This is a genomic window from Rhizobium sp. SL86, from assembly GCF_026672545.1.
Taxonomy (GTDB): Bacteria; Pseudomonadota; Alphaproteobacteria; order Rhizobiales; family Rhizobiaceae; genus Neorhizobium.
In genome coordinates, this window is record NZ_JAPPRJ010000002.1 from 287,062 (window position 1) to 343,338 (window position 56,277).

General features: G+C 61.6%; 58 protein-coding genes (2 of these 58 cut by a window edge). 34 read left to right on the forward strand and 24 right to left on the reverse strand.

All coding sequences use genetic code 11. The features are described 5' to 3' along the window. The 13 genes from glpD to OU993_RS13615 form a co-directional block, all read left to right on the forward strand. On the forward strand, positions 1-1,250 hold the 3' portion of the coding sequence (glpD, locus tag OU993_RS13555) for a glycerol-3-phosphate dehydrogenase (protein WP_268158201.1). Its footprint begins 265 nt before the window's first position; 1,250 of the gene's 1,515 nt are visible here — the last part of the coding sequence; its start codon lies off the left edge, out of view; its stop codon occupies positions 1,248-1,250. Between the two features lie 55 nt (positions 1,251-1,305). Next, a complete protein-coding gene (locus tag OU993_RS13560) occupies positions 1,306-2,388 on the forward strand; it encodes an ABC transporter ATP-binding protein (protein WP_268158203.1) in 1,083 nt (360 codons plus the stop codon). Positions 2,389-2,398: 10 nt separating this feature from the next. Continuing rightward, the gene (locus OU993_RS13565; RefSeq protein ID WP_268158206.1) at positions 2,399-3,469 is read left to right on the forward strand and encodes an ABC transporter ATP-binding protein; all 1,071 of its coding nucleotides are present in this window, start codon (positions 2,399-2,401) and stop codon (positions 3,467-3,469) included. Positions 3,470-3,472: 3 nt separating this feature from the next. After that, a complete protein-coding gene (locus OU993_RS13570; RefSeq protein WP_268158208.1) occupies positions 3,473-4,345 on the forward strand; it encodes a carbohydrate ABC transporter permease in 873 nt (290 codons plus the stop codon). 10 nt (positions 4,346-4,355) lie between these two features. Continuing rightward, positions 4,356-5,168, forward strand: a complete 813-nt coding sequence (locus tag OU993_RS13575; RefSeq protein ID WP_268158210.1) for a carbohydrate ABC transporter permease — start codon at positions 4,356-4,358, stop codon at positions 5,166-5,168. Between the two features lie 12 nt (positions 5,169-5,180). After that, on the forward strand, positions 5,181-5,462 hold the full coding sequence (locus OU993_RS13580) for a DUF2160 domain-containing protein (protein WP_268158212.1): 282 nt from the start codon (positions 5,181-5,183) through the stop codon (positions 5,460-5,462). Between the two features lie 84 nt (positions 5,463-5,546). Continuing rightward, positions 5,547-7,271, forward strand: coding sequence for an ABC transporter substrate-binding protein (locus tag OU993_RS13585; protein WP_268158214.1), 1,725 nt, complete (start codon positions 5,547-5,549; stop codon positions 7,269-7,271). 250 nt (positions 7,272-7,521) lie between these two features. Continuing rightward, positions 7,522-7,863 (forward strand): hypothetical protein, encoded by a 342-nt coding sequence (locus OU993_RS13590; RefSeq protein WP_268158216.1) that lies wholly within the window; start codon positions 7,522-7,524, stop codon positions 7,861-7,863. Positions 7,864-7,966: 103 nt separating this feature from the next. Then, a complete protein-coding gene (locus tag OU993_RS13595) occupies positions 7,967-9,085 on the forward strand; it encodes an ABC transporter substrate-binding protein (protein WP_268158218.1) in 1,119 nt (372 codons plus the stop codon). Next, positions 9,082-10,149: a FecCD family ABC transporter permease gene (locus OU993_RS13600; RefSeq protein WP_268158219.1), complete on the forward strand. Its 1,068-nt coding sequence runs from the start codon at positions 9,082-9,084 to the stop codon at positions 10,147-10,149. Before OU993_RS13595 ends, OU993_RS13600 begins: the two co-directional genes overlap by 4 nt. Continuing rightward, on the forward strand, positions 10,149-10,913 hold the full coding sequence (locus OU993_RS13605) for an ABC transporter ATP-binding protein (protein ID WP_268158220.1): 765 nt from the start codon (positions 10,149-10,151) through the stop codon (positions 10,911-10,913). Before OU993_RS13600 ends, OU993_RS13605 begins: the two co-directional genes overlap by 1 nt. 16 nt (positions 10,914-10,929) lie before the next feature. Beyond that, entirely contained in the window at positions 10,930-11,424 is a 495-nt protein-coding gene (locus OU993_RS13610; RefSeq protein ID WP_268158221.1) for a copper chaperone PCu(A)C, read from the forward strand. Next, a complete protein-coding gene (locus tag OU993_RS13615; protein ID WP_268158223.1) occupies positions 11,421-12,011 on the forward strand; it encodes an SCO family protein in 591 nt (196 codons plus the stop codon). The genes OU993_RS13610 and OU993_RS13615 overlap by 4 nt, the downstream gene beginning before the upstream one ends. Positions 12,012-12,095: 84 nt before the next feature. Here the strand turns inward: OU993_RS13615 and minE are convergent, their stop codons facing one another. The 4 genes from minE to OU993_RS13635 form a co-directional block, all read right to left on the reverse strand. Continuing rightward, the gene (gene minE, locus OU993_RS13620; RefSeq protein WP_268158225.1) at positions 12,096-12,356 is read right to left on the reverse strand and encodes a cell division topological specificity factor MinE; all 261 of its coding nucleotides are present in this window, start codon (positions 12,354-12,356) and stop codon (positions 12,096-12,098) included. Beyond that, positions 12,353-13,168 (reverse strand): septum site-determining protein MinD, encoded by an 816-nt coding sequence (gene minD, locus OU993_RS13625; protein WP_268158227.1) that lies wholly within the window; start codon positions 13,166-13,168, stop codon positions 12,353-12,355. Before minD ends, minE begins: the two co-directional genes overlap by 4 nt. A gap of 31 nt (positions 13,169-13,199) precedes the next feature. Next, positions 13,200-13,961 (reverse strand): septum site-determining protein MinC, encoded by a 762-nt coding sequence (gene minC, locus OU993_RS13630; RefSeq protein ID WP_268158229.1) that lies wholly within the window; start codon positions 13,959-13,961, stop codon positions 13,200-13,202. Between the two features lie 150 nt (positions 13,962-14,111). Beyond that, positions 14,112-15,032 (reverse strand): helix-turn-helix domain-containing protein, encoded by a 921-nt coding sequence (locus tag OU993_RS13635; RefSeq protein WP_268158231.1) that lies wholly within the window; start codon positions 15,030-15,032, stop codon positions 14,112-14,114. Positions 15,033-15,186: 154 nt separating this feature from the next. Here OU993_RS13635 and OU993_RS13640 point away from each other — a divergent pair, with 154 nt between their 5' ends. The 7 genes from OU993_RS13640 (at position 15,187) to OU993_RS13670 (ending at position 23,917) form a co-directional block, all read left to right on the forward strand. Next, positions 15,187-16,419: an ABC transporter substrate-binding protein gene (locus OU993_RS13640; RefSeq protein ID WP_268158232.1), complete on the forward strand. Its 1,233-nt coding sequence runs from the start codon at positions 15,187-15,189 to the stop codon at positions 16,417-16,419. A gap of 88 nt (positions 16,420-16,507) precedes the next feature. After that, positions 16,508-17,416 (forward strand): carbohydrate ABC transporter permease, encoded by a 909-nt coding sequence (locus OU993_RS13645; RefSeq protein ID WP_442792962.1) that lies wholly within the window; start codon positions 16,508-16,510, stop codon positions 17,414-17,416. Then, positions 17,416-18,267, forward strand: coding sequence for a carbohydrate ABC transporter permease (locus OU993_RS13650; protein ID WP_268158234.1), 852 nt, complete (start codon positions 17,416-17,418; stop codon positions 18,265-18,267). The genes OU993_RS13645 and OU993_RS13650 overlap by 1 nt, the downstream gene beginning before the upstream one ends. After that, positions 18,264-20,369, forward strand: coding sequence for an alpha-galactosidase (locus OU993_RS13655; RefSeq protein ID WP_268158236.1), 2,106 nt, complete (start codon positions 18,264-18,266; stop codon positions 20,367-20,369). Before OU993_RS13650 ends, OU993_RS13655 begins: the two co-directional genes overlap by 4 nt. Then, on the forward strand, positions 20,362-21,456 hold the full coding sequence (locus OU993_RS13660; RefSeq protein WP_268158238.1) for an ABC transporter ATP-binding protein: 1,095 nt from the start codon (positions 20,362-20,364) through the stop codon (positions 21,454-21,456). Before OU993_RS13655 ends, OU993_RS13660 begins: the two co-directional genes overlap by 8 nt. Beyond that, positions 21,456-23,390, forward strand: coding sequence for a beta-galactosidase (locus tag OU993_RS13665; RefSeq protein ID WP_268158240.1), 1,935 nt, complete (start codon positions 21,456-21,458; stop codon positions 23,388-23,390). Before OU993_RS13660 ends, OU993_RS13665 begins: the two co-directional genes overlap by 1 nt. A gap of 182 nt (positions 23,391-23,572) precedes the next feature. Next, on the forward strand, positions 23,573-23,917 hold the full coding sequence (locus OU993_RS13670) for a hypothetical protein (RefSeq protein ID WP_268158242.1): 345 nt from the start codon (positions 23,573-23,575) through the stop codon (positions 23,915-23,917). 148 nt (positions 23,918-24,065) lie between these two features. On the opposite strand, the gene OU993_RS13675 is transcribed toward OU993_RS13670, so the two are convergent. Further along, positions 24,066-24,776 carry a GntR family transcriptional regulator gene (locus OU993_RS13675; RefSeq protein ID WP_442792963.1) on the reverse strand — a complete coding sequence of 237 codons (711 nt, stop codon included), beginning with the start codon at positions 24,774-24,776 and terminating at the stop codon, positions 24,066-24,068. A 134-nt stretch (positions 24,777-24,910) separates the two neighbouring features. Here OU993_RS13675 and OU993_RS13680 point away from each other — a divergent pair, with 134 nt between their 5' ends. From OU993_RS13680 to OU993_RS13695, 4 genes are read left to right on the forward strand one after another with little or no spacing between them, the layout of a single operon-like run. Continuing rightward, positions 24,911-25,963 (forward strand): amidohydrolase family protein, encoded by a 1,053-nt coding sequence (locus OU993_RS13680; RefSeq protein WP_268158247.1) that lies wholly within the window; start codon positions 24,911-24,913, stop codon positions 25,961-25,963. Between the two features lie 5 nt (positions 25,964-25,968). After that, a complete protein-coding gene (locus OU993_RS13685) occupies positions 25,969-26,862 on the forward strand; it encodes a VOC family protein (protein WP_268159662.1) in 894 nt (297 codons plus the stop codon). A gap of 52 nt (positions 26,863-26,914) precedes the next feature. Further along, on the forward strand, positions 26,915-28,474 hold the full coding sequence (locus tag OU993_RS13690; RefSeq protein ID WP_268158249.1) for a bifunctional 3-(3-hydroxy-phenyl)propionate/3-hydroxycinnamic acid hydroxylase: 1,560 nt from the start codon (positions 26,915-26,917) through the stop codon (positions 28,472-28,474). Between the two features lie 41 nt (positions 28,475-28,515). Beyond that, positions 28,516-29,364, forward strand: coding sequence for a fumarylacetoacetate hydrolase family protein (locus OU993_RS13695; RefSeq protein ID WP_268158251.1), 849 nt, complete (start codon positions 28,516-28,518; stop codon positions 29,362-29,364). Positions 29,365-29,617: 253 nt separating this feature from the next. Here OU993_RS13695 and OU993_RS13700 read toward each other — a convergent pair whose 3' ends face one another. From OU993_RS13700 to OU993_RS13715, 4 genes are all read right to left on the reverse strand, one after another. After that, the gene (locus OU993_RS13700; protein ID WP_268158253.1) at positions 29,618-30,040 is read right to left on the reverse strand and encodes a GlcG/HbpS family heme-binding protein; all 423 of its coding nucleotides are present in this window, start codon (positions 30,038-30,040) and stop codon (positions 29,618-29,620) included. 30 nt (positions 30,041-30,070) lie between these two features. Further along, entirely contained in the window at positions 30,071-30,730 is a 660-nt protein-coding gene (locus OU993_RS13705) for a glutathione S-transferase family protein (protein WP_268158254.1), read from the reverse strand. A 78-nt stretch (positions 30,731-30,808) separates the two neighbouring features. Further along, a complete protein-coding gene (locus OU993_RS13710) occupies positions 30,809-32,296 on the reverse strand; it encodes a carotenoid oxygenase family protein (protein ID WP_268158256.1) in 1,488 nt (495 codons plus the stop codon). 34 nt (positions 32,297-32,330) lie between these two features. Next, complete coding sequence (locus OU993_RS13715) at positions 32,331-33,518, reverse strand: MFS transporter (protein ID WP_268158259.1); 1,188 nt, start codon at positions 33,516-33,518, stop codon at positions 32,331-32,333. Positions 33,519-33,651: 133 nt separating this feature from the next. Here OU993_RS13715 and OU993_RS13720 point away from each other — a divergent pair, with 133 nt between their 5' ends. The 5 genes from OU993_RS13720 to OU993_RS13740 all read left to right on the forward strand — a co-directional run bounded on the left by OU993_RS13720 (position 33,652) and on the right by OU993_RS13740 (position 38,787). Next, entirely contained in the window at positions 33,652-34,731 is a 1,080-nt protein-coding gene (locus tag OU993_RS13720; RefSeq protein ID WP_268158261.1) for a LysR family transcriptional regulator, read from the forward strand. A gap of 157 nt (positions 34,732-34,888) precedes the next feature. Further along, the gene (locus OU993_RS13725) at positions 34,889-35,890 is read left to right on the forward strand and encodes a TRAP transporter substrate-binding protein (RefSeq protein WP_268158262.1); all 1,002 of its coding nucleotides are present in this window, start codon (positions 34,889-34,891) and stop codon (positions 35,888-35,890) included. A 54-nt stretch (positions 35,891-35,944) separates the two neighbouring features. Continuing rightward, positions 35,945-36,466, forward strand: coding sequence for a TRAP transporter small permease (locus tag OU993_RS13730; protein ID WP_268158264.1), 522 nt, complete (start codon positions 35,945-35,947; stop codon positions 36,464-36,466). Then, a complete protein-coding gene (locus tag OU993_RS13735) occupies positions 36,463-37,764 on the forward strand; it encodes a TRAP transporter large permease (protein WP_268158266.1) in 1,302 nt (433 codons plus the stop codon). Before OU993_RS13730 ends, OU993_RS13735 begins: the two co-directional genes overlap by 4 nt. A 51-nt stretch (positions 37,765-37,815) precedes the next feature. After that, entirely contained in the window at positions 37,816-38,787 is a 972-nt protein-coding gene (locus OU993_RS13740; RefSeq protein ID WP_268158268.1) for an amidohydrolase family protein, read from the forward strand. Between the two features lie 182 nt (positions 38,788-38,969). Here the strand turns inward: OU993_RS13740 and OU993_RS13745 are convergent, their stop codons facing one another. The 12 genes from OU993_RS13745 to OU993_RS13800 all read right to left on the reverse strand — a co-directional run bounded on the left by OU993_RS13745 (position 38,970) and on the right by OU993_RS13800 (position 49,574). Beyond that, entirely contained in the window at positions 38,970-39,899 is a 930-nt protein-coding gene (locus tag OU993_RS13745; RefSeq protein ID WP_268158271.1) for a 3-keto-5-aminohexanoate cleavage protein, read from the reverse strand. Positions 39,900-39,932: 33 nt separating this feature from the next. Continuing rightward, the gene (locus OU993_RS13750) at positions 39,933-40,946 is read right to left on the reverse strand and encodes a branched-chain amino acid ABC transporter permease (protein WP_268158274.1); all 1,014 of its coding nucleotides are present in this window, start codon (positions 40,944-40,946) and stop codon (positions 39,933-39,935) included. Continuing rightward, positions 40,946-41,809, reverse strand: coding sequence for a branched-chain amino acid ABC transporter permease (locus OU993_RS13755; protein ID WP_268158275.1), 864 nt, complete (start codon positions 41,807-41,809; stop codon positions 40,946-40,948). The genes OU993_RS13750 and OU993_RS13755 overlap by 1 nt, the downstream gene beginning before the upstream one ends. Before the next feature lie 3 nt (positions 41,810-41,812). After that, on the reverse strand, positions 41,813-42,517 hold the full coding sequence (locus OU993_RS13760) for an ABC transporter ATP-binding protein (protein ID WP_268158277.1): 705 nt from the start codon (positions 42,515-42,517) through the stop codon (positions 41,813-41,815). After that, on the reverse strand, positions 42,510-43,238 hold the full coding sequence (locus OU993_RS13765) for an ABC transporter ATP-binding protein (protein WP_268158280.1): 729 nt from the start codon (positions 43,236-43,238) through the stop codon (positions 42,510-42,512). The genes OU993_RS13760 and OU993_RS13765 overlap by 8 nt, the downstream gene beginning before the upstream one ends. Before the next feature lie 32 nt (positions 43,239-43,270). Beyond that, entirely contained in the window at positions 43,271-44,545 is a 1,275-nt protein-coding gene (locus OU993_RS13770; RefSeq protein ID WP_268158282.1) for an ABC transporter substrate-binding protein, read from the reverse strand. Between the two features lie 23 nt (positions 44,546-44,568). Then, positions 44,569-45,231: a DAPG hydrolase family protein gene (locus tag OU993_RS13775; RefSeq protein WP_268158284.1), complete on the reverse strand. Its 663-nt coding sequence runs from the start codon at positions 45,229-45,231 to the stop codon at positions 44,569-44,571. Positions 45,232-45,243: 12 nt separating this feature from the next. Further along, complete coding sequence (locus OU993_RS13780; RefSeq protein ID WP_268158285.1) at positions 45,244-46,500, reverse strand: ABC transporter substrate-binding protein; 1,257 nt, start codon at positions 46,498-46,500, stop codon at positions 45,244-45,246. Between the two features lie 45 nt (positions 46,501-46,545). Continuing rightward, the gene (locus tag OU993_RS13785; RefSeq protein ID WP_268158286.1) at positions 46,546-47,481 is read right to left on the reverse strand and encodes a 3-hydroxyacyl-CoA dehydrogenase family protein; all 936 of its coding nucleotides are present in this window, start codon (positions 47,479-47,481) and stop codon (positions 46,546-46,548) included. A gap of 2 nt (positions 47,482-47,483) precedes the next feature. Continuing rightward, positions 47,484-48,290, reverse strand: a complete 807-nt coding sequence (locus tag OU993_RS13790) for an SDR family NAD(P)-dependent oxidoreductase (RefSeq protein ID WP_268158287.1) — start codon at positions 48,288-48,290, stop codon at positions 47,484-47,486. Beyond that, positions 48,287-48,637 carry a cupin domain-containing protein gene (locus tag OU993_RS13795; RefSeq protein WP_268158288.1) on the reverse strand — a complete coding sequence of 117 codons (351 nt, stop codon included), beginning with the start codon at positions 48,635-48,637 and terminating at the stop codon, positions 48,287-48,289. Before OU993_RS13795 ends, OU993_RS13790 begins: the two co-directional genes overlap by 4 nt. Before the next feature lie 100 nt (positions 48,638-48,737). After that, a complete protein-coding gene (locus OU993_RS13800; protein ID WP_268158289.1) occupies positions 48,738-49,574 on the reverse strand; it encodes a cyclase family protein in 837 nt (278 codons plus the stop codon). Positions 49,575-49,799: 225 nt separating this feature from the next. Between OU993_RS13800 and OU993_RS13805 the strand changes: the two genes are divergently transcribed. Further along, positions 49,800-50,564, forward strand: a complete 765-nt coding sequence (locus tag OU993_RS13805; RefSeq protein WP_268158291.1) for an IclR family transcriptional regulator — start codon at positions 49,800-49,802, stop codon at positions 50,562-50,564. A 304-nt stretch (positions 50,565-50,868) separates the two neighbouring features. Continuing rightward, positions 50,869-51,795, forward strand: coding sequence for a lysylphosphatidylglycerol synthase transmembrane domain-containing protein (locus OU993_RS13810; RefSeq protein WP_268159664.1), 927 nt, complete (start codon positions 50,869-50,871; stop codon positions 51,793-51,795). Positions 51,796-51,817: 22 nt separating this feature from the next. On the opposite strand, the gene OU993_RS13815 is transcribed toward OU993_RS13810, so the two are convergent. Next, positions 51,818-52,303: a MarR family winged helix-turn-helix transcriptional regulator gene (locus OU993_RS13815; protein ID WP_268158294.1), complete on the reverse strand. Its 486-nt coding sequence runs from the start codon at positions 52,301-52,303 to the stop codon at positions 51,818-51,820. Positions 52,304-52,593: 290 nt separating this feature from the next. On the opposite strand from OU993_RS13815, the gene OU993_RS13820 reads away from it, so the two are divergent. The 3 genes from OU993_RS13820 to rocF all read left to right on the forward strand — a co-directional run bounded on the left by OU993_RS13820 (position 52,594) and on the right by rocF (position 55,051). Then, positions 52,594-53,421 (forward strand): p-hydroxycinnamoyl CoA hydratase/lyase, encoded by an 828-nt coding sequence (locus OU993_RS13820; protein WP_268158295.1) that lies wholly within the window; start codon positions 52,594-52,596, stop codon positions 53,419-53,421. A gap of 169 nt (positions 53,422-53,590) precedes the next feature. Next, positions 53,591-53,983 carry a diacylglycerol kinase gene (locus OU993_RS13825; protein WP_268158296.1) on the forward strand — a complete coding sequence of 131 codons (393 nt, stop codon included), beginning with the start codon at positions 53,591-53,593 and terminating at the stop codon, positions 53,981-53,983. Positions 53,984-54,130: 147 nt separating this feature from the next. Continuing rightward, complete coding sequence (gene rocF, locus OU993_RS13830; RefSeq protein WP_268158297.1) at positions 54,131-55,051, forward strand: arginase; 921 nt, start codon at positions 54,131-54,133, stop codon at positions 55,049-55,051. Positions 55,052-55,078: 27 nt separating this feature from the next. Here the strand turns inward: rocF and OU993_RS13835 are convergent, their stop codons facing one another. After that, on the reverse strand, positions 55,079-55,900 hold the full coding sequence (locus OU993_RS13835) for an HpcH/HpaI aldolase family protein (RefSeq protein ID WP_268158298.1): 822 nt from the start codon (positions 55,898-55,900) through the stop codon (positions 55,079-55,081). Positions 55,901-55,988: 88 nt separating this feature from the next. Further along, on the reverse strand, positions 55,989-56,277 hold the 3' end of the coding sequence (glpK, locus tag OU993_RS13840) for a glycerol kinase GlpK (protein WP_268158300.1). 1,205 nt of this gene lie beyond the right edge of the window; the window shows 289 of its 1,494 coding nt (coding positions 1,206-1,494); the start codon falls outside the window, past its right edge; it ends in the stop codon at positions 55,989-55,991.

The window sequence follows — 56,277 nt, forward strand, 5'->3', positions numbered from 1 at the left end:
GTTTCGTCCTGCCCTATCAGAAGGGTGGCATCCGACCGGCCTGGCTTATCCGTCTCGGTCTGTTCCTGTACGACCATCTGGGTGGCCGCAAGCTTCTGCCGCCAACCCGCACGCTCGATCTGCGTCGCGACGAAGCCGGCAAGTCGTTGAAGCCGATCTTCGGCCGCGCCTTCGAATATTCCGACGGCTGGGTGGATGATGCGCGCATGGTGGTGCTGAACGCGCGCGACGCCGCCATCCGCGGCGCAATGATCTATAGCCGCGCGAAGGTCGTCTCCGCCCGCCGTGAAAACGGCGTCTGGACGGTCACGATCCGCCACACGGAAACCGGCGATACGACGGTTCTGAAGGCACGCATGCTGGTGAATGCCGCCGGCCCCTGGGTCGATCAGGTGCTGAATGGCGTGATGGGCCGCAACAATGCGCACAATGTGCGCCTGGTTCAGGGCTCGCACATTATCGTGCGCAAGAAGTTCGATCATTCGCGCGCCTATTTCTTCCAGAACCCGGACAACCGCATCTTCTTCGCCATTCCCTATGAGGGCGAGTTTACCCTGATCGGCACCACGGATCGCGACTACAAGGCCGATCCGAAGGACGTGAAGATCAGCGACGAGGAGGTGAATTACCTCTGCAGCGCCGCAAGCGAATATTTTGCCGAACCGGTTCGTCCGAGCGATATCGTCTGGAGTTATTCGGCCGTGCGTCCGCTGTTCGATGACGGCGCGTCGAAGGCGCAGGAAGCGACGCGTGACTACGTTCTGAAGACCGAGGGGGAAGCCGGCGAGGCGCCGCTTCTCAATGTCTTCGGCGGCAAGCTGACCACCTATCGGCGTCTGGCGGAACATGCGCTGGAGAAGATCGGCGAAGCGATTGGCGTCAAGGGCGCGTCCTGGACGGCGGGCAGCAAGCTGCCGGGCGCGGATTTCGGTGTTGATGCCTACGAGATGCAGGTCAAGCGCCTGCGAACATTGTATCCGTTCCTGACGAAGATCCATGCCGAGCGGCTTGTCCGCTGTTATGGTACGGATGCGATCAACCTGATTGGCCCGGCACAGTCCGAAGGAGATCTGGGACGCCATTTCGGCGGCTCGCTCTATGAGGCCGAAGTGCGCTGGCTGATCGACAAGGAATGGGCGGTGACGGCAGAGGATGTTCTCTGGCGCCGCACCAAACAGGGATTGTTCCTGACGGCCGCTGAGGCCGCGGGATTGGAGGACTACATGGCAGGAGCCCGTCGCGCCGCCTGAGGAGGGGCAAAAACGGGCAGCCATTGAACCGAGGGTTGGGAGGCCCGAGGCGTCAATGCTTGAAATGCGCAACGTGTCGAAACACGTCGGTCGTGACATCCATATTCACCCGACGAGCCTGACACTTCACCGTGGCACGCTGAATGTCCTGCTGGGGCCAACGCTGTCCGGCAAGACATCGCTGATGCGCCTGATGGCGGGGCTTGACCGCCCGACGGAAGGCCAGATCCTGTTCGACGGACAGGATGTGACGGGAATGCCGGTCCAGAAGCGCAATGTCGCAATGGTCTACCAGCAGTTCATCAATTATCCGGCGCTGACGGTCTATGAGAACATTGCCTCGCCGATGCGCACGGCCGGCAAGGATGCCGCCACCATCGACCGGGAAGTGCGCAAGGCTGCAGATCTCCTGCGACTGACACCCTATCTCGATCGCACGCCGCTCAATCTCTCCGGTGGCCAGCAGCAGCGCACGGCACTGGCGCGTGCCATCGTCAAGAATGCAAACCTGGTTCTGCTCGACGAACCGCTGGCCAATCTCGATTACAAATTGCGCGAGGAATTGCGCGAGGAACTGCCGAAGATCTTTTCCGCCTCCGGTGCCATCTTCGTCTACGCCACGACGGAACCGTCTGAAGCCCTGCTGCTTGGCGGCAATACGGCGACGCTCAGCGAAGGGCGGGTCACCCAGTTCGGCGAAACCATCAAGGTCTACCGGGATCCGATGGATTTCACGACGGCGAAAACCTTTGCCGATCCGCCGCTCAACAGCATTGAGTTGACGCGTGAGGGCGATCACTTCCTGCTGGGGGAAAAGCCGATCCTGCCCGTGCCGATGCATCTGACGGGCATTCCGTCCGGGCCTGTCCGGATCGCCTTTCAGCCGCATCATTTGCACCTCCACGCCAAGCCCTCGAGCGAGCCCTTGTCTGCCCGCACGCAGATTTCCGAAATCGCCGGCTCCGAAAGCTTCATCCATCTGGAGTTTGCCGGACAGAAATGGGTTCTCCTGACCCATGGCATCCATGACATCGATGCCGATCAGACGATCGACGTGCATCTCGACACCCGCCATCTGATGGCATTCCACCCGCGCACCGGCCAATCGCTCGCCGGCGCCGGCCATGAAGCGGCGTGAGGGGAAGACGATGGCACGCATCAACCTGAACCATATCCGTCATGCCTACAGCGCCAAGGCCGCTGCCGCCGGGGATTACGCCTTGAAAGAGGTCAATCACGCCTGGGAAGATGGTGGCGCCTATGCCCTGCTCGGGCCGTCCGGCTGCGGCAAGACGACCCTGCTCAACATCATCTCGGGGCTCCTGCATCCCTATGAAGGCCGGATCGAATTCGACGGGCGGGATGTGACGGACCTGCCGACAGAACAGCGAAACATCGCCCAGGTGTTCCAGTTCCCGGTCATCTACGACACGATGACGGTCTACGACAATCTGGCTTTCCCCTTGCGCAATCGCGGTGTGGCCGAAACCGAGGTCAAGACGCGCGTCGAGCACATCCTCGACATGATCGATCTCGCCCCGATGGCCAGGCGCAAGGCGCAAGGCCTGACGGCAGACCAGAAGCAGAAGATCTCGCTTGGCCGCGGGCTGGTTCGCAACGATGTCAGCGCCATCCTGTTTGATGAGCCATTGACCGTGATCGACCCACACATGAAGTGGGTGCTGCGGTCGCAGCTGAAGCGTCTGCACCGCCAGTCGGGTTTCACCATGGTCTATGTGACGCATGACCAGACAGAGGCGCTGACCTTCGCAGACAAGGTCGTCGTCATGCATGACGGACAGATCGTCCAGATCGGTTCACCGGCGGATCTTTTCGAACGGCCGATGCACACCTTCGTCGGGTATTTCATCGGCTCGCCGGGCATGAATGTCATGCCGGCCAGGCTGGAAGGGGCGAGCGCGCTGGTCGGTGGCCAGGCAATCCAACTTTCCGGTCGTCCGCGCGCCGGTGAGGCCACATCGCTCGAGCTCGGCATCCGGCCGGAATTCGTGAAGCTCGATACGGCGGGAATGCCGATCCAGGTATCGAAGGTGGAGGATATCGGCCGCCAGAAGATCGTGCGTGCCCTGTTCGAAGGTCATCCGCTGGCAATCGTGGTGTCGGAGGACGAGGCGATACCGGCCGATCCGCGGGTCACGTTCGATCCGTCTGCCATCGGCATCTATGCCAATTCCTGGCGCACAGAGATGGAGGCCTGAGCCATGAACAAGACCTGGAACAACAAGGCCTGGTTCATGGTGTTGCCGGTGCTGGTGCTGGTCGCGTTTTCGGCGGTGATCCCGCTGATGACGGTCGTCAACTATTCGGTTCAGGATACGTTCGGCAACAACCAGTTCTTCTGGGCCGGCACAGACTGGTTCCTGCAGATCCTGCATTCGGATCGTTTCTGGGATGCGCTGGCGCGCAACCTTATCTTCTCCGCCATCATTCTCGCCATCGAAGTGCCGCTCGGCATCCTGATTGCGCTCAACATGCCGAAGAAGGGCCTCGGCGTGCCGGTTTGCCTCGTGCTGATGGCCCTGCCGCTGCTCATTCCCTGGAATGTCGTCGGCACCATCTGGCAGGTGTTCGGCCGTGTCGACATCGGTTTGCTGGGCTATACGCTGAACAGCATCGGTATCGATTACAACTATACGCAGGACCCCGTGGATGCCTGGGTGACGGTCATCGTCATGGATGTCTGGCACTGGACGAGCCTTGTCGTGCTGCTGTGTTATGCCGGTCTCGTCTCGATCCCGGATGCCTATTATCAGGCCGCCAAGATCGATGGCGCCTCGCGCTGGTCGGTGTTTCGTTACATCCAGCTACCGAAAATGAAGCGGGTGCTGCTGATTGCCGTGCTGCTGCGCTTCATGGACAGCTTCATGATCTACACCGAACCCTTCGTCGTCACCGGCGGCGGGCCCGGCAATTCCACCACCTTCCTGTCGATCGATCTCGTCAAGATGGCGGTCGGCCAGTTCGACCTTGGACCCGCGGCGGCCATGTCGATCGTCTACTTCCTGATCATCCTGCTCCTGTCATGGGTGTTCTACACCGTCATGACGCAGAGCGACGAACAGCAGCAGAATTGAGGGGGCCGCAATGACAAAGACCAAGCGCAGCTACGGTTTCCTGATCCCCACGCTCTACATCGTCTTCCTGATCCTGCCGATCTACTGGCTGGCGAATATGAGCTTCAAGACGAACACGGAAATTCTCGGCGCCTTCTCGCTCTGGCCACAAAACCCGACGCTGCAGAACTACCGGGTGATCTTCACCGATCCCGCCTGGTATGGCGGTTACATCAACTCGATCCTCTATGTGGTGCTGAACACGGTGATCTCGGTCACCGCGGCTTTGCCGGCGGCCTATGCCTTTTCCCGGTATCGCTTCCTCGGCGACAAACATCTGTTCTTCTGGCTGCTGACGAACCGCATGGCGCCGCCCGCCGTCTTTGCGCTGCCCTTCTTCCAGCTCTATTCCGCCTTCGGCCTCATCGATACGCATATCGCGGTGGCTATTGCCCACTGCCTGTTCAACGTGCCGCTGGCAGTCTGGATTCTCGAAGGTTTCATGTCGGGTGTGCCGAAGGAGATCGACGAGACGGCTTATATTGACGGCTATTCCTTCCCGAAATTCTTCGTGAAGATTTTCATGCCGCTGATTGCGTCGGGCATCGGGGTCGCCGCCTTCTTCTGCTTCATGTTCTCGTGGGTGGAACTGCTGATTGCCCGCACGTTGACGACGACGGATGCCAAGCCGATTGCCGCGACGATGACGCGCACGGTGTCGGCCTCGGGCATGGACTGGGGCGTGCTGGCGGCGGCAGGCGTGCTGACCATCATTCCGGGCGCGCTCGTCATCTATTTCGTCCGCAACTACATCGCCAAGGGCTTTGCCCTCGGCCGCGTGTGAGAGGAGGTTCCGATGGACTTTTCCTGGATGGCCTGGACGCTGCCGACGGCGCTCTTCTTCATCGTGATCTTCTGCCTGATCGCCGCCATGGGCGTTTGGGAATATGTACGGCCGGGCGGTAGCCCGAGGGTCGGCATCCTGCGCTTCGAGACGACGCGCGGCGACCGCCTGTTCATCTCGCTCCTGGGATCGGCCTTCATTCATCTTGCCTGGCTCGGCCTTGGAGGGCCGAATCTCTGGTGGGCTCTTGCCCTGTCCGTGGTCTACGCCATCGGCGTATTCCGCTTCGTCTAGGGCCGGATTGCCGGAACAGGCGGCGGGAGGCTGCCTGTCCGGATTAGACGGAAAACTGCATTCGCAAACTTCGGGAGGATGACTATGCGAAAGCGACTTTTGACCACGACGGCAGCCCTGCTGCTGGCCACCAGCGGCGCGGCCTTTGCCGACATGAATGCCGCCAAGTCCTTCCTGGACAAGGAGATCAAGGACATGTCCGTCCTCGATCGTGCCGCCCAGGAAAAGGAAATGCAGTGGTTCATTGATGCGGCAAAACCCTTTGCCGGCATGGAAATCAAGGTGGTCTCCGAAACCATCACCACGCATGAATACGAATCCAAGGTGCTGGCACCCGCTTTCACCGCCATTACTGGCATCAAGATCACCCATGACCTGATCGGCGAAGGCGACGTCGTCGAGAAGCTGCAGACGCAGATGCAGTCGGGCGAGAACATCTATGACGCCTATGTCAACGATTCCGACCTGATCGGCACCCATTGGCGCTACAAGCAGGCCCGTTCGCTGACCGACTGGATGGCGAACGAAGGCAAGGACGTGACCAATCCCGGCATCGACCTGCAGGACTTCATCGGCCTGAAATTCACCACCGCGCCGGATGGCAAACTCTACCAGCTGCCGGACCAGCAGTTCGCGAACCTCTACTGGTTCCGTTACGACTGGTTCAACGACGAAAAGAACAAGGCCGACTTCAAGGCGAAGTACGGTTATGACCTCGGCGTGCCGGTCAACTGGTCGGCCTATGAGGATATCGCGGAGTTCTTCACCGGCCGTGAAATCGGCGGCAAGAAGGTCTTCGGCCATATGGACTATGGCAAGAAGGACCCGTCGCTCGGCTGGCGCTTCACCGATGCCTGGCTCTCCATGGCCGGCAATGGCGACAAGGGCCTGCCGAACGGTCTGCCGGTTGATGAATGGGGCATCAAGGTCAATGAGAAGTCGCAGCCGGTCGGCTCCTGCGTCGCCCGCGGTGGGGATACCAACGGTCCGGCCTCCGTCTACGCCATCCAGAAATATCTCGACTGGCTGAAGGCCTATGCACCGCCGTCTGCCCAGGGCATGACCTTCTCGGAATCCGGCCCGGTTCCGTCGCAGGGTGAAATCGCCCAGCAGATGTTCATGTACACGGCCTTCACCGCCGACCTCGTCAAGGATGGTCTGCCGGTCGTTAACGCCGACGGAACGCCGAAGTGGCGTTTTGCGCCGAGCCCGCATGGCGTCTACTGGAAGGACGGCATGAAGCTCGGTTACCAGGACGTCGGTTCCTGGACGCTGATGAAATCGACCCCGGTCGACCGCGCCAAGGCCGCCTGGCTCTATGCGCAGTTCGTCACCTCCAAGACCGTGGACGTGAAGAAGAGCCATGTCGGCCTGACGCTCATCCGCGAATCGACCATCCAGCACAAGAGCTTCACCGATCGCGCGCCGAAGCTCGGTGGTCTGATCGAGTTCTACCGCTCGCCGGCCCGCGTCCAGTGGTCGCCGACCGGCACCAACGTGCCGGATTATCCGAAGCTCGCTCAGCTGTGGTGGCAGGCGATCGGCGATGCATCCTCCGGCGCCAAGACGGCGCAGGCCGCGATGGATTCGCTGTGCGCAGAACAGGAAAAGGTGCTGCAGCGCCTGGAACGTGCCGGCGTGCAGGGCGATATCGGCCCGAAACTGGCTGAGGAAAAGGATCTCGCCTACTGGAACAAGGATGCCGTTTCCAAGGGCAACCTCGCGCCGCAGCTGAAGATCGCGAACGAGAAGGAAAAGCCGATCACGGTCAACTATGATGACCTCGTGAAGAGCTGGCAGAAGAAGTAAGACTGGCGGACCCACAGACTTTTTGGGCCGGCGCTTGAGACATCATGCGCCGGCCTTTTTGTCTTCACCGGGCTTCACCGGGCAGGTGACCGGGATTGCGCGTTCGAGCGTGACGCCTTGCCGATCGACAAACTGCCGCATTGCGTAGGCCAAATCTTCTGGTAACACTCCAGTTATGGCCCAAGGACACGCACTCCGCAGGATGTCGACTTGGCAGGCGTTCGTTCGCCTGCTGTGCGTGTGCGCGCTCTTGGCACTGGCCTTCGCCCATCGGCCGATCGCCGTTCAGGCTGCTGACCTGCCAGTCGAAGAGTTGGCCGCCTATACACTCCCGGATGGAACAGTCCCGGTTCTCTGCCTTGCCGGAACCGATCATGGCGAGCATGAACAGCATTCCGGTTTCGGTTCGACGGGCTGCGAGGCCTGCCGGCTGAGTGCCGCGATCCTTCTTCCGGTTCCGCCGCTGGTCGGGGTGGCAAGGGCTGCCCTGCCCGCCGATGTGCCCTTGCCACCGCGGGTGGAAGCCTTTGTCCGGCAGCTTTTTCCACCCAATGCCGCGCCGCGGGCGCCGCCCTCCGTCACGGTCACCTGAGCTTTTTCGCCCGCCCGCAGATCCCTGTGTGGCATCTCAGTGTGTCGTGCCGGACAATCCCGCTGTTTTTCGGGAGATCCGGCCATTCGTCGGATCCATCTTTATGTTCTCCTCTGTCACCTCCGCGCTGGTTGCCGGCGCATTTCTGTCCCTTCTGACCCTCGGCAGCGTTGCGCAGGCCGAAATCACCGTCACGGACGTCAAGGGCCGTACGGTCACCCTGGCCAAACCTGCCGAACGCGTCATGCTCGGTTTCTATTATGAAGACTACCTGGCGATTGCCGGCCCGGGCGCCATCGACAAGGTCGTCGCCCTGTCGCTTTCCACCTGGAAGGACTGGCGGCCGTACCAGTTCGCCGCCTATGAAAAGGCGCTTCCGAAACTCTCCTCTATCCCGGATGTCGGAAACACGGAGGACAATACGTTTTCCATCGAGAAGGTGATCGCGGCCAAGCCGGATCTGGTGATCCTCGCCGCCTGGTCCTTCGATGCGCTGGGTGAAAATGTAAAGCAGATCGAGGCCGCCGGCATCCCGATCGTCACCCGCGACTACAATGCCCAGACGGTAGAAAAACACGTCGCCTCGACCCTTGCGCTTGGCAGGCTGATGGGCACGCCGGAGCGCGCCGAGACGCTTGCCAAGGCCTATCAGGAAGCCATGGCAGACATCGATCGCCGCATCCAGTCTCAAGGTCCAAGCACAAAAAAGGTCTATGTGGAACTCGCCCAGAAGGGTGCGGCGGAAGTCGGCAATTCCTATGGCAATTCCATGTGGGGTGCGCTCGTGACCAGGCTGGGCGGCAAGAACATTGCCACGGGCCAGATCGGCAATTGGGGTCCGCTCAGCCCGGAATATGTCCTGACGCAGAAGCCCGATCTTGTTTTCCTTGCCGGTTCCGAATGGGTCGGACGGCCGCAGGCCGTCACGGTCGGTTTTGGCGCGAGCCCCGAAACGGCGCGCGAACGAATGAAACCCTATCTTGCCCGCGCCGGCTGGGATGCGCTGCCCGCGGTTGAGAACGGTCAGGTCTATGCCATCTATCATGGTGGTGCGCGAACGCTTTCCGACTATGTCTACGCGCAGTTCATCGCCAAGCAGCTTTATCCGGACGCGTTCAAGGACGTCGATCCGGCCGAAAACCTGCGGCGTTTCTATGACACCTGGCTGCCGGTTAAGGCCGATGGTGTCTATATGCTGCCTTATGAAAGCAAGAGCCAGTGACGGCGACGCTCGATCCGTTGCAGTTGCAGGAGATGCGCGACGGCTGGCGTCGCGCATCGGTTCGACGCCAGGTCATGCTTGCCATGGCCGCCGCCCTGCTTGTTGTCCTGATGATCCTTGACATGACAACAGGACCGTCCGGCATGCCGCTTGGCGATGTCGCTCGCGGTCTGATCGCCGGCCCATATGGCCAGGACCGGATGACCGCCACCATCCTCTGGCAGTTGCGCATGCCGCAGACGGTGATGGGGGTACTCGTCGGCGCCTGCCTTGGCCTGGCCGGCCTGCAGATGCAGACGATCCTCAACAATCCGCTGGCAAGCCCCTTTACGCTCGGGTTTTCCGCGGCAGCCGGTTTTGGTGCGGCGCTCGCGATCCTGCTTGGCTCGGCCATCCCGCTGCCTCAGTTCATCGCAATCCCCGTCTGCGCCTTCCTTGCCACGCTCATCGCTTGCGGGCTGATCTACCTCGTCGCGGCCCTTCGCGGGGCGAGCGCCGAAATCCTCGTTCTCGGTGGCATCGCGGTGATGTTCTTTTTTCAGTCGCTGCAATCCCTGCTGCAGTTTCTTGCCTCGCCCGAAGTCCTGCAGCAGATCGTCTTCTGGCTGTTCGGCAGTCTCCTGAAAGCCACCTGGACCAGTGCGACGGTCGTTGCCGCCGTTCTGATCGCCATCCTGCCCTTCGCGTTGAAGGATATCTGGGCCCTGACGACACTGAGGCTGGGGGAGGCCAATGCCGCAAGCCTCGGTATTGGCGTCGAGCGGCTGCGTCGTCGTACCTTCGTGCTGGTGGCGTTCCTGACGGCGGCGGCAGTGAGTTTCGTCGGCACGATCGGTTTTGTCGGACTGATTGCGCCGCATGTGGCACGGGCGCTGGCTGGAGAGGATCACCGCTTTTCGCTGCCGGTTGCAGCCATCACGGGCGCGATTATCCTCATCGGTGCATCCGTCGTCACCAAGCTCATTTCGCCAGGCGCCGTCATTCCTGTCGGCATCGTCACCGCCGTTGCCGGCGTTCCGATGCTGTTCGCCGTGATCGTGCTGCGCGGAAAGGCTGGTGCCTGATGCGACATGGCCTGCAACTTTCCTCGGTGAGCCTGCGACGCGGAACCGCCGAGATCCTCAAGGATGTGACGACAGAACTTGCGCCCGGCCAGATCGTCGGCCTCATCGGTCCGAATGGCGCGGGTAAGTCAACGCTGCTGAATGCCATTGTCGGACTGACCGCCTGCCGTGGTGAGATCCGCTGGAAGGCAAAGCGACCGAACCTGGAATCGGTCGGTTACATGCCGCAGAACTGCCAGGTCAGGGCGCAGCTCAGCGTGCTGGAGACGGTGCTGCTCGGCAGTCCTTCGAGACTCGGCTGGATGGTGCCTACGCAAATCGTGGCAGACGCCTGCGCCGTTCTGGCCCGTTTCGGGCTTGCCGATCTGTGCCATCGCGGCATGGCAACCCTCTCCGGCGGCCAGCAGCAGATGGTCCTTCTGGCTCAGAGGCTGATGCGCAGGCCGGATCTTCTGTTGCTTGACGAGGCAACGAGCGCTCTGGATATCCGCCATCAGATGCAGGTCTTTGCCATTCTGCGCGACTATGTCGCCGAGACCGGCGCGCTGGTCTTGGTAGCGATCCACGATCTCAATCTGGCTTCGAATGCCAGCGACAAATTGATGCTGCTAAAGGCCGGACGTCTCAGCGCCTGTGGACCTGTCGATGAGGTCATCACGCCGGAAGTGATCGAAAATGCCTATGGGATCAACGCCGAATTCATTACCTCACCGGCCGGGCGCCGTTGCGTCCTGCCGATCCAAGCCCATCATGGACACTCCTGAACAGACGAGCAACATCATGAAGAACCATCTGAAAAATATCGCCTTTCTCGCCGCATTCCTTCTCGGTACAGGCCTTGCCGGCGCCCACGGCTTCAAGGTCGGCGACCTGGAAATCGGTCATCCCTACAGCCGGGCCATGCTGCCGGGCGCCAAGGTTGGCGGCGGATATCTGAAGATCGTCAATCCGGGCAAGACCGACGATCGCCTGGTGTCTGTCTCGTCCGATCGTGCGGCCTCCGTTCAAATTCACGAGATGAGCATGGACGGGACGGTGATGAAAATGCGAGAATTGCCGCAGGGTATCCCGGTTCCAGCTGGTGATACCGTTGAGCTGAAACCCGGTGGATACCATCTGATGTTCATGAACGTTTCCCAGCCCTTTAAGGAAGGTGAGATGGTGAAGGCGGTCCTGAACTTCGAAAAGGCAGGACCGGTTGAGGTTGAATTTGCGGTTGGCCCCGCAGGCGGTGATACGCATGCAGGGCACGGACACAAGGAGCACAAGAAGTGAACCGAAACCCCATGGCGTTGCTGGCGATCGGAATCGCCGGCATCTTCTTCGCCGGACTGGTCGGAATCATGTTCTGGGTGTCGGCGGATAGCGCTCGCGCCCGCACCGGCCCGTTTGATGCAAAATTCTCGCTGGTGGACGATCGCGGTGCGCCGGTAGACCAGACCCTGTTCAAGGGGCGCCCTTCGCTCGTCTATTTCGGCTACACCCATTGCCCGGAGGTCTGCCCGACCACCCTGTTTGAGGTTGCCGGCTGGCTGAACAAGCTCGGACCGGAGGGCGAGAAGCTGAAAGCCTATTTCTTCACCATCGATCCGGCTCGCGATACGCCGGACGTCATGCACGCCTATGTGACGTCGATCACCGATCGGATCACCGGCATTACCGGCAGCGCCGAAGAAATGAAGAAGGTGACCGATGGGTGGATGATCCACGCCGCGCGCACCTATGGTGATGACAGCGATTATCACATGAGCCACACCACCTCGTTGTTGCTCATCGGCGCCGATGGACGCCTGAAAGGCATGATCCCTTATGGGGAAGACGATGACCTTGCGCTGAAGAAGATCCGCAATACGCTGCTCTGATCAGGAGAGGCTCTGGACGTAACTAAGAAAAAGGGCCGCGATCTGCGGCCCTTGTGGTGTTTGCTGAGTGTCTGATGTGTCGGATCAGGCTGCCTGACGGCTCGCATTGAGCGGGATCTCGACGTCAATTTCGAGGATCGAGACGTTTTCGTCGCGATCCATCTTCACCTGAACCCGGTCACTGTCGAGTTCGACATGCTTGGCGATCACGGCCAGGATCTCCTCCCGCAGCACTGCCACGAGATCGGAGCCGGAGGAAGCACGTTCATGCGCCAGGAGAACCTGCAGCCGCTCCCGAGCAAGAGGCGCGGAACGCTGCTTGTTAAAGAGGCGGAAAATGTTCATGCAGCCCTCCGTGCGAAGATCTTGCCCAGAATGCTGCGCTTTTCTTCCGGAATGGAGACCGGAATGTCCTCGCCGGCGAGGCGCCGGGCCGCTTCGAAATAGGCAAGCGACGGGGCGCAGCGGGCATCGGCCAGCGTCACCGGTGCGCCGAGGTTCGAGGCGCGCAGCACATCGGTGCTTTCCGGAATGATGCCGAGCAGCGGGATCGACAGGATTTCCAGAACGTCGTCGACCTTCAGCATGTCGCCGCGCTGGGCGCGGGCGCCATCATAACGGGTCAAAAGCAGGTGCTTCTCCATCCGCTCGCCGCGCTCTGCCTTCATCGTCTTGGAATCGAGCAGGCCGATGATGCGGTCGGAATCGCGGACCGAGGAGACTTCCGGATTGGTGACCACGACGGCAATGTCGGCATGACGCATGGCAAGCGTCGCACCGCGTTCGATGCCGGCGGGGCTGTCGCAGATCACCCAGTCGAAGTAGCGCTTCAGCTCGTTGATCACCCACTCGACACCTTCCGGCGTCAGATTGTCCTTGTCGCGGGTCTGCGAGGCCGGCAGCAAGAACAGGTTTTCCAGCCGCTTGTCGCGGATCAGCGCCTGGGTCAGTTTCGCATCGCCCTGGATCACGTTGATCAGGTCGTAGACCACGCGGCGTTCGGCGCCCATGACGAGATCGAGATTGCGCAGGCCCACGTCGAAGTCCACGACGACGACCTTTTCATTGCGTTGGGCGAGTGCTGCACCGAGTGCGGCGGTCGAGGTCGTCTTGCCAACCCCGCCCTTGCCCGACGTGACGACGATTACCTTCCCCATCTTTATCTCCTGTGAATGAGCGTGATTGGGCTCAGTTGAGTTTCTCGGCCATGATTGCATCGCCTTCGAGCCATAGCTGGACGGGTTTCCCCAGCAGCTCCGGCGGCAAATCCTCAGCCATCTTGTAGATGCCGTCGATTGCGATCAGCTCCGCCTCCAGTTTCCGGCAGAAGATGCGCGCAGACGCATTTCCCACGGAGCCCGCCATGGCTCGCCCGCGCAGGGCGCCATAGATGTGGACGGAGCCGCCTGCGATGACTTCCGCGCCGGAGGCGACGGACCCGACGACGGTCACATCCCCTTCCGTAAAGATGATCGATTGCCCGGACCTTACGGGTTCGTTGATCACGAGCGACGGATGCGCGGAACGGCTTTCCGATGCGACCGCTGTCGCGGGTGGTGCGGAAGCGACCGTTGTCTCATGTTTGTCCTCGGCGCCCGTTTCGGTCGCCTCGGTTGCCGTCACCTCGACATCGCCGGCCGGCCGGCCGCCCTTCAGAACCGGCGGCATGCCGGGCGAGATCATCGACGGTTTGGCGCCCTCGATGCCCATGATGCGCACATTGCGCTCGGCGAGCTTTTCGAGGAATTCCGTCAGTTCCGCCCGGTTGATGCCGAGGTCGGCAACATCCAGAACCACCGGGCGGTTCAGGAAGAAACCGGCGGAGCGGGCAGCCAGATCGTCCAGCCGAACCAGCCAGTCATCCAGCGGCAGGTCCGGGGACAACACGACCGCCAGAAAGGAGCGGCCCTTGATCCTGATGGAGCGAGAGTCTGTTAGCACTTCGGTCATCTACGTAAAGAAATCGTTGACGTATGGGTAGCGCTGATTTGGTTAACGAATGGTTAACGTGGCTCTGTGCGAAGTAAGGAATTGCTCAAATTCGGACAGGCCGGAGGACGCGTTGCAAACGACGGCCCTGGTGCTGATTGCCTTCTTATCTCATGCGGCGCTGGCGACCGGCCGCATCCGCCGGCGGAACTGCACGGGCTTCTCGCGAAACCGCTTCTGGAAGGCGTCATAGAAGGTCGATAGCGACCCGAAACCCGATTCATAGGCCACTTCCGTGATCGGCAGATCGGTCGCGATCAGGAGGGATTGCGCCGTGTCCAGCCGGTGGCGGATGATGGCCTGGTTGATGGTCATCCCCACGGCCTTGCGAAACAGTGTCATTGCGTAATTCGGATGCAGGCCCGCCGCCCGCCCCACATCTTCCGCGGAGATATCACCGAGGGCACCCTCGCCGATGAAACGCAGCATGTTTTCCACATGCACCACCCAATCCGCATCGCGCTGGCCGGAGGAGAGGATCGCCGCGCCCTGTTCGCGCAGATCCCGCCAGCCTTCGCGTTCGATCCGCATAACCCGGGCGGTCAATTCCGAGCGGACGATCTCCATCACCTCCGCATCACCCGACAGAAGCTCGTCGCGCCAACGAAGAAAGACGTCGCGGTCCCAGGGCCGGATGTCGAGCGCTTCAATCACCGCACCGCGAAAGACCGCATCGCGAAACCGGCTGAGGTTGGGAAAACCGAGGAAGACCGACATCGGCACATAAAGGCAGACAAAGCGCGTGCCTTCCGCGCGATCGATCACTTGATGCGGAATCATCCCCCAGAACAGGCAAAGACGGTTTTCATCCACCGTAAGTTCACGACCGTCAAACCAGTAGGTCATGTGGCCGTTGAGCACGAAATTCAACTCGATCTGGCTGTGCATGTGCGGACCCGCCATCCGCTGCACCTCAAGCTGGGTGCCGGCGCAAAAACGATGGTCCCCGAAGATCACCAGAGGGTGTCGCGGATCATGATCCGGATGTACCGGGACCGATTCATCCTGAATGTGAACGGCTTGCTGACCCATAGCTTAGGATTCCGGAAAACTTCGAGTGAAACGCGGTAGAAGGTTACGGATTTGCGCCCGATGATCAAGTCGAGCCTGGGAAAATTCATGGACAGTGGGGCTGTTCAGGGAGATGGCTTCTGAAATCACGCATGCCGGTCATAGGGAGGAAAACATGACCTTTACCAAGAGCCTTCAAGGCCTTGCGCTGTCCGTTGCGTTCATGTCGACGGCCGCATTCGCCGGTGAAATCACCATCAATTCCGATCATTCCGATCCCGTGCCGAAAAAGGCGATGGAGGAGCTGATCGCCGACTTCCAGAAGGCCAATCCCGATATCAAGGTGAAGTGGAACAACTTCGACCATGAGGGCTACAAATCTGCCATCCGCAACTTCCTGACCGCGGATGCGCCGGATGTCGCTGCCTGGTATGCGGGCAACCGTATGGAGCCCTTCGTCAAGGCCGGACTGTTTGCCGACGTCAGCGATGTCTGGAAAGCCAACGGGCTGAATGACCAGCTGAAGTCTGCTTCGTCTTCGATGACCATTGATGGCAAGCAGTGGGGCGTTCCCTACACCTACTATCAGTGGGGCATCTATTACCGCAAAGACATCTTCGCCGAGAAGGGCATTACGCCGCCGAAGACCTGGGCCGAACTTCTGGCCGCCTGCGAAAAGCTGAAGGCTGCCGGCATTACGCCCTTCACCATTGGCACCAAGGCTCTGTGGCCGACGGGCGGCTGGTTCGACTATCTCAACCTGCGCGTCAACGGCTACGAGTTCCACATGGAGCTCACCTCCGGCAAGGTTCCCTACACCGACCCGCGCGTCAAGGCGGTCTTCGAGAAGTGGGGCGAACTGGTGAAGCCCGGGTACTTCATTGCCAACCATGCCGCCATCGACTGGCAGGATGCCGTGCCGCAGATGGTGCAGGGCAAGGCCGCGATGTACCTGATGGGCAATTTTGCCGTGGCCACCATGAAGGACGGCGGCCTGAAGGAAGACCAGATCGGCTTCCTGCAGTTCCCGCAGATCACGCCCAACCTGCCGATGGCGGAAGAAGCGCCGACCGACACCTTCCACATTCCCGCCGGTGCGAAGAACAAGGAAGATGCCAAGAAATTCCTCGCCTATGTCGCCTCGCCCGAAGCGCAGTCGAAGATGAATGCGACGCTCGGCCAGCTTCCGGTCAACAACAAGGCCGAAAAGCCGCAGGATGCGTTCCTGAAGCAGGGTTTCGAGATGCTGTCCGGTGCCTATGCGCTGGCGCAATTCTATGACCGCGACGCCAATGCCGAAATGGCAAAGGCCGGCATGGAAGGCTTCCAGGAATTCATGGTAAAGCCGGACAAGGCTGACGCGATCCTCGCCCGTATCGAGAAAGTCCGCCAGCGCGTCTACAAATAAGAAATCCTCCCGGCGCCGGGTGCCACACCCTCCCAAAAGGAGGATGGTACCCGGTGCTTCTTGTCGTGAAAAATCCCGAGGTGTTGCCGTGACCAAGGCCGTCTCTTCCCCGCCGGGCTTCTGGACGAAAAACCAGCAGAAGCTCGCTCCCTGGCTGTTTCTTGCCCCCGGCTTCCTGATGTTCATCATCTACGTGCTGGTGCCGATCGTCCAATCCATCTGGATCAGCTTTCACGATTGGGACGGGCTGGGAGAAAAGGTCTGGATCGGTCTTGGCAACTATGTCGAACTTCTGGACGACGATAGCTTCTACACCTCGCTGAAGAACAACGTCATCTGGCTGGTGCTTTATCTGTTGTCGATTCCGGCCGGGCTCGCGGTTGCGCTCTTCCTCAACCAGACCGTCACCGGCATCCGGCTCTACAAGTCGCTCTTCTTCTTCCCGTTCGTGATCAGCCAGGTGGTCGTCGGGCTGATGTTCACCTGGTTCTATGCCCCGGATTTCGGCCTGTTCTCGAAGCTGATCGAATGGTTGACGGGCGAGCAGGTCGCGGTTCTCGCCGACGAACGTTTCGTCACCTATGGCATCATCGCCGCCGGCCTCTGGCCGCAGACGGCCTATTGCATGATCCTCTATCTGACCGGTCTCAACAACATCAATCCCGAACAGGTGGAAGCCGCGCGTATGGACGGCGCCAAAGGGATGAAGCTCCTGTGGTTCGTCATCCTGCCGCAACTGGCGCCCGCCACCTTTATCGCCATGGTCGTGACCGTCATCGGTTCGCTGCGGTCCTTTGATCTCGTCTCGATCATGACGGCCGGTGGACCTTACGGCTCGAGCCAGGTCCTTTCGTATTTCATGTATGAACAGGCGCTGTCCGAATACGGTTTCCGCATGGGTTATGGCGCGGCCATCGCCGTGGTGCTGTTCCTCATCATGATGGTCTTCATCACGCTCTTCATCGTGCGCATGCTTTCCCAGGAAAGGAACGCCTGATGTTTCCGACCCCTATCCAGAAGGCCAGCCCTTTCGTCCAGACGGCCTACAAGATCGTGCTGCCGCTGGCGCTCGTCCTATGGCTTCTGCCGCTGATCGGCGTCGCCATCACCTCGGTGCGTCCCGCAAGCGATCTTGCAGCTGGCAACTACTTCGGCATTCCCTCAGGCTTTGCGGGCCTCGAGAACTATACGGCCGTGTTCCGCGATTCGCCGATCGGCCTTTACATCCTGAACTCGTTCAAGGTGACGATCCCGACCGTGATCGGCGCGGTGGCGCTTTCCTGCCTCACCGGTTTTGCGCTGGCCGTCTATCGGTTCAAGGGTAATCTCCTGCTCTTTTTCATGTTCGTGGCCGGCAACTTCATCCCGTTCCAGATCCTGATGGTCCCGGTGCGGGATATGACGCTGCGTGCCGGGCTTTACGATACGACGCTCGGTCTGGTGCTCTTCCATGTCGCCTTCCAGACGGGTTTTTGCACGCTCTTCATGCGCAACTTCATCAAGGGCCTGCCGTTTGCGCTGATCGAGTCCGCCCGCGTCGAGGGCGTCTCCGAATGGCGGATTTTTCGCTACATTGTGCTGCCCTTGATGCGCCCTGCCATCGCAGCGCTGTCTGTGCTCGTCTTCACCTTCGTCTGGAATGACTATTTCTGGGCGACGGTGCTGGTTCAGGGCCAGCATGCCATGCCCGTGACCGCCGGGCTTTATTCGCTGAACGGCCAGTGGGTTGCCGCCTGGCACCTGGTTTCCGCCGGTTCGATTGTCGCGGCCCTGCCGCCGGTCGCCATGTTCTTCCTGATGCAGCGGCATTTCATTGCCGGCCTGACGCTTGGAGCCACCAAGGGATGAGTGACATTGTAAGTATCGGCTCCGGCGATTTCGCCCTGAGCCTCAGGCTGCCCGAGCTCGGCATGCCGGAAATCCTCAGTTTTGGACAGGCCGCCGCCACGGTCGATCCCCTGTTCAATGTCGATCGCTCCAGCCGCGTCAATGGCATGGACATTGCCGTGCCATCGGCCGTCCTGCTGCCCACCGGCGGCATGGGCTTCTTCGGCTGGCCGGCGATTGCGGGGCATCGGCGTGGCCGTGATTTCGTCGCGCAATTCGGCGGATGGCGCGTCGAGCGCGACAATGACCACACCATGCTTTCGGCCGCCGATCCCGTGGCAAGGCTGTCGCTGTCGATCACCCTCAAGGCTCATGCGAGCGGCCTGATCTCGATGGCAACGACGCTCACCAATGACGGCGATGAGGATTACCAGCTCGATCGGTGCATGGCGGCCACCTTCCTGGCACCCGCCGGGGCCGTAGAGGTCATGAGCTTCACCGGCATGTGGGGGCGAGAGTTCCAGACCCGGCGCGAGCTGCTGGGCAACGGCATCTGGAGCCAGGAGAGCCGGCGCGGCCGCACCTCGCATGACCGTTTTCCGATGCTGTTCGTCGAAGGCGCTGGCCAGCGCTTCGGCGTCACGCTGGGCTTCAGCGGCAACCATCAGATCGTCATCGACCGCACGGATGACGGTCAGCGGCTGATTCATCTTGGCGAGCTTTTCGAGCCTGGCGAGATGATCCTTGCCCCCGGCGCCCGCTATGAAAGCCCGGTGGCCTATGCCGCCCCGGATAGCGCCAGCTTCCAGGCCTTCGTGCGCGATGAACTGCTGACCTGGCCAAACGGGTCGATGAGCCCGAGGCCGGTCACGCTGAACACCTGGGAAGGCAATTATTTCGACCACCAGATGGAGTCTCTGAAGGCTCAGGCCACGGCTGCTGCGGAGCTTGGCATCGAGCGCTTCGTGCTCGACGACGGCTGGTTCGGCCGGCGCGACGACGACACGACGAGCCTTGGCGATTGGGACATCGATCCGCGAAAATATCCCGACGGGCTGAAGCCGCTCGTCGATCACGTGACCGGGCTCGGCATGCAGTTCGGCATCTGGTTCGAGCCGGAAATGGTCAATCCCGTCTCCGAGCTTTATAAGGCTCACCCCGATTGGGCTTTGACGATCGAGGGGCGCCCGATCCTGCAATCGCGTACGCAGCTGGTCCTGGACCTGACGCGGCCCGAGGTTTCCGACTACCTGTTTTCCAAGGTTGACGCGGTGCTTGCCAACCATGCCGTCTCCTACATCAAGTGGGACATGAACCGCGACCTGACCCATGCGGGCGGTCGCGATGGCAAAGCGAAGTTTGCCGCACAGACCCGTGCGGTCTATGCGCTGATGGATCGTGTCCGGGCAGCGCATCCGAGCGTCGAGATCGAAAGCTGCGCTTCCGGCGGTGGCCGCATCGATTACGGCGTGCTGGCGCGGACCCATCGGGTCTGGACCTCCGATTGCACCGATGCGCTGGAACGGCTGGAGATCCAGCGTGGCGCGTCCCGTTTCGTGCCGCCGGAAATCCTGGGCAGCCATATCTCCGCCTCGCCGAACCACCAGACCGGCCGCCGGCACACGCTCGCCTTCCGTGCCCTGGTGGCGATGGCCTACCATCTCGGCGTCGAGCTTAACCCGCTGGAGCTCACGGGCGACGAACGCGACGAGCTCAAGGTCTACGTCGAGACCTACAAGCGACTGCGTGGCCTTCTCCACGCGCCGGGCGCGAATTTCCAGATGGAACCGATCGATGGCCGCTACGTCTGGGGTGCCGCCAGCGCCGACAAGATCGTGCTGATCGTCGCGCAGGGCCCGCAGATGGTGGGCGAGCAGCCCGCGCCGTTGAAGCTGCCGGCTGCCATTGCTGGCTTTGGCGGGCAGTGGACGATCACAAATGTTCTGCCGGTCACGCCGGAGTTCATCCGCATCTCGGAAGGTCAGACGCGGCTTTTGTCAGGCGCGGTTGCCTTCAATCTGGAAAGCGCCGGCGTTGTGGGCCTGCCGCTGCCGATGCTGCGGCCGGAAAGCGCCATGCTGCTCGAACTCATTCCTTCAAAGGGGGGCAACACCCATGGCTGATGTCAGCCTTCGCAAAGTCAAAAAACAGTTCGGTGCGCTCGATGTCATCAAGGGCGTCGATCTTGACGTGCAAGACGGGGAATTCTGCGTTTTCGTCGGCCCGTCCGGCTGCGGAAAATCGACGCTGCTGCGCATGATTGCGGGCCTTGAGGAGATCACCTCGGGCGAACTTTCGATCGGTGGGCGCGACATGACGAAGGTCGGTCCGTCGGAGCGCGGTGTCGCGATGGTCTTCCAGTCCTACGCGCTTTATCCGCACATGACGGTCGCCGAAAACATCGGCTTTGGCCTCAAAATGACCGGCCATTCAAAGGAGCTGATTGCTGAACGCACGGCCCGCGCCGCCAAGATGCTGCAGCTTGATGCGCTGCTCAAGCGCAAGCCCGGCCAGTTGTCCGGCGGTCAGCGTCAGCGCGTCGCCATCGGTCGCGCCATCGTGCGCAATCCGGAAGTGTTCCTGTTTGACGAGCCGCTGTCGAACCTTGATGCGGCCCTGCGCGTTCAGATGCGCACGGAGCTTTCCAAGCTGCACCAGGACCTGAAGGCAACGATGATCTATGTGACCCATGACCAGGTCGAAGCCATGACCATGGCCGACAAGATCGTCGTGCTGTCGGCCGGCAGGATCGAACAGGTCGGCTCGCCACTCGAACTCTACCACCGGCCGAACAACCTCTTCGTGGCGGGGTTCATCGGTTCGCCGAAGATGAACTTCCTGAAGGTGACGGTTGCGGCCGGGGCGGGTGGTTCGTTGAACATCGCCCTGCCTGGTGCCGCACTCCAGCTGCCGAGCCACGGCGTGTCTGTCGAGGGCGGTGAAATGACGCTGGGCCTGCGCCCCGAGCATATCGACGCGACCGGCAAGGGTGATGTCGTCATCGAGGCAACGGTGAAGCTTGCCGAATATCTCGGTTCGGAGACGCTCTTCTTTGTGACGCTGAGCGATGGTTCTGAACTGGCGGTCAAGGCCGATGGTCTCGCGCGCGAAAAGCCGGGTGAGACGATCCGGCTCGGAATCAATGCGAAGGCCTGTCATCTGTTCGATGCGAACGGGCTTGCCGTCATCAATGGGGATCTGACACGATAATGCTGGGCGTTTGTTATTACCCGGAACACTGGGACGAAAGCCGCTGGGAAACCGATGCGCGGCGCATGGTTGAACTCGGGATCTCCTTCGTTCGGATCGGCGAATTCGCCTGGTCGCGGATTGAACCCGCCCGTGACCGTTTCGAATTCGCCTGGCTTGACCGGGCGATGGATATCCTCGCCAAGGCGGGGCTGAAGATCGTGCTCGGCACGCCGACGGCAACGCCGCCGAAATGGCTGGTGGATGAATGCCCGGACATCATTCCCTATGACAAGGACGGCAAACCGCGTGGCTTCGGCTCTCGCCGCCACTACACCTTTTCCTCCGAGACGTGGTGGAAGGAGAGCGCCCGTATCGTCGAGATCGTCGCGAAACGTTACGGCGAGCATCCGGGTCTTGCCGGCTGGCAGACGGATAACGAATATGGCTGCCACGACACCACGATATCCTGGGGTCCGGAGGACCTGAAGAGCTTCAAGCGCTGGCTGCGCCTGCGCTACCAGTCCGTTGACCAGCTGAACGAGGCCTGGGGCACGGTCTTCTGGTCCATGGAATTGAACGGCTTCGATGAGGTGGTCCTGCCCAACCTGACCGTAACGGAACCCAATCCGGCTACACGTCTGGATTTCTGGCGCTTTCATTCGGATCAGGTGGCAGCTTATGACCGGATGCAGTGCGACATCATCCGCAAACATTCGCCGGACCGCTGGATCACCCATAACTTCATGGGTTTCATCCTCGATTTCGATCACTTCAAGGTCGGCGACAATCTCGATCTCGCCTCCTGGGACAGCTACCCGATCGGTTTTGTCGAGAAGTTCCCGTTCTCGGAGGCTGAACGCAACCGCTGGGCCGAGACCTCGCATCCGGACATCGCCCCCTTCCATCACGATCTCTACCGCGCTGTCGGCAAGGGCCGGTTCTGGGTCATGGAGCAGCAGCCGGGGCCGGTGAACTGGGCTCCCTGGAACCCGGTGCCGAAACCCGGCATGGTGCGGCTGTGGACCTGGGAGGCGCTGGCGCATGGCGCGGAAGTGGTCAGCTATTTCCGCTGGCGCCAAGCAACCTTCGCGCAGGAGCAGATGCATGCCGGCCTCAACCTCGCCGGTCTCGACGAATGGTCACCGGGCGGGTTGGAAGCCCGTCAGGTGGCAAAGGAACTGGCCGCGCTCGGCGCCCTGCCGGAGACGGACCGCGCGCCGGTCGCGCTGGTGTTCGATTACCAGAGCTACTGGACAACGATGATCCAGCCGCAGGGTCGTGACTTCCGTTACGAGGAACTCTGCTTCCGCTGGTATGAGGCGCTGCGTCGCCTTGGCCTGAACGTCGATTTCGTGCGCCCCGGCGCGAGCCTTGACGGCTATCCGCTTGTCGTCGTGCCCTGCATGACGGAAGTGGACGAGGCCACCCGTGCAGCGCTGGAGACGGCAAGTGGCACCGTTTTGATCGGCGCGCGCAGCGGCTCACGCGACCGCAACTTCCGTTTCCCGGAAAACTTGCCGCCCGGCCCACTTGCCGATCTCACCGGCAATCGCGTCATCCAGGTGGCAACCCTGCGCCCGGGCCTGTCTGATCCGGTTAGTGGCGCGGTATCGGGCGCCGGCATCCGCTGGCGCGAATGCCTCGAGGCCTCGGGAAGTGTGCTGGCCACCTTCGAAAACGGCAGCGCGGCTCTGACGGAAAAGGGAAGGGTGCTCTACCTCGCCTGCTGGGCGAATGAAGCGCTGCTTTCGGACGTCCTGAGCCTTGCGGCGCAGAAGGCCGGTCTGACCACGCTGACTGTGCCGGATTTCATCCGCATCCGCCGGCGCGGAAACCTGGTTTTCGCCTTCAACTATGGCACACAGGCCTGGACCCTGCCCGAAGGCGCCGTTCCGGTTCTGGGCGAGACGGTTCTTCAGCCACAGGCGGTTGCTGCCTGGCGGGTTGCATAAGACAGAGATCCGTTCCGCGCGGCCTCTCTTTGGTCGGACGTTTCCACCGTCCGACCAAAGAGAGGCCGCGCCCTACTTTTTCCAATAAGGCGCACCGGTTGTGACGGGATTGGCCTTTCGCCTGATCGTGATATGATCGATCCCGTGTGGTCGAGCACACCCCTTGAGACGGTGGGAACATCATGATCGACGAAATCGCCAAGGTCTCGCCCGTGTCAGGAACGGGAGCCACCAGGAAGGACTGGAGCACATCGATCGAATCCGAACCGGACCGCGCTTGGGTGGCGGAACGGCAGGATCAGATCACGGGCGACCTCCAGAGGCTGAACGAGAGACTGGCGGAAGAGCGCCAAGGCGAGGTCGATGAGGAGCGTCCCGCCGGGCACGGGGCAGATCGTCGTGGGCAGTCGGAAGATCCGGACGAGGCTGCGGAGAGCGAGCCACGATTGTCCGGCGAAAGCCTCTGCATCGGCGAGGGCAATCTGGAGGAAGACGTCCCCTTCGGACAGCATGTGGGTTTTGTCTAAGGCTGAATGCTCGCCGAAATGCCTGCCCCACCGAACATGACCTGGACACTCTTCGCGCGATCGTCATGCGGCGTTGTGGGTCTTGACGATGATGCCGTTGGCGTGACCGAAGGCCACCGCGGCGACCTAGGACGGAGTCCAGGCGGTCTCAGGATGCCGGCTGTATAGTGTTGTTGGCTTCTGTCGACTCGAGATCGGTGCGGATGAACGCGGCCGTTTGTTCGTAATGAAGCTGAAGCAGGCGAACAGCCTCTTCGATGTTGCGATCCATCACCGCCTTCAGGATATCGCCGTGTTCCTGGTTGACCTTGCGTACGCGAAACGCCTTGCGGCTGGAGAGCGCCCGGTAGCGGTTCAGTCTGTCCGCCAACTGTTCGCAGAAACCGATCAGGGGGCGTGAGCCGCAGCCGTCGATCAGTTTGGCGTGAAACGCCCGGTGCAGCCGTTCCCACTCCGGATTGCTTTCGAAACGCTCAGGGTTCAAGGATCGCGGAGCGCGCTCCAGGCGATGGTGCGCAACCAGCAGGGCCTCCTCCCAGGCAGCATTGGCATTCGACATGGATTCGCGAAGCGCCAAACCCTCGACCCAGCAGCGCGTCTTCGTCAGTTCTCCCAATTCTTCAAGGCTGATCGGTTTGACGAAAAAACCGCGCTGCTCCTTGCCGATGACCAGATCTTCCGTCGTCAGGCGATTCAATGCCTCGCGCAGCGGCGTCTGGCCCGCCTCGTAGTGTTCCATCAGGAAACGCAGCTGCAGCTTCCGGCCGGGCTCCAGCGCCGCCGAGAGAATGTCGTCCTTCAGGCGTTCGTAAACGCTGGTTGCCCGCGTGGCGGGGCTGTCGGCCGCTCTGCTCGGCATGTCGATCATCATGTGGTTCCACCGCTTCCTTTTCGATTTCATATACAGCAGCGCGCGCCAAAGCAAAATTTATAAATTATGGCTTTACGCAGCAAAGTTTGTAGAATACCAAATGATCATCGGAGGAAATGGACATGAGCCAAGGCTTGAACAGGGCAGGACGCTTCAGGAGCGGTTGTGGCTGTGTCGGTATCGACGTCCATTGCCATGTGGTCCCTTCCAGCTTTCCGTCGGTGCCGGGCGGAGGATCGCTTTCTGGATGGCCGTCGATGACACCCGTCCAGGATTGCCACGCAACCGTGGTGATCAACGACAAGCCCTACCGCACGGTGAATGATGCCTGCTGGGTGGCCGAGCGTCGGATCGAGGAGATGGATCGCGCCGGCATTGCCGTCCAGGTGCTCTCTCCCATGCCGGAACTGTTCGGTTACTGGATCGATGCCGAAGCGGCTTCGCATCTCGTTCGTCACGTCAATGATGTGATTGCGGCCCTGGTGCAGGAAGGGCAGGGGCGTTTCGTAGGCCTCGGCGGTTTGCCGATGCAGGACATCGATCTTGCGATTGCCGAATTGCAGCGCCTCATGGCCTTGCCCGGATTTTCAGGTGTCGAAGTCGGCAGCAATATCAATTGCGTCGCCATAGGCGATCCGCGTTTTGATCCCCTTTTTGCCGAGGCCGAGCGGCTGGGTGCTGCCGTCTTCGTTCACGCAGTGCGCCCGGCCGGCATGGATCGCCTGGTGGGACCCGCGCCGTTGCAGCAGATCCTGGCCTATCCGACCGATGTCGGGCTGGCCGCCGCCTCCGTCATCACCGGCGGGCTCCTGCAGAAATTTCCAGGACTGCGCATCGCCTTCAGCCACGGCGGCGGAACATTTGCGGCCCTGCTGCCGCGTCTCGAACAGGGCTACCATACCTTCCCGGCCATGCGCGACAGCCTGCCCGAGGCGCCCGTGGCTCTGGCACGCAAGCTTTACGTCGACGCGTTGGTTTTTGACGAGGACATGCTGAGGCGGATCGTCTCCGTCTTCGGTGAGGACCGGGTCATGATCGGCACGGACTACCCATTCAATTTCCGGGAAAAGGAACCGATTTCCCGGGTCGAACAGGCCTTTGATGATGCCAGCTTGCGGGAACGCCTCACGTTCCGCAATGCGCTGGCCTTCCTTGCCCTGGAGGAGGAGATTTGATGGATATGATTGACTTTCCCGTGATTGGCCTGCGCAGCGTCGAACTGGGGACGCCGGATCTTGCCGGATCGGTGGATTTCTATACGCGGGTCTGGGGGCTGGAAAAGGTTGCCGAGGTTGGCGACAAAGTCTTCCTGGCCGCGACCGGTGATGATTGCCACGTGCTGGAACTGAAGCAGAGCGACCGCTCTGAACTGCGCAAGATCACCTTCCGGGTCCGCTCGGCGGAGGATCTCGCCGCGCTTTACGAAAGGACGGTGGCCTTTGGCTGCACGGTGCTGCGCGAGCCGGGCGCTGCCGATCCGCTGACCGGCGGGCGCAGGTTCGTCGTGCGCGAACCGCAGGGTTCGGTTCTGGAATTCGTGCATGGTGACCGGCGCAGGCAGGCGACCGTCGTGCCGAACCGTGTGCTGCGTCTGGCGCATGTCAACATCAACAGCGCCGACATCGAGGCGTTGTCGGATTTCTACCGCACGGTGCTCGGCTTCCGCCTGACCGACCGCTCCAAGATGATGGCGTTTCTCAGCTGCAACAGCGATCACCATGCCGTGGTGCTGGCCGAAGCCGCGGCACATGGGCTGAACCATATCGCTTTCCTGATGCCGGATCTGGAATCGGTGATGCGTGGCTCCGGCCTCGTTGTCGATCATGGCATTCCGATCGGCTGGGGTGTTGGCCGCCACGGCCCCGGCGACAATGTCTTTGCCTATTTCGTCGACCCGACGGGGGTCGTCATCGAATACACGGCGGAAGTTCTCCAGGTGGATGAAACCTACCGCGTGAAGGGACCGGACGAATGGGTGTGGCCACCCGGACGGACAGACCATTGGGGCATTGCGCCGCCGAAGAGCGAGGCCTGCAAGAAGGCACAGATCTCCATCGGATTTTCCGGCGCCTGAGGCCGCCGTCCTACGTTATGCAAGAGGCTTATCCGTGACGAACGAGATTTCAATGACAGACCGTTATGATGTGCTGGTGGTCGGTTTCGGCCCCGCCGGCGCCGTTGCCGCCGGCATGCTGGGCGCGCGCGGTCACTCCACCCTGGTCGTCGACCGGTTGACCGACATCTACGACAAACCGCGCGCCATCGCGATCGACCATGAGATCCTGCGCCATTTCGACAATATGGGCGTTGCCGATCAGGTGATGCCTTACATCGCGCCCTTCACCGCCTCGCAGCATTTCGGCGCCAAGGGCCAGCTCATCCGCCGCATCGATATGGTGCCGGAACCCTACCCGCTCGGTTACACGCCGAGCATGGTCTTCACCCAGCCGCCGGTTGAGGCCGTCTTGCGCACCCACGCCGAGAGCTTTGATTGCGTCACGGTTTCGTTGGGCGTCGAGATGATCGACCTCGACATCCGCGAAGACGAGGTCGTCGCAACGCTGAAGGAGGCCTCGGGCGAGACCCGGATGGTTGCCGCACGTTACCTGATCGGCTGCGATGGCGCATCGAGCCGGGTGCGCGAGCTTGCCGGCATCAAGTTGGAGGATCTGGTGTTCGACGAGCCGTGGCTCGTGATCGACGTGCTGGTCAACGACGCGGGACTTGCCAAGCTTCCGGAGACCTCTGCGCAGTTTTGCGATCCCGCCCGTCCTGCAAGCTTTATCATGGGGCCGAAGAACCACCGTCGCTGGGAAATCATGCTTCTGCCGGGTGAAGATCCGCGGCAGATGGCATTGCCGGACAATGTCTGGCGGCTGCTTTCGCCGTGGTTGACGCCGCAGGATGGGGAATTGTGGCGCGCCGCCGCTTACCGCTTCCACGCCCTGGTGGCAGACGACTGGACAAAGGGCCGGGTCGTCATTGCCGGCGATGCCGCCCACCAGCAGCCGCCCTTCATCGGCCAGGGCATGTGCCAGGGCCTGCGTGATGTGTCCAACCTGATCTGGCGGCTTGACCGCATCCTGAAGGGCCAGTCGGAGGACAGCCTGCTGGCAAGCTACACACAGGAGCGCAAGCGCCATGTCGAGACGCTGACGGGCCGGATAAAGGCCATCGGTCAGGCGATCTGCGAACGCGATCCCTACGCTGCGGCTGCCCGCGATGCCCGTATCCTTGCCGATGGCGGTGGAAAGCCGCTGGTGATCACCCGCCAGGAAATCGTGCCGCCGATCGAGGTGGGCCTGATCGCTGCGGAAGGCACGCCGGCGCGCGGCCTGCTCTTCCCTCAGCCGGCGATCCTCGAGAACGGCGAAAGCCGCCTTCTCGATCACTTCACCGGCCCGACCTGGCGTTTGGTGCTGGACGGTCGCCGGGTCACGCAGGCGCAGGCCAAGGCGCTTGCGACCGCAATCGAAGGGCTGAGGGTTGTTGCCGTCGCCCCCGAAGGCGCGGATACGGCCGACGGCGCCGCGCTGCACGAAAAGGATGGGGTCCTGACCGGCTGGTTTGAACGGCATGGCGCCGTCGCCGCGCTCGTGCGACCGGATCATTACGTCTTCGGGGCCGCTGCCGACCTCGATGCTCTTCACCAACAGATACAGGATCTCGGTGCGCGTCTCGCCTGAGACACCCGGCATCCGCTCAACCGATTTGAAGGAGTAACCGCATGAGACTTTCCACCGTCAAGATCGCCGGACGCACCACCTGGGGCGTGATCGAAGGCGAGACCTTCCGCGATGCCGGTGCCGTCCTGGCCGACCGGTATGCGGACCTGAAGGCGGCCGTAACCGCAGGCCTCGAAGGTGTTGCCGAGGCTGCGGGAAAGGCTGCCGCATTCCAGCTCTCGGAGATCGAATGGCTGCCGGTCATTCCGAACCCGGACAAGATCCTTTGCGTCGGGTTGAACTACGAGATGCATCGCAAGGAAACCGGCCGCGCCGAAGTCGAGAACCCGACCATTTTTGCGCGCTATTCCAACAGCCAGACGGGTCACCTGAAGCCGATCATCCGGCCGAAGGTTTCGACCGAGCTGGACTATGAAGGGGAACTCGCCGTCATCATCGGCAAGCCGGGCCGCTACATCTCCCGCGAGGATGCGCTTGGCCATATTGCCGGCTTCGCCTGCTACAATGACGGCAGCGTGCGCGACTACCAGCGCCATACGCACCAGTTCACGCCGGGCAAGAATTTCCCCGACACAGGCGCCTTCGGCCCCTGGATGATGACGCCGGACGAACTCGGCCCGCTCGATGCACTGCGCATCCAGACGCGCCTGAACGGCGAGGTGGTGCAGGACGCAACCTTCAGCCAGATGATTTTCGATATCGCCCGGCAGATCGAATATTGCTCCAGCTTCACACGGCTGGAAGCCGGCGACGTGATCGCATCCGGCACGCCCGGTGGTGTCGGCGCCAAGCGCACCCCGCCGCTCTGGATGAAGCCGGGTGACATTGTCGAGGTCGAGATCGACCGGCTCGGTATCCTGCGCAATCCGATCACGGACGAGCAGGGCTGACCTGAGACAGAGCGACAGCGCAGCGGAACCCACCGATCATGTGGTTCCGCTACGCCGCCTAACTGTTGCTGCATGCTCTGGCAGAAAGAACGGCAATCACTCCAGCATCAAAAACAGTCGGTGTGCGCTCTGTTCGGCCCACTTGCCGACGCATTCGCGAACTGTTTCGGTATGCCGAAATAAATGAGCCCCCTGCAGCCGCACCGGTAACGGCTGCAGGGGGCTTCTTGCATCCTGCCCTTGGAGGTGAGGGTCAGGGCGCGGGGAAAAGCTCAACCTTGGCGATGCCTGCCAGGGCTGCGATCTCGTCATTGTCGCCCACGTCGCCGGAGATGCCGATCGCGCCGAGCACGTTCTTTTCAGCGTCCAGGATCAGGACGCCGCCAGGGGAGGGCACCATCCGCCCGCCGCTGATCGAGGTCAGCGTGGAGATGAAGGTCGGGTTCTTGGCGGCTCGCTGGGTGAGTTCGCGCGAACCAAAACCCATGCCGAGCGAGCCCCAGGCCTTGCCGTAGGCGATATCGAAGCGGACGATGCCTGCGCCGTCCTCGCGTTTGTAGGCGATCAGATGGCCACCGGCATCCAGCACCGCAACGGCGAGCGGCTGGAAGCCGCGCCTGCGGGCCTCGGCCAGTGCTTCGTCGATGATCTCATTGGCAATTGCAAGTGTAAGCATAACGGAGGAAACCTTCCTTCTACGGCGATTTCAGACAAACATGGACAGCATGCCAAGTGGACCTGGCGGGCGGGGGATCGAAAAGGAGACGCTTCTCCAGTCGGTCGCTTTCGGCCGATCGAGGCAGCGCATCAACCAGGCGTCAAGATTGGCAAATGCCGTCAGGTCGATGCGGGCGATCGGGCCGAGCGTCATGACGGATGCGACATTGAGGTCTGCTACCGTGAAACGGTCGCCGGTCAGGTAAGGCTGCTCGGCCAGAAGGTTGTCCAGCACCGTCCATGGGCGGTTGAGCTTTGCCAGCGCAACGTCGCGCTCTTCGGCCGAGCGCTTGTCGGGTGCAAAAAGTGTTGCGTTGGCGGCGGCCAGAAGCAGCGGCTTTTCCACCTCGTTTTCAACCCAGAGCGACCACTGCATCATCAGCGCCTCTTCCTGCAGATCGGTCGGGCCGAGAGGGCCGCCGAACTTCTTGGCCAGATACAGGTTGATCGCAAGCGACTCGAAGAGAACGAAACCGTCGTCATCGAGGACCGGAACCCGGCCATTAGGGTTCAGTCGCAGAAACTCCGCCTTGCGTGTGCTGCCATCCTGAAAATTGGTCGGTTCGTGCCTGAAATCGAGATCCAGTTCACGCAGCATCCAGGCACAACGGTTTGCCCGCGAGTGCAGCGAGCCATACAAAGTGATCATGACATCCTCCCCTCTTGTGAATCAAGCAATCTCCCGCCGCCATCTTTCGACGGTGACGGGAGATGCCAGCCTCGTCTCTTAGAAACCGCGGTCCGAACCCAATGCGCTGCCCGGTACCCAGATGCCGTGGAAGCCTTCATGCACGCGGCAGGGGAATTTCAGGATGGCGACCGGCCCTTGGGCGAGATTGCGGGCATCCAGAATGACAAGATCGGTGCGGTTTTCCGCGCGGCGGCCGACCATGGTCATCAGCCAGCCGTCGCCTTCCTCTGCATCCGGGCTGCGCGGCACGAAGCAGGGTTCTTCGGGCGACGAATCCGGCCCGGCATAGAAGAGTTCGATCTTGCCGGTCTCCTCGTCGAAATGGCCAAGGCAGGTGAAGGGCGGGCCCTTCGGACCGGCCGGCAGCATCGGCCACCGGGCCGGGTGGTTGGTGCCGAACCAGAAATGCCGCGTGCGGCGCATGGAAAAGCGCGGATCGACCACCGGCATTTCGCCAATGTGGTTGATGAAACGCTCCACCGTGACGTCGCCGCCTTTGGTGGAAAGATCGACGATCCAGCGTTCGCCGAACGGCGGTAGTTCGTGCGCATGGGGGTTGTGAATATCCGGGAACTGGCTGAGCCAGCCGGATTCGTTGACAAAATGATCGAGCACCAGCCGGCTGCCGTCATCCCAGGCATTGAAGGTGTGCGTCTGCATGGCGATCTTGGGCGCCGTGTACCAGCGGATTGCGGAAACGCCCTGGTCACGCGGGATGACCGCGATATAGGTGTGCTTCTGGTTGTCCCAGTGCCAGTAGGATTCGCCCTTCTTCACCCGATCCCATTCGCAGACCATCGGGCAGATGACGAAGGCGATGAAATTGCGCGACACCAGGAAGTCGTGCACCATCGAACAGTAGGGTGCCTTGAAGCGTTCGGTGCGGGTGAACTGGCCTTCCTTGTCTATGGAGTAGACCTCGATTTCGTCGCTGGCGACACCCTCGCAGTTATAGGCAAAGGCAACGCATTCCCCGGTTAAGGGGTCGACCTTCGGATGAGCTGTGAAGGTTCGGCTTTTCAGCTGGCCACCGAAATCGACTTCGCCGCGCGTTGTCAGATCGTTCGGATCAAGCTCGTAGGGGCGGCCGGATTCCTTCAGCGCATAGAGCTTGCCGTGGTGCCAGAGCACGGAGGTATTGGCCGTGTTGGCATCTTCGCCGATCACTTCCGGGCTATCGGTAAAGGGGTTGCGATAGGCGCCAAACAGGGCACGACGTGCGGCACGCTCCAGCTGGAACTTGCGGGTGCGGACATAGCGCATGGTCAGGTCCGCATGGCCGTTCTGGATGCGAACGGAATGCACCATGCCGTCGCCGTTCAGGAAGATGTCCTTGCCGTGCAGCGGCGGATAGGTGTGGTCGGCGCTGTTACGGATATACATGCCTTCCAGCTCAGGCGGTATGCGGCCGATCACCTCGAGATCGTGCACTTCGCCTTCGATGCGCACCGGTGCGGCATAGCCGTTGAACACGACATCATCCGGAAATTGCAGCCCAGGGGGCAGATTGACATGCTGGTTCATGGTGATCTCCATGGTTTCGTCTGGGAAATGGGATTCAGGCGGTCGCCAGGGCAGGGGCCTCGGCGCTGCGCGCCAGTTCCTTGCGCGCCAGCAGCATGGCCGTGACAGCGATCGTGGCAAAACAGGCGACCGACCAGCCGAGGCCGTGATAACCGATATTGGCAACGATCAGGCCGCCAAGAGCCGGGCCGATGGCCGAGCCGAACATCATCATGGCCGGTGTTGCGGCCACGGCTCTTCCCGTGGTGTCGATTTTGGCGAGAAGACCGAACAGGAAGGTATGCGTGAAAATGACGAGCGACACGTAGAAGATGGTCGGCACCGCATAAAGGGGCAGGCTTGAGGAACCGGTCATGGTGAGCGCAAGGAGCGCCTGCAGAATGGGACCGGCAATGCCGACGGCAATGGGAGAAAGGCGTTTTTGCAGAAGTGCGGCCAGCAGCCCAGGCGCCAGATTGACGAAGCCCATGATGACCAGGATCATCTGCACCTTGTCGAGGCCGAACTCGCGGGTCGTGCCGATGCGCTCGACATAGGAAAACACGGTTGCCTGATTGAGTGCCAGGCAGACGACAACCAGGATCGTCAGCCAGGCCATCCGCGGCAGTGGAGCCCGGGTTGCGCGAGCGATCTGCAGCTTGCCCGCCTCTTTTGTCGCAGCGTCCTTCGGGAAAAGCAGTATCGCGACGAGACATGCAAGCCCCATGGTGGCAGCCATGGCCTGGAACAGAAGCTGCCCGCCGAGATTGGCAATCAGCGTCGGAATGGTCGCGAACATCACGATGGCAAGCGCGCCCATGGCAATGTTGACGATGCCGAACAGACGGTGCGGATTGGCGGTGCGCCCGATCGTTCCGTGGGTGACGGAAAGGGCGGCACCGGCGCCGAAACCTGCGATCAGGTGGAGAAGGATGAAGGGAAAGACGCCAGTCGCCGGGGCCGAAAGCAGGGATGTCGTCCAGAAGGCGGCGGCGGAAATCGCAAAGCCAGCGGCGACGAAGATGCGGTGTGGCAATCGGGTAAACAGCGGCGCGAAGAGGACGCTCGAGGCTACGACCGCCGCCAGAAATGCCGTGACGACAAGCCCCGCCTGCGGCGCCGACAGCCCATAGAAGTTCATCAGGCTGCCAATCCACAGGGGCAGGGCGGCAAGGTCGATCATGCCCGCCATGTGGCAGATGCTGAGCGTGCTATAGCTGATAACGCTGTTCAATTTGGTCATGGGGCTCCTCCCTGGTTCGATGTGCAGGGTCAAGAGCGGGCTCTTGGCACATGCTCTCTTCCTCAGCGTCTCCCGTCCGGCATTACCTCCCACCGACGGCGACAGCTTGAATTTAGCTTTCGTCAATTAAACAATGAAACAGATTGTATTGGTGATGATCATCGATATCATCGATACATCTGGAAAGGAGCTTGCGATGCGTCTTGAACGGTTCGATCTGAATCTCCTGGTGGTTCTCGATGTTCTCCTGGAGGAGCGCAACGTCACGCGGGCGAGTGAACGCCTGCATATCGGTCAATCGGCCACGAGTGCGGCGCTTGCCAGGCTTCGCGATTATTTCGGCGACAGTCTTCTGGTGCCGGTCGGGCGGCGGATGGAACTGACGCCGCTCGCCCAGAGCCTGGTCGGGCCGGTGCGGGACGCGCTGATGCGGGCACGGTCCGCCATCGCGATTCGCCCCGTCTTTGAGCCTTCCGCCATTGCGCGCAGCTTTTCAGTTGCTGCATCGGACTACATGCTCGACGTGCTTCTGGCCGAAGTGGTGCGGGACCTTGCAACAACCGCACCGGGGATGCGCCTCGACATTCGCCGCACGCCTCTCGATGTCATCGAAACCTTCGAGCGCGGCGCGATCGATCTGCTGATCATCCCCGAACAATATGCAAGCCGCCTGCAGCACCCGCAGGTCGAAGTTCTGCGCGACGAGCATGTCTGTATGCTGTGCGCAACGGCCGCAGGTTCGATGAGCGAGTTGACCATGGATGAGTATCTGGATCGCGGCCATGTTTCGATCCGGCTCGGCAACGAGGCAAGCCTCGCCTTTGAGGAATGGTTTCTGCCCCGGTATGGCCGCCAGCGCCGGGTCGAATGTACCATCGACCAGTTCAGCATCGCGCCGCTTCTGGTCATGGGCACGCAGCGCATCGTCACGAATGCACCGGCGTATGGCCGAGGAAATGGCAAAGCGTTTTCCGGTCAAGCTGTTTGCTGCGCCTTTCGAGATGCAGCCGCTGACGGAAGTCATGGTCTGGCCACGTTACCTGGACGAAGATCCTGCCCATCGCTGGCTCAGGGCGGCAATCCAGCAGAAAGTATCCCCTGGTTCTTGATGATGCCGGAAGAGACAACGCCTCCGAGCGTCGCCACGATCCACTCGCGTTGGATCCTGTTTCTTGCTGCATCGGGCGGCGTGCTGCGTCTGCGCTTCATCTGATCGTGCCAAGGTCGCTGGATGTCCGACGCAGGATGCGCGTTCTTCCCGCGCGCTGAACCGGGCCTCTTGACAGACAACATGTCTTGCTCAATGGTACAGATGTACTGAATTGCGGCTCGTTGAGGAGCGGTCGTTTCATGGTACTGGGGAGGAATTCATGAAGAATATGTTTTCTGCCGGCCTTCTGGCCGGGATGATGCTTGCTGTCGGCATGTCGCCGGCGCTGGCTCAGACCACGCTGAAGGTCTCGAGCTATCTGCCGCCGAACCACACCTGGCAAAAGGCGCTGGTGCAGTGGGGCGAGGAGCTGAAGGCGAAGACCGGCGGCGAGGTGTCCTTGGAAATCTATCCAGCCGCACAGCTTGGGCCGGTCAACCGCCAGTTCGACCTGGTGAAGACTGGCGTCGCCGATGTTGCCGTGATCCTTCACAGCGCAACGCCGGGCCGTTTCCCGGTCACGGAACTCGCCGGTTTGCCGCTGTCCTATCCGTCTGCCGGGCAGACCAGCGAAATCACCTCGCGTCGCCTGACGGAGCTTGCGCCGCAATACCTGGCCGCCGAACACGCCGGCACGAAGATCCTCTGGATGGCCGTGACGCCGCCGCTCAAGCTGCACACCACCTCCGTGGCCGTTACCTCGATCGACAAGGTCAAGGGTCTGCGCGTGCGGTATGCCGGAAAGGTGTTCCAGCAGATGCTGGAAGCATTCGGTGCGGCACCGCTGCCCGTGTCCCCGGGCGAGACGGCCGACAGCCTCTCCAAGGGCATCATCGATGCGACGACCTTTCCCTACGAGGCAACCAAATCCTTCAACCTTGGGCCAATCGTCAAACATTCGATGGAACCGGGCCTCGCCTCCAACAGCTTCGCGCTGGTGATGAACCAGTCGGTATTCGACGGGCTGAGCGAGAAAAGCCGCAAGGTCATCGAGGAGACCACGGGACCGCAGCGCGCTGGGGACTTCGGCAAGATGTGGGACGCGGGCGAAGCGGAAGGCCGCGCTTACATGATCGAGAACAAGGTCTCGATCGAGACGCTGAGCGACACGGAACTCGCCCGCTTCAAGAAGGCGCTCGAACCTGTCAATGCTGCAGCCATCGCGCAGATCGACCAGTCCGGCAAGCCGGGAAGTGCCTTCGTCGCTGCCTACACGAAGTAGGCCGCCGCTGCCCGCGCCGCATCACGCGGCGCGGTTCTCCCGGAGGAATTGACCATGCATAGCCTTTCTCGCCTGGCATCCACGCTCGACCGGTATTTCCGGTGGCTCTCGCTTGCTGCCGGAGCCGCCCTGATCGTGATGATGCTGGTGACGGTTGCCGATGTCTTCATGCGCTACGTTTTCAATTCGCCCGTTCGCGGGTCCTACGAACTCGTTGAAATCTGCCTTCTGATCAGCGTGTTTTTTGCGCTGCCGCAGGTGATTGCCAACAGCCAGGAGATCGTCATCGATCTCATCGATGGCCTGATGTCACCGGGCGCGGTTAACGCTCTCAAGTCCATTGCGGCTTTTGCCACCGCGGCCGTTCTCCTCTTCCTTCTGTGGTCGATGCTGCAGCCGGCGACGGAGGCCTACAGCTACGGAGATGTGAAGCTGGAGCTTGATTTTCCGGTCTGGATACTGTGGAGCCTCGCTCTGTTCGGTCTTGCCAACAGTGTCATTGCCAGCCTCTTCGTCCTGTCCGTCAGGCACAGCGATGATCCGCGCCATCCGCCATCCCAGGACCATGCCGAATGACACCTGCCTTTCTCGGACTGTTCGTCGTCCTCTCGCTTTTTGCCATCCTGTTCTGCCGCATTCCGGTCTGGGTCGCGCTGACCCTGTGCGGCATCGTCGGCAATGTCCTGCTGTCGCGCCTGTCCGTCGCCTCAGCCGTGGCCGGGACCACCGCCTTCGACACCGCGTCGAGCTACGGCCTGTCGGTGATCCCGCTGTTCATCCTTATGGGCGAAGTCGCCAGCGGAAGCCGCCTTTCGGCGGAACTCTTCAAGGCGGCCCGTGTCGTGCTGTCTGGGCTGCCGGGTGGACTTGCGGTTGCAACCATCGGCGCCTCGGGAGCCTTTGGCGCGGTCTGCGGCTCATCCGTTGCGACGGCTGCCACGATGACCCGCATCTCGGTGCCCGAAATGCGTGCCGCAGGTTATGATGACGGTTTTTCCGGAGCCTCCGTTGCTGCCGGCGGCAGTCTCGGCATCCTGATCCCGCCGTCGATCATCCTCGTCATCTATGCCGCGATTGCCGAGCAGTCGGTGCCGAAACTGTTTGCCGCAGCGCTCATTCCCGGCATCGTGCTGATGCTTCTTTATATCCTGGTGGCGCTGGTCATCGCCAGCCGCCTGCCCGGCAAGGCTCCCGCCGATCCGTCGGCCAGCATCAAACAAAGGCTGCTGGCGCTGAAGGAACCGTGGCAGTTCATCGTTCTGTTCACCTGCACGATCGGCGGCATTTATGCCGGTGTCTTCAGCCCGAACGAGGCTGCGGCGATCGGTGCCTTCGGCGCCATCCTCCTGGGCTGGCTTGGTCGTCGCCTGACCTGGGCAAGCCTTGCCCATGCGGTGAAGGTGTCGGTGGTCTCCAGCTGCGTGCTGTTCATCATCATCATTGGCGCGACGATCTTCGCGAACTTCGTCGTGCAAACGAAGCTTCCCGATCTGCTCCTCTCCGGCGCCCATTCGCTTGGTCTGGCACCTGCCGCGGTCATGGTGCTGATCGTGATCATCTATGTGATCATGGGATGCTTCCTTGAAGGCATTGGCATGGTGCTGATCACGGTTCCAGTCTTCCTGCCCGTGGTTGTCGGCTTCGGTTACGATCCGATCTGGTTCTCGATCATCGTCGTCATCGTGGTGGAACTCGGCCTGATCCATCCACCGGTCGGAATGAACCTCTTCATCATCCAGGCGCAAATGCCGAGCCTGAACATCAAGCAGCTCTATGTCGGCATCCTGCCATTTCTCATTGCGCCCTTCGCGCTCATCCTGCTGCTGTTCGCCTTCCCAGGCCTCGCGCTGTGGCTTCCATCCATTCTCTACTGACCCATCAGACGAAACAGCCTGCATGGCTCAGGTCGTTTCGCAGGAGGAAACATGACTTTCGACCGGACTCCGAAAATCGCCCTCGAAGAACATTTCATGGCGCCGGGTTTCATCGACTATTTTAACAAGACCGCCATCAACATCAGTCCCGATCTTTTCGGAAAGGCGTTGACTGCCCTGCAGGATTTCGGCGAACGGCGCCTGGCGGCGATGGATCTGATCGGCATCGAAAAATCCGTCCTGTCGCTGGCCGGTCCTGGCGTCCAGGCCGAAACGGAGACGGCAACGGCCATCGCCAAGTCACGCGAGTGCAACGACTTTCTCGCCGCACGGATCGCCGAGCAGCCAAGCCGTTATGCCGGTTTCGCGCATCTTGCCATGCAGGATCCCAAGGCCGCCGCCGATGAGTTGCAGCGCAGCGTCGAGCAACTGGGCCTGGTCGGCGCCATGATCAACGGTCAGACCAATGGCGCCTATCTGGATGACGACCGGTTTTCGGTCTTCTGGGAACGGGCGGCGGAACTTTCTGTGCCGATCTACATCCATCCCTACAATCCGCCGGATTTCCCCTACATGTATCACAATCACCCGGAGCTGTTCGGGCCGGTGTGGTCGTGGACGGTCGAAACCGGCAACCACGCGCTGCGCCTTGTCTTCAGCGGCCTGTTCGACCGTTTTCCCAAGGCAAAGCTGCTGTTGGGACATATGGGCGAAACCCTGCCCTACCAGCTGTGGCGGTTCGACAGCCGCTGGGAAATCAGCAATCGCGGCGAACGCCGTCTTCAATTGAAGCCATCAGATTATTTCAAGCGGAACGTCTGGGTCACCTCGGCGGGCGTTTGCTCCGACGAGCCGTTGCGCTGCGCGATCGACGCGCTCGGCGTTGACCGCGTTCTCTTCTCCGTGGACTACCCGTTCGAGAAGGCCGAGGAGGCCGGCCGCTGGATCGAGGCGGCGCCGCTGAGCGACGAGGAACGCCGAAAGGTCTGCCATGGCAATGCCAAGGCACTGCTGAGACTGTAGCCTCCGGCGAAGTGGCCAAACGCAAGAAGGAGCCGGGGTCACCGGCTCCTGCGTACGCCATACGAAGGCGTAAAATCTGCAGATCTCGTTTGTTGAGGTAATTTGGCCGGCGGACCGAAAACGGTGCCGCCGGTTTGTCGTAAAGGGAAGGCCGATACCGCGATCCGCCTTCCCTGCTTGAACTAGAACTGCACCTTGTCGCCGCCCTTCAGATCAAGCACCTCGCGCGCCTCGTCCGGCGTTGCCACCTCGCAGCCGAGATCCTCGATGATGCGGCGGATCTTTGCCACCTGTTCGGCATTGCTGGCGGCGAGCTTGCCGCGACGGATGAACAGGCTATCCTCGAGGCCGACGCGCACATTGCCGCCCATCTGGCTGGCGGTTGCGGCGAGTGGCATCTGCGCACCGCCGGCGCCCAGCACCGACCAGCGGTAATCCTTGCCGAACAGGCGGTCGGCGGTGCGTTTCATGAAGATCAGATTGTCCACCTCGGGGCCGATGCCGCCGAGAATGCCGAAGATGAACTGGATGAAGATCGGCGCCTTGAACAGGCCGATATCCATGCAGAACTTCAGATTATAGAGATGGCCGACATCGTAGCACTCATGCTCGAACTTGATGCCGTGCGGCGCAAGTTGTCTCGCTGCATTGCCGATATCGGCAAAGGTGTTGCGGAAGATGTAGGTGTCGGAATTGGCAATATAGTCCTTCTCCCAATCGAACTTGAAGGATGAGTACCGCTCGGCCAGCGGATGGAACGAGAAGTTCATCGAGCCCATGTTCATCGAACACATTTCCGGCGAAAACGTCAGCGCCGGGCCGATCCGTTCCTCGATCGTGTTTTTCAAGCTGCCGCCCGTCGAGATGTTGATGACCGCGTCGGTGGCCTGCTTGATGCGCGGCAGGAAGGCGGCGAAATCCTTCGGATCGATCGAGACGCCGCCGTCGTGCGGCCGTCTGGCGTGTAGATGCAGGATGGAGGCGCCGGCCGCCGCCGCATCGACGGCCTGCCGGGCAATGTCGTCGGGCGTATAGGGCAACGCATCCGACATGGTGGGGGTGTGGATCGCGCCGGTGATCGCGCAGGTGATGATGGTTTTTTCCTTGGCCATATCAGGCTCCTTTTCAATGAAGGTCGAGGGGCATCAGCCGAGCCCGCGCACCCGGCGACTGATGGGAAAGAGCTCGAGGCCGCGCCGCCCCCGGACCAGCCCCCAGAGGCCCGAAGGCGCCTTCAGCATGATGAGGATCGCCGCAAGCCCCATCGCGATGAGGTAGACGGTGCCGAGATCGGCAAGCGTTTCGCGCAGCGCAAAGAAGATCAGAGTGCCGATGATCGAGCCTTCGATCGTGCCGATGCCGCCGATGACGACGATGAAGATGACGAAGGCCGTCCAGTCATTCGGCGAAAACGCGGCGTCCGGAGAAATTCTGAGCTTCTGCAGGAAAATGAGCGCGCCAACCAGCGTCGTCAGCCCCGCCGTCACGAGATAGACAACGAATTTGGTTTTCCAGATATCGATGCCGAGGGAGCGCGCCGCCAGCTCGTTGTCGCGGATTGCCATCAGGGCGATGCCTCGCCGCGATCTGAGAAACAGGAAGACTGCCCCGATGACGACCACCGCCACGCCGAGCGCCAGCCAGTAGGCAAGCGCCTCGCGCAGGAAACGCCCGCTGGCGAGCGTGGTGACGACCGAGACCGGCAGCGAGATCCCCGAGCCGCCGCCAAGCGCAGAAACCTGCGCCGCCGTTAGCCGGAAGACTTCGGCCACAACCCAGGTGCCGATGGCAAAATAAGCGCCTCGCAGCCGGAAGATCAGTGTCGCGACCGGCGCAGCGATGAGCGCACCGATCAGCGGTGCCAGCGCAATGGCGAGCAGCGGATGCAGGCCGGCAAGCAGCGTGAGCGCAAAGAAGACATAACCGCCAAGCCCCACATAGGCCTGTTGTCCGACCGAGACGAGGCCGGCATAACCGGCAAGCAGATTCCAGAGTGATGCCAGCGCCAGGTAGAGAAAGATCTCTCCGAACAGACGCAGGTCCGCCCGGCCCGCCCACCAGGGGGCGAGTGCCATGACGACGATGATGACGAGGAGAACCCCCATGGCGACGGTGGAGAGCCGGGTGGAACGGGAAACGGAAAGCGTCTGGTCCGGCATCAGTCGATCCTCGGGAAAAGGCCGCGCGGGCGCACCGCCAGAATGATGAGAAACACCAGGTGACCGGCCTGGACCTGAAAGCCAGGATCGATCTTGGCGCCCAGCGTCTGGGCGACGCCGAGGATGACGCCGCCGGCGAGCGTGCCCCAGATATTGCCCAGCCCACCGATGATGACGGCCTCGAAGCCGAAGATCAGCCGTGATCCGCCGGCGGCGGGATCAAAGGAGGTGCGTATGCCAAGAAAGACGCCGGCCAGTGCCGTGACCGCCAGCGCAAGCGCCATGGCGAGTGCGAAGATGTGGGCTCGGTTGATGCCCATCAGCTGGACGATATCCTGACGGTCGGACGTTGCGCGGAAAGCGCGGCCGAGCGCGGTGTGATAAAACATCCATTGCAACAGGCCGATCACGAGGACGGCGGTCATGAAGACGATCAGTGGCAGGACGCCGACCGAGACAGGCCCGATGCCGAGGCTCGCGGTCTCGATCGCCCCTGCCTTGAGCTTCTGCGGGTCGGCGCTATAAAATGTCAGAAGTGCATTCTGGATGATGACCGAAAGCCCGAAGGTGACGAGCAGGGGCGGCAGAATGTCGTTGCCCATGGTACGGTTCAGAAGCAGCCGCTGCAAGCCATAGCCCGCGAGCGCCATCACGGGAACGACGATCAGCGCCGCCGCCAGCGGGTGCAGGCCCAGCATCACCGAGGTCGTCAGCGCCACATAGCTCGACAGGACGATCAGATCGCCATGCGCGATGTTGACGAGCCGCATGACCCCGAAAATCAGGCTGAGGCCGGCTGCAAACAGCGCATAGAGCCCGCCGAGAAGAATGCCCTGAATGATAGGTTCCAGCCAGAATTCCATGGGCTATATCCCGAAATAGGCGCGGCTGATCTCGTCATGCGAGACCTTGCCCGATGGGCCTGTCAGCGAAACGCGACCTTCCTGCAGGCAGTAGACGCGCGATGAAACCGAAAGAGCCTTGGCGATGTCCTGTTCGACCACGATGGCGGTCAGGCCCTCGCCGATGATGCCGGGCAGTGCTTCGTAGATCGACCGGATGATGACGGGTGCGAGCCCCAGGCTGATTTCATCCATCATGATCAGCTCCGGGTTCGACATCAACGCCCGTCCGATCGCCACCATCTGCTGCTGGCCGCCGGAGAGTGACGTGGCGGGTGCATTGCGTCGCTCCTCGAGCACGGGAAACAGGTCGTAAATGCGCTTGAGGCTCCACGGACCCTTGCGTTTCAACTGCCCGCCTATCATCAGGTTTTCCTCGACGCTGAGGGAGGCAAAGAGAAGCCTTCCCTCCGGAACGAGCGCGATGCCGAGGGCCGCGATCTGATCGACGCGCATGCCGCCGATCGGACGCCCTTTCCAGCACACCGCGTCCGGCCGCGCACGGAGAAAGCCGGTGACGGCGCGCATCAGCGTCGTCTTGCCTGCGCCGTTTGCCCCGATCACCGCGATGACATCACCGCGGTTAACCTGCATCCCGACGCCATAAAGGGCCTGGAAATCGCCGTAGAAGGCGTCGAGCCGCTGGATGTCGAGAAGCGCCTCAGTCATGAGCGACGATCCCCATGTAGATCTCCTGCACCTCGCGGCTCTCCATCACAGTGCGCGGGGGGCCGTCGGCGATCTTGCGCCCGAAGTCGATGACGATCAGCCGGTCAACCACGGCAAGCAGCGCGTGAACGACGTGTTCGATCCAGACGATTGAAACCCCTGTCGCCCGAACCTCGCGGATCGTATCGATCAGCGAATGGCATTCGCGCTCCGTCAGCCCGCCGGCAATTTCATCGAGCAGAAGCACCCTTGGCCGGGCACACAGGGCGCGGGCCAGCTCGAGCCGCTTGCGCTCGAGGAGCGTCAGACTACCGGCCATCGCATTCGCCTTCTTGAGCAGGCCGGTGCGCGCCAGCACATCCAGGCAAAGCTCGTCGGAATCTGCGCCTGTCAGTCCCGCCCCTTGTGTGCTCGCCACGGACACGTTTTCAAAGATGGTCATGGCCGCGAAAGGTTGCGGCACCTGAAAGCTACGGGCAATGCCGGCTCGGCAGCGCTTGGGCGCGGACCAGGCGGAGATGTCCTGACCGCCGAGCCGGATTGCGCCACGATCCGCCCTGATCGTGCCGGTCACCAGATTGAACATCGAGGTCTTGCCCGCGCCGTTCGGGCCCAGCACGCCAAGCGCCTCACCCTCTTCCAGTGCCCAACTCTGGTGATCGGCGACGACGATGGCGCCATAGGCCTTTCCAACCCCGTCGAGTTCAAGGATCGCGGTCATGAGATCTCCTGCGAAGGTGCGGGTCGCACGTGTCAGGCCAGAAGGTGCAGCTTGCCCGTCACCGGAATGACAGGTGCTGGCGCATTGGTGACGATCTTGAGGGCCACACCATCGCCGTCCTTCTGCCACTGGCCTCCGACGAGCGGCGTTTTGGTGACGTTCTTTACCGGCCCCTTCGACCAGTTGACCGGACCGATGATGGTGTTGAGATCCGTCGCGGCGATCGCCTTGATGATGGCGGCCGGATCATCGAGGTCTTCCGCGCGCGCCACGACGCTGGCGACGACCTCGAACAGCGCGTGCTTGAAGCCGATCGGCTGCGTCCACGGACGTCCCGTTGCCTGGCTATAGCCGTTTGCAAGCTCGGCCGAACTGACCCCGGTCAAGGAAGACTTGAACGGGTGGGATGGCGACCACCAGACTTCCGAGGTCAATCCGATGCCGCGCGGGCCAAGCCCGGTGATGACGCTGGGGAAGAGCAGGGCCTTGCCGATGGTGACGATCTTCGGCTTGAAACCCTGCTGTGCGGCCTGGGACCAGAAGGTGGCAAAATCCGGCGGGATCATGTTGCCTGTGACGATCTCACAGCCCGCCTGCTTGAAGGCATTGATCTGGTGGGTGAAGTCGTCCGAGAGCGGCTGATAGCGGCCAGGATCGGTCAGCGTGTAACCCGCCGCGGCGAGCGGTTTCGGCAGGCCGAGTTCCGCATCGCCCCACGCATTGCCGTCAGCATCATTGGGAAAAAGGCCGGCAACCTTCTTCGGCACACCCGCCTCGCTCCACATGGCGAGGAAGACGGCAATCACGTCCTCCAGTCCCCAGAAGAAGTGATAGGTGCTGTCAAAGCCGGTGTCCGGCTTACCGCCGCGGCCAAAGAAATAGGGTTGCCACGGGCAATCGGTGGTGATGCAGGGAACCTGGTTCACCTCCGCCTGGTCGGAGACCGGATTGACGGTATCCGGCGTGGAGGCGGCGACGATGATATTGACCTCATCCTTGAGGATCAGTTCGGATGCGACTTCAGCGGCCCGGTTCGGGTTCGACTGGCTGTCCTTCGAAATGATCTCGATTTTCCAGCGCTTGCCGTTGTTGTCGATGCCGTCGCTGAAGCGTTTGGCGATGGCGGATAAAATGTAATCATCGGCTTCCGCAAACCCGGCCAGTGGACCGGTGCGCGGGCTGACGTGGCCGATCTTCAGCGTCGGCGTTGCCGCATAGGCCCGTGTGTGTCTCAGTATGGCCGGTGCCGCGACGACTGCCATGGTGCCAGCCATGAACGCACGGCGATTGGTGTTGATCATCTTCATGTCGTCCTCCTCCCAAAAGACATTCAGAAGCTCGCATCCCCGGTCACCTGCCGGTAGAGAACCGGCAGAAGATCGGCGAGATATCCCATTTCCTCGATCGCGTGTTTGTGGAGGCCGTGGCAGAACGCGTCGTCCAGTGCCTCCTTGCGAATGGCGGCGCGAACCGGCTCTGGCAGTTCCTCGCCATCATTCTGGCTGTGCACATCGCCAAACCAGAACCGCGTGCGCATTTCGCAGCCGAAATCGGTGTTGCGCACGAAGTGGCACATGTGGCCGAGATTGATCGGCCGCTCCAGGGAACCCGGCCGCGCGCACACCCCGACACCATCGACCGCACGATACCCCGCCGGATCGAAGACTTGGAGCGGATCGCGGAAGTGAATCCGGAGCTTGTGAACCGGACCGGAGCCGCCGAGCGTCTCGTGCACCAGATGCTTGGCGCCGTAATAATTGCCGCCGTTGCCGCGATCTTCCCAGTCGGAAAACAGGTGATCGCCGGGGTGCCACAGCTTGTACTGATCGGTTCCTCCCAACCAGCCGAACCACCAGTGCACCATCTTTGCCCGGCAATGCGGCATGCGGGTCAAGGCGGCGATCGTAACATAACCATCGTCGTAGCGCCGGATGCCGCTTTCCAGGGCGAGATAACCGGGTTTGAGCAGGTCGTTTCTTTCTTCAAAACGCATTGTCGCTCCTCCCTAGAGTGCCTGCAACGATCGTGTGACCGGAATGGCAAGCGTTGTTGGATTGGCCGCGATTTCAAGCCCATAGCCCGCGCCGTCCCAGTGCCACTGTCCGCCCATCATCGCCGCCTTGGCGACGTTGGCGATGGGGCTTTTCGACCAGTTCGCCGGACCAAGCGTGGTTTCCATGTCGGTTGATCGGATCGCCGCGATGACGGCTGCCGGATCGGACACGTCCGAAGCGCGTTTCAGGACATCGACAGCAAGATCGAGGAGCGCGTGTTTGTATCCGACGGTCTGCACCCAGGGGCGTCCGGTCGCTGCCTGCCACGCGGCTGCGATCTCCGCCGCCGTTTCCCCGGTCGTTGCAGAACGGAAGGGGAAAGCCGGGTGCCAACCGAGCTCCGTCGAGAGACGGTCGCCGCCTTTGCCCAGTGCCTCGAGCGTTGCAGGCAGGAGCAGGCACTTCCCGATCGTCGCGGCCTTGGGTCGGAAACCCTTCTGAGCGGACTGCGACCAGAAGCTCAGGAATTCGGGCGGGATCATCGTTCCCATCACGATGTCGACCCCTGCCTGCTGGAAGGCCGCAATCTGAGCGGAAAAATCGTCCGCCATCGGCGTGTAGCGACCCGGATCGATAACCTCGTAACCGGCGGCTTTCAGGGCTGGCGGGAAACCAAAACTTGCGTCACCCCAGGCATTGCCGTCTACATCATTGGCCAGCAGCAAACCGACTTTGCGATTGGTCGCAAGACCTGACCAGAGCTTCAGATAGGCCGCTATGACATCTTCCAGGCCGAAGGCGAACAGGAAGGTGTTCTGGAAACCCTTTTGAGGTGAAGAGCCGCGCCCCATGACGAAGGATTGCCAGGGGCAGGCGGTGGAGAGCGAGGGGGTTCCGTTGAGCTCGGCCTGGTCGGCGACCGGAATGACCGTATCCGGCCCGCCGGAGGACAGAAGCAGCGTCACCTCGTCTCTCAGGATCAGGTCGGACGCGACCTCGGCCGCCCGGCTCGCGCTTGACTGGCTGTCCTTCACGATGAGGTCTATCGGTCGGCCTCCGACGCCCTCGCTAAAGGCCTTCTTGAACTGCTGGATGACGAAGGCATCCGGCTGGGCGAAAAATGCCAGCGGGCCGGTGCTGGGCGTTACCAGGCCGATGCGAATGGGCTCAGCCGCAAAACCGCTGCGGGTCCGCAGCAATGCCGGCGCGGCGAAGGCCACAGCGGCACCTTTCAACACTTGACGTCTGTTCGGTCTCGTTATGCGCATCTCGTCTCCTCCTCCGAGAGAGTTCACATGAACCTCTGATCAGTTTCATTCCTTCCTGGGCAGGATCGTCTCCAGTTTTTGCAGATGGGTCGACACACGGGCTCGGACGGCAGACGCCTCCTCCGGCGTCCATGCATAAAAACCCTCACCGGATTTCATTCCAAGCCGGCCGCTCGCCACCATCTCCTCCAGAAGGGGGGAAGGGCCACGCCGGTCTTCCAGATCGGCCAGCACCTGGGCATGGATGTCGAGCGTCAGATCGAGGCCGACGAGATCGGCATTTTCAAGCGGCCCGAGCACCGCAAGCCGGCGGCCGAAGCAGGATTTGATGACGGTATCGACCGAGGCCGCATCGCAGATGCCGCGCTCGACGAGACTGATGGCTTCCCGCCACAGGGCATGTTGCAGCCGGTTGCCGATAAAACCCGGCACGTCCTTTGCCACGCGGACCGGTGTCTTTCCTGCGCTTCCGAGCAGTCCCATCATGACGTCCACAACCGGCTCATGCGTCCATTCCGTCTTGATGACCTCCACCAGCGGGATGAGATGCGGCGGGTTCCACCAGTGTGTTCCAAGAGCGCGCTCCTTCCGCGTCAGCCCGGACATGATCTGCGTGATCGGCATCACGGAGGTGTTGGACGCCAGGATGGCGTCGTCTGGTGCGTGGGCCTCGACCTCGGCAAAGATCGCCTGCTTCAGCGCCATCTTTTCAGGTGCCGCTTCGAAGACGGCCTGCGCCTGTGAGACGGCACCGGCAAGTGTGTCCGAAACGCTGATACGACCAAGGATGAGGGCGATCGTCTCAGGATGTTCGCCGAGCAAGGCCAGGCTGTCGGCGATACGTTGTCTGACGGCTGCACGTGCAGCCTCGACGGGATCGTGAACCGTCACGGGATGACCCGCCCGCGCCATGGTGAGCGCGATGCCGTGTCCCATGAGGCCGGCACCGATCACGGCGATGTTTCGGTGGCTCTCGCTCATGGTCATCCCGCCGTATAGCCGCCATCGGCATAAAGAATATGCCCGGTGTAAAAATCGGATGCCCGCGAGGCGAGGAAGAGCAGCGGCCCGGCAAGATCCTCCGGCTCGCCGAGGCGACCCTTCGGCACGCGGGCGAGGAAGCCGGTGCGCACCTCCTTCGCGCGTTCCGTATCCTCAAACATCCAGGCCGTCAGCGGCGAACGGAAGACGGTAGGTGCAATGGCATTGACGGTGATGCCCGTCGGTCCCCATTCGCAGCCGAGTGCTTTGGTGATGCCGTCGACGGCCGCCTTCGAGGCGCAGTAGGCGGTGTAGCCGGCCGGATGGCCGAGCAGTCCGCGGGCTGACGACATCAGCACGATCTTGCCGCCTTCACCCTGCTCCAGCATGCGGCTGCCCACGGCTCTTGCCATCAGCCAGGACTGCGTGACATTGGCGTCCATCACGTCCAGGAACCGGGCCGGCGCCATATCGACGATCTTGGCGACATCATTCTTTCCGGAGGCCACGACCAGGATGTCGACACGCCCGAACTGCGCGACGGTTTCGGCAACAATACCCGCGCAGGCAGTCTCATCCGCCGGTCGGGCGTTGATGCTGTGAACGTCGGCGCCGAGTTGCCGGCAGGCATCCGCGGTTTCGGCAAGGGCTGACGCATTGCCGGCGACCAGCGCCAGTTTTGCGCCGGCACCCGCCAGAATGCGCGCGGCAAGCGCACCGAAGGCCCCGGAGGCGCCAGTGACGATCGCGACTTTGCCGCGGACATCGAACAGCAGCGCCGGGTTCCTGAGAAGGTTCTCTTCGGTCATGGTTTTGCTCCCGGCGGGTAGGGAATGACGACAAGCATCTTGCAGACATGGTTGGTGCGGTTTTCGATCTCCCGCACTTCGCCCGGCGGAATGGTGCAACTGTCGAAGGCCCCCAGCACCACTTCCTTGCCATCGGCGATGACGGTCATTTCGCCTTCCAGCACCACGTAGACCTTCTCAAAGGGCGTGGAATCCGGTCCTGCACCGCCGCCGGGCAGGAATTGTGAAAGACCGACCCATTGGTTCTGTGGGCCGCCCTCCTCGAAGCCTTGCAGACGCAAGCCAAGGACACCGCGGTGATTGGCGGCCTCATAGGGTTTGGCGTCACTGAAACGTTTGATATGCATGCGCTCTCCTCCTTGCTGGCCATCTCCTTGCGGAGCGGCGATGACGGGACCTCCTCCGTCCCGCCATGCCGGGCATCTCGTCTGGCACGATCCGTGCGACTCAGAATGCCTCGCCCTTGGCGATGCGGTAGGTCTGGTCCTTGTCGATCATGGCGACGAGGCGAATGATGCAGCCGTCGCCGCGATCCCAGTTCCAGGGGAAGAAGGCAAAGGTGCAGCGCTTGCCGGTGACGGCATCCAGATCGCCGCCGACATTCTCGATGCCGAGAATGCCGTTCTTGAAGAGGATGTTGTGAACCGGTTCCCAGTCCGGGAAGTCATCCTTCCAGTCGCGGCCGCCGGACCACTCGAAATATTCTTCCTTCAGATGCGGCAGAAGCGGGCCATTGCGTTGCGGGCCGATGGCGGTGGCGAGCGGATGGTCGTTTGCCTGGGTGTCGTGGCCAACGACCTTGACGCCCTTCTCCACCATCCACTCGCCTGCAGACGGGACGAAGCCGGGGCAATAGGCAAAATAATCGCCATCCTCGTACTGCTTGTGCCAGCCGGTGTTGATGATCAGCACATCGCCCTTGCGAATGGCGTGACCGCAGGCCTTTTCCAGGTCCTCGCCGGTGATCGGTTCCCACTTTTTCTTCGGCAGCGACACGACGATGCCAGTGCCAAAGAAATGCGGCAGCGGCACTTCATCGATGAAGGGCGTGCCCTGAACCACATGGGCGGGTGCATCGATATGGGTCGTGGCATGCATGGTGGTGGTGATGCGCTGAGAGAGCACCCCCGACTTGGCCATGTAATGGATGCGCTCGATATGCGTGTCCTGGAAATAGGGCCAGTTCGGGTTCTGGAAGCCGAACCGGTGGCTGAGGTTGTAGAATTCCAACCCCATCGAATTGTCGGTATTTGCTTCGAATTCGATCCCGCGGATCTTGACCATGACGCAATCCTCCTCTGTTCGCGGCTGCTTCGGGAAGCCGCCACGGCGTTCTGTCAATCTGTTCGGATGTCCTCCCATCCATACCGTATCATGATGCATCTGGACTGCATCGTGGTCAACATGAATCTCACATTACGGTATTTGTGCATCGCAGAATGGTACGGTGGCTCTGGAAATCGCCGCACAGCTGTGCCAGATAAGAGATAAGTGAAAGGTGATTTGAAAATGACGGAAGCTGTGACGGAGGAGACCGCGCTCGCGCGCAACGGCATTCAGGTGATTTCCCGGGCGGCGGCGGTGTTGCGCGCCCTGCGGGAGGACCCCAACGGCCTTTCGCTCGGCCAGATTGCCGAACGGGTAGGGCTTGCCCGATCCACCGTGCAACGGATTGTCGCGGCTCTGCAGGAGGAACGCCTTGTCTACAGCGCCGGCAGTGGTGACATCCGGCTGGGGCCGGAAATCACTGCACTGGCCCAGGCGGCCCGTTTCAACGTCGTTGATCTCTGCAGGCCCTTGTTGATGGATCTGGCGCAGAAGACCGGCGAGACGGCCGATCTCTCGGTTCTGCGTGGCCACCAGATGATCTTTCTGGATCAGGTCGCCGGCAGTCAGCGCTTACGGGCCATCTCGGCGGTGGGTGACATTTTTCCGCTGACGGACACAGCCAATGGCCGTGCCGTGCTGGCTGTGATGTCGCCGGATGCCGCCGAGCAACTGGCGCGGGAGGAGTTGCGAAAAAAGGGCGCCGAAGGCTCCTGGCCGGCTCTTGCGCATTTGCTCGAGACGATCCGCAAGGATGGCGTGGCTTATGATCTTGATGAACATACCGAAGGCATCTCCGCAGCAGGCATTGCCTTTCGCGACTGGAGAGGCGCGCTTCACGCGATCTCGGTACCGGTTCCCACCGCACGTTTTGAAAGCCAGCGCGCAAACGTGGTGGCGGCGCTCAAAGCGGCAAGAGTGGCGGCCCTTGGATTGCTTGGCACCTAGCCAGATCGGGAAGCATACAACCCTGCGGCAGGAGGAGACGATCCTGCGACATGCCGGCCGCAAGCGATACCTCGCGTGCCGCCGGGGCAGGGCCTGTTTCCGGTGTATTGCTGCGCAATATCATGGCGCTGTCATGCAAAAGTCGCGACATCGTCCGGTGCCGGACCGTTACTCGCATCCCTCAGCCTAGAACTTTAGGCAGCCTTTACGCATCAGTCAAAAGATGGCAGGTCTGCTTATCCATCATTAAAGAATGGCGCCCACAATGGCAGCCATCACGTGTGCATGAGCGGGAGAAGGGTTCATTCTCAGGAAATACGGATGGTCGGCGCTGGGCCTGGTGGTTGTCGTGGTGTCGGTCTGGCTTCTCTACAAGGAACTGCGCGGTCTCTCGCTGGACGAACTCGGCGAAAGTTTTGCGGCTATTCCGGTTTCACATTGGTGTCTGGCTGTTGTCTGTTCCATCGCGGCCTATGGTGCTCTGGCCGGTTATGATGCGCTTGCGCTCGCCTATCTACGCCGCCGGGTCAACTGGTGTTTCATCACGCTGACCTCTTTCACCACCTATGCGCTGTCGCACAATCTCGGCGCATCTGTCGTGTCCGGCTCGGTGATCCGCTATCGCGCCTATTCCTCCAAAGGACTGAGCGCCATAGAGATCGGCCAGCTGGTGGCCTTTTGTTCCTTCACGTTCGCGTTCGGCACCGTGCTTCTGTCCGGCGTCACGCTGCTCATTGAACCGTCTCTCGGCGAACGGTTTATCCCCGGTCTTTCCAGCGAGGCAGCACGTGCTGTCGGTGTGTTCATCCTGCTTCTCGTGGCGGCCTATGTATACGGCAGCTGGAAAAATTTCCGCCCCTTGTGCATCGGGCCGATGAAGATCGAATATCCAGGCTTGCGCACCGTCGCGCTGCAACTGATCATCGGCCCGATCGAACTCGTGGCCGCCGCCGGGATCATCTATTTTGCCCTGCCGAGCGCCGGCAATCCGGGCTTCTTCACCGTTCTCGGCATCTTCCTGATGTCGTTTTCTGCGGCTCTTTTGTCCACGGCTCCGGGCGGGCTCGGCGTCCTTGAGCTGGTCTTTGTCAATGGGCTGCCGGAAATGGACAAATCGGATGTCCTGGCAGCGCTGATCGTCTTTCGTGTGCTTTATCTTCTTATTCCGTTTGCGCTTTCGCTGATCTTTGTCCTGATGTTCGAAAAACGGGCTTGGCGTAAGACGGCGTGAGATGGGTCCGATACCGACGGATTTATTCGCCGGATGTGTCCTCGCTCCAGATCAGGGACAGCAGGCGCCGCAGCTCGGCCCGTTCCTCAAGTGACAGGCGACGTAGCGTTTTTTCTTCGTGCTGCCGGATACGGTTCAGCCAGTCGAGCGCGGTTTTAAGGCCGGTCTCGGTCGGATAGAGCCGCTGGATCCGCTGGTCCGCGGGATCATCCTTGCGCAGGAACAGATCCCGTGCCTCCAGCTGCTGCAGAAGACCGACGATATTGGCGCGCTTGATGCCAAGCATCCTGCAGATATCCGCCGATGTGCTGCCCGGCTGTTCGACGATCGACAGCAGTACGCTCATGGTGATGGGCCGCGCCCCCACATCGTCGAGTGCCGCCACCGCCCCGTTCAGATCATGCACCGAGGCGCGCCGCAGGTGGTACCCCACAAGCTGATCGAGCGCATCGCGGATGTGGTCGGCGGAGACTTTGGTCGGTGTCCTGGAGAGGTTTGTCTCGTTCATCAGTTCCCCTCTTGACGCGCTTCATTCTGGCGACAATAATGTTATACATCATAGCAGTCAACGCGAGGAGGCGCTGAGCACTGTCTGGTGGGTGATCCTGCTCGGGAGGAGAGGATGGACAACGAACACGATAGGGCGGATGCCGGATCGTGTCACGAGTGACTCCTGCTCCCAACAAATCCCATCCACGCTGCACCTCATGCGCCAGTCACGGCAGGTTCGCCTGTACCCCATAAGGCCGCCATCGACATTTCGCTGGCAGCTCCAACCAAAAACGCAAGGATAGCGAAATGGCAAATGATGTTGATACGGTGGTCTTCGAGGTCAAGGATCGTATCGCCTGGGTTCGTTTCAACCGCCCGGACAAGCGCAATGCGATGAGCCCGACGCTGAACCGGGCGATGATGGATGTGCTGGACGAACTGGAATTTCGCGACGACGTCGGCGTCCTGGTTCTGACCGGGGAAGGCAGTGCCTGGACCGCAGGTATGGACCTCAAGGAGTATTTCCGCGAGACCGAGGCCCTGGGGCTGAAGGGAACGCGCAAGGCACAGCGTGAAAGCTACGGCTGGTGGCGCCGCCTGCGTTGGTATCAGAAGCCGACGATCGCCATGGTCAACGGCTGGTGCTTCGGCGGTGGCTACGGACCGTTGTTTGCCTGCGACCTCGCGTTCTGCGCCGACGAGGCGAAGTTCGGTCTCTCCGAGATCAACTGGGGCATTCTGCCGGGCGGCGGCGCGACCAAGGTTGCGGTCGAACTTCTGCCGTTCCGTAAGGCCATGTACCACGCCATGTTGGGTGAACCGATCGACGGCAAGACCGCGGCCGATTGGGGTCTCGTCAACGAGAGCCTTCCGCTCGCCGATCTCGAAGCGCGCGTCACCTCCGTGGCCAAGGTGCTTCTGGAAAAGAACCCGGTTGCGCTGAAGGCCACCAAGGATGCGGTGCGCCGCGTCGGCATCATGACCTATGACGAGGCCGAGGATTACCTTGTCCGCGCCCAGGAAGCCGCCAATTCCTACGATAATGACGGACGCAAGGAAGGCATCCGTCAGTTCATCGACGAAAAGAGCTACAAGCCTGGTCTCGGCGCTTACGACAAGTCGCGCCGCGGCTGACCCCTTCACGGATCCGGCCGGCGCTTTGAACGCACCGGCCGGGTGCGGTGAATGATTTCGGCAGAATGCTTTGTCCCGCGTCATCCCGACGATTTGCATTGCACTTCGCCTTTTCATCGTCGAAATACGTCTGGTCAACCAGACGTGGGACGGGAAGCCGCAAACAAGCATGATGGATCAACGGAACAGCCCGCCCAAGGTGCGGGGGTGGCGGCACCTTCTGGCCGCTCAGCTCTATTCCATCAGCGGCTTCAGGCGTCTCCTGCAGGAAACCGCATTCCGTCATGAGATCCTCGCCTTTTTCGCCTCGCTTCTCGTCTTTGCCCTGATGGGCGCGGAGCCTGGGGAGTTTGTGGCACTCATCATCCTGTTTTGCGTCGTGTGTGCCGTTGAGGCACTGAACACCGCAATCGAGGAAATCATCGATCGGATCTCCCCGGAACTCTCGGTCACCGGGCGCCATGCGAAGGATCTCGGTTCCTTTTCCGTTTTCTGTCTGCTCATCGCCTGGGCGGTGCTGATGGTCTATGTCGCCTATCGGCATCTGTGGTTGCCGCACTGACAAGCGGTAGAGGGGGCCGAGCGGTCGCTGATCAATCTGTTCATTCGTTTCATCAATCTGACAGGCTGACCGTGCAAATCTGCCCGGCCGGCCGGTATCGTTGTGCATCGGCCTGTGGTGAGATGCGCGCGAAACGGAGATGGATGGATGTTGTGCAAGTTGATTGGTGCTCCTCTTCAGGATGGCGCGGCGCAGCTCGGCTGCGAGATGGGGCCGAGCGCGCTCAGAACCGCAGGTCTTGCCGGGGCGTTGCGCGATCTCGGCCACGAGGTGGTGGATATCGGCAATCTGGCGCCGCGGGCCGCCGATGTGTCAGGCCATCCCAATTCGGCGCTGAAGAACCTTCCGCTGATCAGCGGCTGGGTCTCGGAAATCGCCGAGACCGCTTACCGTGAAAGTGGCGATGGCCTGCCAATCTTTCTCGGCGGCGATCACGCCCTCTCGGCCGGTAGTGTTGCCGGTATCGCGCGGCGCGCGGCCGAGCAGAAGCGTCCGCTTTTTGTCCTGTGGCTCGATGCGCATACGGATTTCCACAGCCTCGACTCCACCACGAGCGGCAACTTGCACGGTGTGCCGGTCGCCTATTTTACCGGACAGCCGGGTTTTGATGGCTATTTCCCGCCGCTGGCGAACCCTGTGGACCCCGCCAATGTCTGCATGATCGGCATCCGCAGCGTCGATCCGGCAGAACGGGCAGCGATCGCGGCGACGGCGCTCACCGTGTACGATATGCGCGTCATCGACGAGCAGGGCATTGCGGCACCGCTTCGCACGTTCCTCGAGCGGGTGGCCGCAGTCAATGGCTGCCTGCATGTGAGCCTGGATGTCGATTTCCTCGACCCGTCGATCGGGCCGGCGGTCGGCACGACCGTGCCGGGCGGCGCGACCTTCCGCGAAGCGCATCTCGTCATGGAAATGCTGCATGAAAGCGGGCTGGTGACCAGTCTTGATCTGGTGGAGCTCAATCCGTTCCTGGATGAGCGCGGCCGCACGGCGACGCTCCTGGTGGATCTCACGGCAAGCCTGATGGGCCGCAAAGTGATGGACCGGCCGACCCGCCGCTATTGAAGGGAGCGGAGCAGCGGGTGCAGGGGATCAGTAGGATGTGCCCTTGCCGTCAGCAGGCGTTTCGCCTCGCGCACGGGCGGCCTGGATTTCGCGATACTGTGCCATGGCCGCAAGGCCGGAATCCCGCAGGAGCGCCACGTCATAGGGGCCGGGAATGAAGCGATAACCCCGGTCCAGCAGATCGTTGATGCCCGCACCGGCATTGGGCACGGTTCCCAGGATCTTGCCGGCCGCCAGAATCTCGCGTTCCGCCTTGCGGGCCAGCGCCTGTACCTCCGGATGGCCGGTCTGGCCGATCAGCCCCATGGCACCGGCCAGATCGTTGATGCCGATGAAGATGACATCGGCGCCTTCGATCGCGGCGATCGCCGCCGCGTTTTCCACCGCCTGCGGCGATTCCAGCTGAATGACGATCAGCATGTTCTCGTTGGCCTTGCGGACGTAATCCGGTTCCAGGCCGAAGGTGGAGGCGCGCACCACCGAGGCCGCGTAACCGCGAAAGCCTTCTGGCGGATAAAGGCAGGCCCTGACAGCGGCCTCCGCCAGGTCCGGCGTATCGACCGAGGGGATCATGACGGACTGCACGCCGGCGTCGATTACGCGCTTCAGCAGCACGTGATCGTTCCAGGCGACCCGAACCACGGCGGGCGTCGGCGTCGTCTCGATCGCCCGCAGCACGTCCAGAACATCGCGCGTGTCGCCAATGCCGTGCTCGTGATCGGCCAGAATGAAGTCGAAGCCTGCATGGCCCAGGATCTCGGCATTGGTGGGAGAACCGCCTGCCACCCAGCAGCCATAAGCGACATCGCCGGAAAGAAGTCTGGCCTTCAGAGAATTCTGCTTGAACATCCGTTACATACCTTGGTCACGAGAAATGCGGTACGGGCGAGCTTACGCCGCAGGCCCGCCCGCTTCCAGCCGCTTGTCGTCCAGACCGTCACTTGCCGAAGGCAAGCGTGCACTGGACGGCAGAATCCCAGCCCTTCAAGAGCAGGTTGCGCTCGCTCACGTCCATCGACGGCTTGAACTGGCGTTCCCGGTGCCAATCGGCGGCAAACCCCGCCTGATCCGGCCAGATGCCGGCACCGTGGCCTGCAAGCCATGCCGCGCCAAGCGCCGTCACTTCCGCGGAATCGGATCTGTCGACAGCAACGCCCAGGATGTCGGCCAGCCGCTGCATCGTCCAGTCATTGGCGGCCATGCCGCCATCGACGCGCAGCAGCGTG

Bases quoted from the DNA above. Each gene is read 5' to 3' on its own strand.
- OU993_RS13560 (WP_268158203.1), top strand. From the start codon at position 1,306: ATGCTTGAAATGCGCAACGTGTCGAAACACGTCGGTCGTGACATCCAT.
- OU993_RS13565 (WP_268158206.1), top strand. From the start codon at position 2,399: ATGGCACGCATCAACCTGAACCATATCCGTCATGCCTACAGCGCCAAG.
- OU993_RS13570 (WP_268158208.1), top strand. From the start codon at position 3,473: ATGAACAAGACCTGGAACAACAAGGCCTGGTTCATGGTGTTGCCGGTG.
- OU993_RS13575 (WP_268158210.1), top strand. From the start codon at position 4,356: ATGACAAAGACCAAGCGCAGCTACGGTTTCCTGATCCCCACGCTCTAC.
- OU993_RS13580 (WP_268158212.1), top strand. From the start codon at position 5,181: ATGGACTTTTCCTGGATGGCCTGGACGCTGCCGACGGCGCTCTTCTTC.
- OU993_RS13585 (WP_268158214.1), top strand. From the start codon at position 5,547: ATGCGAAAGCGACTTTTGACCACGACGGCAGCCCTGCTGCTGGCCACC.
- OU993_RS13595 (WP_268158218.1), top strand. From the start codon at position 7,967: ATGTTCTCCTCTGTCACCTCCGCGCTGGTTGCCGGCGCATTTCTGTCC.
- OU993_RS13605 (WP_268158220.1), top strand. From the start codon at position 10,149: ATGCGACATGGCCTGCAACTTTCCTCGGTGAGCCTGCGACGCGGAACC.
- OU993_RS13610 (WP_268158221.1), top strand. From the start codon at position 10,930: ATGAAGAACCATCTGAAAAATATCGCCTTTCTCGCCGCATTCCTTCTC.
- minE (WP_268158225.1), bottom strand. From the start codon at position 12,356: ATGAACATTTTCCGCCTCTTTAACAAGCAGCGTTCCGCGCCTCTTGCT.
- minD (WP_268158227.1), bottom strand. From the start codon at position 13,168: ATGGGGAAGGTAATCGTCGTCACGTCGGGCAAGGGCGGGGTTGGCAAG.
- minC (WP_268158229.1), bottom strand. From the start codon at position 13,961: ATGACCGAAGTGCTAACAGACTCTCGCTCCATCAGGATCAAGGGCCGC.
- OU993_RS13635 (WP_268158231.1), bottom strand. From the start codon at position 15,032: ATGGGTCAGCAAGCCGTTCACATTCAGGATGAATCGGTCCCGGTACAT.
- OU993_RS13640 (WP_268158232.1), top strand. From the start codon at position 15,187: ATGACCTTTACCAAGAGCCTTCAAGGCCTTGCGCTGTCCGTTGCGTTC.
- OU993_RS13650 (WP_268158234.1), top strand. From the start codon at position 17,416: ATGTTTCCGACCCCTATCCAGAAGGCCAGCCCTTTCGTCCAGACGGCC.
- OU993_RS13655 (WP_268158236.1), top strand. From the start codon at position 18,264: ATGAGTGACATTGTAAGTATCGGCTCCGGCGATTTCGCCCTGAGCCTC.
- OU993_RS13660 (WP_268158238.1), top strand. From the start codon at position 20,362: ATGGCTGATGTCAGCCTTCGCAAAGTCAAAAAACAGTTCGGTGCGCTC.
- OU993_RS13665 (WP_268158240.1), top strand. From the start codon at position 21,456: ATGCTGGGCGTTTGTTATTACCCGGAACACTGGGACGAAAGCCGCTGG.
- OU993_RS13670 (WP_268158242.1), top strand. From the start codon at position 23,573: ATGATCGACGAAATCGCCAAGGTCTCGCCCGTGTCAGGAACGGGAGCC.
- OU993_RS13675 (WP_442792963.1), bottom strand. From the start codon at position 24,776: ATGCCGAGCAGAGCGGCCGACAGCCCCGCCACGCGGGCAACCAGCGTT.
- OU993_RS13680 (WP_268158247.1), top strand. From the start codon at position 24,911: ATGAGCCAAGGCTTGAACAGGGCAGGACGCTTCAGGAGCGGTTGTGGC.
- OU993_RS13685 (WP_268159662.1), top strand. From the start codon at position 25,969: ATGATTGACTTTCCCGTGATTGGCCTGCGCAGCGTCGAACTGGGGACG.
- OU993_RS13690 (WP_268158249.1), top strand. From the start codon at position 26,915: ATGACAGACCGTTATGATGTGCTGGTGGTCGGTTTCGGCCCCGCCGGC.
- OU993_RS13695 (WP_268158251.1), top strand. From the start codon at position 28,516: ATGAGACTTTCCACCGTCAAGATCGCCGGACGCACCACCTGGGGCGTG.
- OU993_RS13700 (WP_268158253.1), bottom strand. From the start codon at position 30,040: ATGCTTACACTTGCAATTGCCAATGAGATCATCGACGAAGCACTGGCC.
- OU993_RS13705 (WP_268158254.1), bottom strand. From the start codon at position 30,730: ATGATCACTTTGTATGGCTCGCTGCACTCGCGGGCAAACCGTTGTGCC.
- OU993_RS13710 (WP_268158256.1), bottom strand. From the start codon at position 32,296: ATGAACCAGCATGTCAATCTGCCCCCTGGGCTGCAATTTCCGGATGAT.
- OU993_RS13715 (WP_268158259.1), bottom strand. From the start codon at position 33,518: ATGACCAAATTGAACAGCGTTATCAGCTATAGCACGCTCAGCATCTGC.
- OU993_RS13720 (WP_268158261.1), top strand. From the start codon at position 33,652: ATGAAACAGATTGTATTGGTGATGATCATCGATATCATCGATACATCT.
- OU993_RS13725 (WP_268158262.1), top strand. From the start codon at position 34,889: ATGAAGAATATGTTTTCTGCCGGCCTTCTGGCCGGGATGATGCTTGCT.
- OU993_RS13730 (WP_268158264.1), top strand. From the start codon at position 35,945: ATGCATAGCCTTTCTCGCCTGGCATCCACGCTCGACCGGTATTTCCGG.
- OU993_RS13735 (WP_268158266.1), top strand. From the start codon at position 36,463: ATGACACCTGCCTTTCTCGGACTGTTCGTCGTCCTCTCGCTTTTTGCC.
- OU993_RS13740 (WP_268158268.1), top strand. From the start codon at position 37,816: ATGACTTTCGACCGGACTCCGAAAATCGCCCTCGAAGAACATTTCATG.
- OU993_RS13745 (WP_268158271.1), bottom strand. From the start codon at position 39,899: ATGGCCAAGGAAAAAACCATCATCACCTGCGCGATCACCGGCGCGATC.
- OU993_RS13750 (WP_268158274.1), bottom strand. From the start codon at position 40,946: ATGCCGGACCAGACGCTTTCCGTTTCCCGTTCCACCCGGCTCTCCACC.
- OU993_RS13755 (WP_268158275.1), bottom strand. From the start codon at position 41,809: ATGGAATTCTGGCTGGAACCTATCATTCAGGGCATTCTTCTCGGCGGG.
- OU993_RS13760 (WP_268158277.1), bottom strand. From the start codon at position 42,517: ATGACTGAGGCGCTTCTCGACATCCAGCGGCTCGACGCCTTCTACGGC.
- OU993_RS13765 (WP_268158280.1), bottom strand. From the start codon at position 43,238: ATGACCGCGATCCTTGAACTCGACGGGGTTGGAAAGGCCTATGGCGCC.
- OU993_RS13770 (WP_268158282.1), bottom strand. From the start codon at position 44,545: ATGAAGATGATCAACACCAATCGCCGTGCGTTCATGGCTGGCACCATG.
- OU993_RS13775 (WP_268158284.1), bottom strand. From the start codon at position 45,231: ATGCGTTTTGAAGAAAGAAACGACCTGCTCAAACCCGGTTATCTCGCC.
- OU993_RS13780 (WP_268158285.1), bottom strand. From the start codon at position 46,500: ATGCGCATAACGAGACCGAACAGACGTCAAGTGTTGAAAGGTGCCGCT.
- OU993_RS13785 (WP_268158286.1), bottom strand. From the start codon at position 47,481: ATGAGCGAGAGCCACCGAAACATCGCCGTGATCGGTGCCGGCCTCATG.
- OU993_RS13790 (WP_268158287.1), bottom strand. From the start codon at position 48,290: ATGACCGAAGAGAACCTTCTCAGGAACCCGGCGCTGCTGTTCGATGTC.
- OU993_RS13795 (WP_268158288.1), bottom strand. From the start codon at position 48,637: ATGCATATCAAACGTTTCAGTGACGCCAAACCCTATGAGGCCGCCAAT.
- OU993_RS13800 (WP_268158289.1), bottom strand. From the start codon at position 49,574: ATGGTCAAGATCCGCGGGATCGAATTCGAAGCAAATACCGACAATTCG.
- OU993_RS13805 (WP_268158291.1), top strand. From the start codon at position 49,800: ATGACGGAAGCTGTGACGGAGGAGACCGCGCTCGCGCGCAACGGCATT.
- OU993_RS13815 (WP_268158294.1), bottom strand. From the start codon at position 52,303: ATGAACGAGACAAACCTCTCCAGGACACCGACCAAAGTCTCCGCCGAC.
- OU993_RS13820 (WP_268158295.1), top strand. From the start codon at position 52,594: ATGGCAAATGATGTTGATACGGTGGTCTTCGAGGTCAAGGATCGTATC.
- OU993_RS13825 (WP_268158296.1), top strand. From the start codon at position 53,591: ATGATGGATCAACGGAACAGCCCGCCCAAGGTGCGGGGGTGGCGGCAC.
- rocF (WP_268158297.1), top strand. From the start codon at position 54,131: ATGTTGTGCAAGTTGATTGGTGCTCCTCTTCAGGATGGCGCGGCGCAG.
- OU993_RS13835 (WP_268158298.1), bottom strand. From the start codon at position 55,900: ATGTTCAAGCAGAATTCTCTGAAGGCCAGACTTCTTTCCGGCGATGTC.